The sequence below is a fragment of the Lacibacter sediminis genome, from assembly GCF_014168535.1.
In the GTDB taxonomy this organism is placed as follows: domain Bacteria; phylum Bacteroidota; class Bacteroidia; order Chitinophagales; family Chitinophagaceae; genus Lacibacter; species Lacibacter sediminis.
Window position 1 is genome coordinate 4,094,680 of the sequence record NZ_CP060007.1, and the last position, 57,671, is coordinate 4,152,350.

Sequence of the window (57,671 nt, forward strand, 5' to 3'; positions counted from 1 at the left end):
TGATCAATTGTCCATACAGTTGTACACGTTTAAAGAGATTGGCTTTAAAATCGGCACCCACCAATGCATTATCACTGCTGCCTAAATTTCCTTCGATCGTGCGGTAGAAAATGATCGGGTTCATATAACCGAACTCAAATTTATCCTTTCGGCCAAACACAACGCCTTCAAACAAACCAATATTTAACCAGGGCAAAACATTCATACTTAAATGATGCATCGCTGCATATTTCTTTGGCACCAGTGCATTAGTACTGTTGCTCTTGCTGTTGGTATGTAATTCCATGAACAGGTTCTGGTAATTGAATTTCCAGATACGTGTGTTGAGTTTTACAAACAACTGATTTCCGGCAAACTCGCTCAGCATTAAACTGCGGCAACCATTGCCGATAAAATTGCGATCATAACCGATCTGGAAGTTGATATACTTTGCAGCATTGAATGTGAATGATCCACGTGCATCAAAATAATCCACACCTGTTTGCTTAAAGGTCTTATGAAAATTAGCACCCGGCACAGCATCAAGACTGTCGATCCAGTTCTGCACAAACAATGGTCCCCGCTCCTGCACATCCATGGCCATGGCACTAAAGCCAACACGGTTGCCAACATTACCACGCACATTCAATCCACGTTGATTGATGAAAATATTCTGATCCGTATTATTCAACTCAACAGATTGACGATAACTGATCATCGGGTTAATGGCAATAAAGAAATCATCACCATATTTTTCAATAAAGCTGGCAGGCGTTTTATAAAATTTCTTGAGAAATGGCTTTTTGCTATTAAAGCTGCTGCGATCACCCGTTACCCATTCCTGGTTATTGAGGTAAAGGCTGCGGAGGTTATATTGATCAGCCTTGCTTAACCGAAGTGCTGTATCCTGGTTGTAAAATAACGGCGTGTGTGCCAACATCGAATCGGCTTTAGCACCCAGCCATTGCACCGCATAACGGCGGTCGTAAGGCTTGGTAGAAGTGAAGTTGAGATCGCTTACCGTTCCGGTCTTTAATTCAAGCCGATCGATAAAATGAAGGTGTTTTGATTGCTGCTGCAGATAAGTACTTTGTGCAGCGGAAAAAAAGGGTATAGCAAGAAGAGCTAACCATAGACTGCATTTGCTAAATTGCATGCGGTTGTGTTTTAATCGTAAAAATAAGTGATACAAGCGATACATCGTGCTGAATAGTACAGAGTTTTAAGTCTGATACCGCTGGCAGGATACACAACCAATTATCTGAAATAACTGAATAACTCATGGCGCAACATTATCTGCTTAAGAATTGCTTACTCGTAAACGAAGGAAAGATCACCCCAACTGATGTACTCATCAAGAATGGGCGTATTGAAAAGATCGCTGCTTCTATCAGTAATGCAAACGGAGCAACAGAAATAAACGCAGAAGGCAAGTATCTTTTACCCGGTGCAATTGATGACCAGGTGCATTTCCGTGAACCGGGTTTAACGCATAAAGCAACCATTCATACAGAAGCAAAAGCAGCTGTAGCTGGCGGTGTAACCAGTTTTATGGAAATGCCCAACACTATTCCCAACGCATTGAATTTGGAGTTACTTGAAGACAAGTATGCCATTGCTGCCAACACATCACTTGCCAACTACTCCTTTTACATGGGCACCAGTAATACAAGTGCCGATGATACATTGAAGGCGAATGATTTCAAAAACAGTATTTGCGGTATCAAGATCTTCATGGGCGCAAGCACCGGCAATATGCTGGTTGATAATTACAATACACTCGATAAAGTATTTCGTGAAAGTGAAATGCTCATTGCTACACATTGCGAAAGCGAAAGCATCATCAAAGAAAATTATGAACGTTTAAAAGCATTGAAAGGTGAATTATCGCCTGCCGATCATCCGCTGGTGAGGGATGTAGATGGTTGCTATGAATCATCATTAATGGCCATACAGATCGCAAGACAATACAACACACGCTTACATATCCTGCATATCAGCACAGCAAAAGAACTGGAACTGTTTGGCAATATGATGCCGTTGAAAGAAAAACGCATCACCAGCGAAGTGTGTGTGCATCATTTGCATTATACCGCTGACGATTATGCAACACTTGGCTACCGCATTAAATGCAACCCGGCCATTAAAGCAAAAGAAAACAAAGAAGCCTTGTGGAAAGCATTGCTTGATGACCGAATTGATGTGATTGCAACCGATCATGCGCCTCATGCATGGGAAGAAAAGCAAGGATCATACGAACATGCACATGCAGGATTACCATTGGTGCAACATCCATTACTCTTGATGCTTCATTATTATAAAGAAGGAAGAATTTCATTGGAACGTATTGTGGAAAAGATGAGTCATGCCGTTGCCGATTGTTTCCAGGTAAAAGAACGTGGTTATGTGCGTGAAGGTTATTTTGCTGACCTGGTATTGGTTGACCTCAACAAACCATCGACCGTAACAAAAGAAAACTTACTTTACAAATGTGGCTGGAGTCCGTTGGAAGGGTTCACTTTCCCGGCAACTATCTCGCATACATTTGTAAATGGTCATCTTGTTTATGGAAATGGACACATAGATGAATCACAGATGGGGCAACGGTTATTATTCGATAGAAAATAAATTTTATACCGACAGAACAATTTTGGAAATAGACAAAGTCACATACTACGATCTTTCGATCTTCAATACGGAAGAAGAATATTCACTGCTGCACCGTATCAATTTCTGCAATACGTTTGGAGGCAAACAGAAACTGGAATACCTGTTAACGCATCCGCATCATAACCTCAAAAAAATCGAGGATACACAACAAACCCTACAACAGATCGGTGAAGTAATTCTGCAATGGCCCAAAGAAATCACCAACGGAACCATCCTTGTGTTAGAAAAGTTTTACGGTTACCCGTTTGATAACATTCCTGACAGTTATTCACCTGTACCCGCTTTTTTCTATCGTTTGTTTGAAGCACCGGATTACCGTTTGGTGCGATACACAGTTGGACATTTTATTGATTTCCTGAGAGGAATGTCTCAATTGCAGAAGTTATTTGATCAGGATAATCTCTCTCCTATTCTCCAATCATTAATCGTTGAGGTTAGGAAACTGTTGAATCATTCCATGGTACATGATATGATCAAACAACATTCATCCGCCACACTTGCTCCGTCGAAAATGTTGCGGTTCGGAAATTTTTTACGCATTGAATATAAACGGCAGGCAGAACAACTGATCGATATTTATCATAAGCTCGATGCGTATTACAGCATGGCGAAAGCGGTACAACATTTTGATCTTCATTTTCCTGAAATAAAAGAGAGCGATGAGCCGTTGATCAAAGCAAAGGGTTTGTATCATTTGTTATTGCAAACACCGGTGGCGTATGATATTACATTGAACCCGCAAACAAATTTTCTTTTCCTTACCGGTGCCAACATGGCTGGAAAGAGTACGTTCATTAAATCAGTTGGTTGTGCTGTTTATCTCGCACATGTGGGTATGGGTGTTCCTGCTGCTTCCATGGAGTTGAGTCTGTTTGATGGGTTGCTGAGTAATATTCAGGTGCAGGATAATATTGTAAAAGGCGAAAGTTATTTTTATAATGAAGTGCAACGGATCAAGAATACGGTATTAAAAATTACCGACGGAAGGAAATGGCTGGTGTTGATCGATGAATTATTTAAAGGCACCAACATACAGGATGCCATGCATTGCAGCACAGCCGTGATCAAAGGATTACTGAAGATCAAAAACTCCTTGTTCATTCTATCTACACACTTGTATGAAATTGGTGATGAGTTGAAACAATATCCCAATATCAGCTTCCGCTATTTTGAAACAACAGCAACAGAGGAGCAATTACAATTCAGTTACCAGTTAAAAGAAGGTATCAGCAATGACCGCTTTGGTTATTTGATTTTGAAACGGGAGAAAGTGGTGGAGATGCTGGAGAAATTGTAAAGATGAACTTACTTGATTATATATACAATGTATTAGCTAATGGCTACTTTTATGTAGCACTTTTCTTATTGCTCGCCTATCTGTTCTTAAAAAAGCAAAGAACAGTTTTAAAGGAAATAATTATCTCATCTAACCTGTTGTCGCTGATCACTTATCTATTGTTTATCATTCATAGCGTTTATATATTCTATCCACTTATTCAACCATTCAATGATGAAAGAGATATCTTTTTTAAATATCGTATAGCTGGGCCTTATAGTCATTGCTTTTGGTTGTCGCTCATTAACAGTTTGATTATTTTCATATTACTGTTATTTAAGAAACCAAGACATTCAGTTTGGATAACCGTTTGGATGGTTATATCATCAGCTCCTTTTAATTATGAAAGACTAATATTGTGGATTACCTCTTTATACCGAGATTATCTCCCTTCAAGCTGGAGTGTTTATCACACTGATTTCTTTTACAATTATCCATTCGTCCTGTATATATTTTTTTTAGCCTTAACTGTTTTCATTAGAAAATACCTCAAAAAGAGGAACATCCCGGAAACATCTACTTTGCAATAATGAAAAAATTCTTTCTTAGGATAGGTATCATGATCGTCATTCTTCTTTCAGCCTACTTCATTTGGTCGCTTACAGGGCGTGCAAAAGAAAAAGAAACAGGTTGGAGTAAACTCCCTGAATTCAAAGCAAGATTTGAATATGTGGAAGCAGGTATCGACAGCGGCAAGGGAAATATCATCGGCATTCAACCTTATCTTACTGCTACCAGTTATTCAACTGCTTTCAATTTTGAAGTATCACTTCGTTTTTACTTTGAGCAATTGAAGCGTGAAAATAAACTCACTGATAAATCAATTGTTGTGTTGCCGGAATATATCGGCACATGGTTGGTGGCAGCCAATGAAAAAGAAACGATCTACAAACAGGAGACCATTGAAAAAGCGATGACCACCATGGTTCGTTCGAACCTGTTCAGTTTCTTTTATGGTTATTTGAAGTCCCCGGCGAAAGACAAATCGAAGTATGCCATTTTCCATTTGAAAGCAGAAAAGATGGCCAAGCAATACCAACAGGTTTTTTCAACACTCGCTAAAGTATATAAGTGCACCATTGTTGCAGGTTCTATTGCACTGCCGGATGCATCTATTAATTCCAAAGGTGAAATGCAAATCAAATCAGGTGCTCCCATTTATAATACATCAGTTGTATTTGGAAATGATGGAGAAATTCTTTCCCCATTGATCAAAAAATTGTTTCCGATTGATGATGAGCAGGGTTTTACTGCTGCTGCGGATACTGAACTGCAACCTGTGTTTACAACCAAAGCGGGAAAGATGGCGGTGTTGATCTGTGCAGATAGTTGGTACCCGCAAGCATACAACAATCTTACAAACAAAGCAGATTTTATTGTAGTACCATCACTTGGTGATAAGGATAGTGTTTGGCTTGCTGCCTGGAAAGGATACAATGGTTTTAAAGCACCTGTTGATGTTGATACAACTGATTACAAAAAGATCAGCGAAGGTGATGCATGGCTCAAATACAGTATGAATAAACGGGCTGCAACTGCAAATATTCATCAGGGCATGAATGTATTTTTTACCGGTAGTTTATGGGATATGAAACCAGAAGGAAGAGTACTGATCTTGCAGAATGATTCAACAACAGTTTTACCAGCATCTGTGGGTAAAGGAAGAATTGTGAATCTCTATTTACAATAACCATTATACGTTGAAACATCTATTTGTTCAATAATAGCAATACGGATGAAAGGATTGCGACGCAACCGGGAATAATCAAGGAACTATCGCTGGTATTCAAATTTCTTATTAACTTGTTCTTACTTCTCAAACAACCATCAACTGCATGCTCGTTAAAACCTTTGGAAGCGCTGTATACGGAGTGAACGCTATTACTATTACGGTAGAAGTGAATGTGAGCGGCGGACAAAAATTCTTTATGGTTGGGTTGCCCGATAGTGCAGTGAAAGAAAGCGAACAACGTATTGAGAGTGCTTTAAAAACATCCGGCTATTATTTTCCGAGAACAAAAGTTGTAGTAAACCTCGCACCTGCCGATATTAAAAAAACAGGAACTGCTTTTGATCTATCAATTGCTGTTGGTATTCTTGGAGCAACCGAGCAAATTGATAATCCCGAACGTCTGGCAGATTATGTCATCATGGGTGAGTTGAGTTTAGATGGAAGCATTCAATCAATTAAAGGTGCATTACCCATTGCGATACAGGCACGCAAAGAAAATTTTAAAGGCTTGATCGTTCCCAAACAAAATGCAAAGGAAGCAGGCATGGTGAACAACCTGAATGTGTACGGTGTAGAACACATCAATGATGTAATTGCATTTTTTAAAGATGAAACAAGTTTGCAACCAACTGTTGTAAACACAAGAGAAGAATTTTTTAATGCACAGTATGAATTTGATTTTGATTTTAATGATGTAAAAGGTCAGCATAATATTAAACGTGCATTGGAAATTGCAGCAGCTGGTAGTCATAATGCTATTCTTATTGGCCCACCTGGTGCAGGTAAAACAATGCTTGCAAAACGCTTACCTACCATTCTTCCACCATTGAGTTTGCAGGAAGCATTGGAAACAACAAAGATTCATAGTGTTGCAGGTAAATTGCCGGAGAACGCAACACTCATTTCAAAACGTCCGTTCCGTTCGCCACATCATACAATTTCAGATGTTGCTTTAGTCGGCGGCGGCACCAATCCGCAGCCCGGTGAAATTTCATTGGCACATAATGGTGTATTGTTTTTAGATGAGTTGCCTGAATTTAAACGAACTGTACTGGAAGTGATGCGTCAACCAATGGAGGAACGGCGTGTTACGATTTCAAGAGCAAAGATCGCTATTGATTTTCCTGCATCGTTTATGCTGATCTCATCGATGAACCCCTGCCCCTGCGGTTTTTATAACCATCCCGAAAAAGAATGTACCTGTCCGCCCGGCGCTGTGCAGAAATATCTCAATAAAATTTCCGGTCCGTTGTTAGATCGTATCGATCTGCATGTGGAAGTAACGCCTGTTCCTTTCAGCGAACTATCGAAATCTGAAAACAGCGAACCAAGTGCAGCTATCCGTGACCGTGTGATCGCTGCCAGGGAAATACAAGCTGAGCGTTATAAAGATGTAGAAGGTATTTATGCCAATGCACAAATGAGCAGCAAACAACTTAAAGAAATTTGTGTGATCTCGCAGGCAGGTCAAACTTTGTTGAAAGCGGCGATGGATAAACTGAACCTGAGTGCAAGGGCCTATGATCGTATTTTAAAAGTTAGTCGTACTATTGCCGACCTTGCTCAAAGCCCCGATATAAAAGTGGAACACCTGGCTGAAGCTATTCAATACAGAAGTTTGGATCGGGAAGGATGGGCAGGGTGAGAAAAATACTGTGATGCTCGATTTTTATCTTTTAATTCCCTGTTATAACAATACGGATGGATTGATCCGGTCGCTTCTTTCGGTTGAATATTCGAAAGAAAAGTACAAAGTGCTGGTGGTTGATGATGGAAGCAATATTCCGGTATCGTTATCAGAACTTCCTGAAGTGTTACTACAAAAACAAACCATTGAAATCATCCGATTATCGGAAAACAAAGGCATCACGGAAGCATTGAACACAGGGCTTCGTTTAATTCTGGATAGAAATGATTCATTATACACTGCACGTTTAGATTGTGGCGATACCTGCACTCCAGATCGTTTTACAAAACAGATTTCGTTTTTAAGTGTAAACACTGATGTAGCACTAGTAGGTTCTTTGTGTTTATTTGTTGATCATAAAAAAAATATCCGATTTGTTTACAAAGCTGCAGAGCATCGTTATGCAATTCTGAAACAAATGCATCTGAAATGCAGCTTCATTCATCCAACAGTTATTTTCAGGAATGAAATAATTAAGAATACGAAGCTTTATCCTTATGACTATCCTTATGCGGAGGATTATGCGTTCTTCTTTGAGTTAACGAAGAAATATAAGACGCACATCATTCAAGAGATACTGGTTGAAACCCAAATAGATACCAATGGAATAAGTGTAAAAAAAAGACAACAACAAATAAGATCAAAAATCAACATCATCAGATTCTACGGCATTAATAAATCACTAACTTGCAGAGGTCTGGTAAGACAATATTTACTCGCATTGCTTCCTTATAAATTGATTACCCAAATCAAGCATTTGTTTTTCCACATCGAAAAATAAATTGTTCGCTAAAATTCATAACTGTGTGTTATTAAGTAATAAGTGTGCGTTCATTTAACCTTGCAGCAAGTACCTTTGCAGCGGTTTTTATTTTTCGCTTGTCAGACTATTGACAAAAAGAGAACCTGAGAAAAAAATACAATATCTGTAAATGAGAATTGTTCATGTTGTGGAGCCGTTTGCATCCGGCGTAGTAACCTTCGTAAAATCACTGGTGGAACATCTGCCGGAAGACTATCATATTGTTATACATGGAGAACGGCAGGAAGTGATGGAACGTGCTGAGGTAAAAAAACTTTTCCCTCCCCACCAGGTAAAATTTATTCATTGGAAATCGGCGCAAAGAGGTCTTCACCCTGTGAAAGACACAAGGGCTTTATTTGAATTATACAATATTTTGAAGCGTTTCCGTTCGGCAGATGTTGTTCATCTACACTCCTCGAAAAGCGGTTTTATCGGACGCCTGGCCTGTCGTTGGTTAAAGATCAAAAATGTTATTTACACCCCCAATGGTGCGCCCTTTCTCATGCAGCAAAGTAAATTCAAACAATTACTGTATAAGCAGCTTGAATTGATCGGTCATTCATTTGGTGGTAAAGTTGTTTGTGTATCTGCATCAGAAGCTGAAGCTTACAAGCAATTAGGTATTGAGGCCTCTTATATAAATAACGGCACCACCCTGCCGTTTGTCAGTAATCAGCTATTTACCCCTAGAACAGATCAAACTAAATTCATCATTGCTTTTTCAGGCCGCATACTGGCGCAAAAGAACCCGAAGCGCTTTAATGAGATCGCCCAACAGTTTTTGAGTTACTCAAATGTTGAATTTGTATGGATCGGCGATGGCGAAGACAGTCATTTATTATCCTGCCCCAACATACGTATTACCGGCTGGCTAACTGAAGATGAAGTAAAGAATGAATTAGCAAAAGCTTCATTATACTTATCAACTGCAGATTACGAAGGTTTATCCTTCGGCGTTTTAGAAGCGATGGCTTTAGGTAAACCATTGATCTTATCGAATTGTACCGGAAATAAAGACATTATCCGTTATGGTGTAAATGGAGATCTGTTTGAAACAACAGCACAGGCTTGTACGCAGATCCATTATTACATCAACAATCCCTTTATGATGGAAGCAATGGGCACCTACTCAAAAGACCTTTGCAAAACAGAGTTTAACGCAGCCAGCAGTGCGGGTAACTATCGACTTGCTTATACCTATTAAACCAATAAGACACCAATATGGATACGCAACAAAACAAACAGGCAGATCAAGGTAAATTGATCGCATTACCCGGCAACTTAACAGAGCTTCAGTTAGAAGATCTGTTACGCCAGGTGTACAGTCATTTACTATCTGAAAATGAATATAAACGTGAACGCATTGAAGAATTGATCATTCGACTAAAAGATCTTGAAGCTAAACTTGCTGAAGAACAACAAGAAAAGAAACAACTTCATAAAACACTGAGTGAAGAAAATAAAAAGCAGGAAGGCACAAAACAACTGATCAATAAATTACTGGAAGATATCAGGAGATATCAGAATGATATTGAATGGTATAAGCGGACGTATGAGAAAAGGAAGGTAGCTGGAATTTTAAAAGACAGATTTAAGAGTATTTTTTCCTCACAAAATAACAAATAGAAAAATGAATACATCTTGGGAAAGCAGTGTAATTCTTGCTGCCACAAAAACTAATTTTGAAGTTTTACCTTCAGTTGGAATGTTCGCAACACAAGAGCATTACATTGACGTTACCAAAATTGAACTTGAAGAAGAGCTAAACGTATATCTAAAAAAAGATACCCACCCATTACCTGTTACCGAAGATAGAGAAGGCTACTATGACGATAGACATTATGACTATTGGCTGAGCGGCTTAATTGAGTTTTTAAGAATAAGAAGCATATCAGAAAAATATATTGGCAAGATCGGTAAAGAAACCAAAGTGCTTGATTTTGGATGTGCTTCAGGTCGTGTCTTGAGACATTTTGCATTGCAAAGCACTACTGTAAGTTGGGGTTGTGATATTAATGAAAATCATGTTCTTTGGTGCAACAAATATTTACCTAATAACTCTATTGTTTTTCAGAACACATCCCTTCCGCACTTACAAATAGCAGATAATTTTTTGGATCTAATATATTGCCTGTCAGTATTCACGCATATCGAATCATTTGAGACCTCCTGGCTTTGTGAATTAAACAGAATTTTAAAGCCAGGAGGCATTGCGTACATAACTATTCATGATGAAAACTCTTGGCAAATAATGCCAAAAGATTGGGGAGTAGGCTACGCTGTAATTAATCATCCGGAATTTAACGAAGAATGGCTGACCGCTGGCTTCCCTAATGAAAAATTTATCTCAAGATGGCAGAATAATAAATCATATACATCCAATGTTTTTTATCGCTTATCCTATATCGAGCATGTATGGAGTAAGTTTTTTTCTATTAAAGAAATTATTCCCAACGGCAGTAATTATCAAACAGTTTTGATTTTACAGAAAAACTAATAATCCTTGTACTTATCAGTAATTCTAAACAATAAGCTTCAATATAGGCTCATACACAATGAGGCAAGTGAAGACTACATTTTATCTAGTATTGAAAAATATAATAACTGGGAACCTAATGTAACACGAAAATTTTTATTGATTCTTGAAAAAGCATCGGAGTATAATACTACAGGATTGGTTTTAGATGTAGGTGCATGCTTTGGCTATTATTCAATTTTAGCAGCAAAACTTGGATTTAAAACTTATGCGTTTGAACCTAACCCAAAAACTGCCGAACTGCTAGAAAAAAATGTTTCATTAAATCAACTGAATCATCTTGTAAAAATTCAAAAAAATGCGCTTGGCAGCACAACAAGGAAACAAACCCTTTCGGTTCCTGAGAAAAACTTTGGTGCTGGAAACTTCTTTGGGTCTGGTGAGGTAAACTATGAAATAGAAGTAAATGTACTCGATGATTTTGAGTTACCTGAAAAAATATTGATTTTTAAAATTGATGTGGAAGGACACGAGCCGGATGTTTTAAAAGGAAGCCTGAATACAATTCTTGAATTGAAGGCAGAATTTATTTTTCTGGAAATATCACCGAAGTTCAATGCAATAAAAGAAATTATCAATACTATTTTTATACCTCTATGGAAAGCTGAATATCAATCCTTTGACATTGGTTTACAGGATACAGGTGTCTTATCTGAAGCTATCGAAGTCTTTCAACTTTTTGACAAAGAGCATCTCCTCACAGAATACTTGCTTAATAAAGGTCAAACGAATTTTATTTTTATTCGAAGAAATGGCGATAATGAGACGCTTGATGCGCATTCTTTTAAACAAGATATTATAACAACTTGGACTAATGACTATATCCAAAAATTGTTAAAGGATACCATTCAAGATCACAAAATGATTGGGGAATTAAAATTATTGATTGAGACATTAAAAAAAGAAAATCACAAGCTTTTTGAAGACCTCAAAAATGCTGCAGAATTTCAAAAAGAATTACTGGAAGTAATTAATCATAACCCAAAGAATTAACAGATCTAGACCGTATTTATAAGTATTAAATGAGCATGTCATCTTTACCATCTAATCCAATTGAAAGAAAGAGATTTTATAATTATAAATCTCAATTATCTTCATTACAGTCTGAAGTATCTGTTATTACTCCGATTTATAATGCAGGATCTGTATTTTCAGAAACGATCACATGTGTTCTTAATCAGTCATTTCAAAATTTTGAATGGATAATCATTAATGATTGTTCTACGGATGAAAACACATTGACGTTACTGAAGAACCTCGAAAATGAAGATAACCGTGTTAGAGTCATTCACAATTCTACAAATATTGGTCCCGCAGGATCGAGAAATAATGGAATAAAATCTTCTACTGGTAATTATCTCTTCTTTGTAGATGCTGATGATTTGCTGGAGTTAACAGTTATCGAAAAATACTGGTTATTTCTTCAGAACAATCAATCCTTTACATTTTGCAATGCATGGCATTATGGTTTCGGATCTCAAGAATATATATGGAAAAAAGGTTTTGAACTCGGCAGGAACTTTCTGAATGAAAATCCCATACAGCCAACATTCATGGCGAGGAGAATCGTATTTAACTATGTAGAATTTGATGAAACCATAAAAGATGGGTTTGAAGATTGGGATTTTTGGTTAAGATGCGCCAGCGCAGGTTTTTGGGGCTGCACTATTCCCGAACTCCTTTACTGGTATCGTAGGACTCCTAATATTTCTGAAAAATGGAAGAACTGGGATATGGGCGAAAAAATGCAGCGATTTCAAAATGTGTTGAAAGAAAAGTATGCGCAAAAATTACGCTATTCATTTCCTGATCCAAAGCCAGATGAATTTAGAAGAGGGCATCTTATAAACCCTAAATCGGATAAATCTGCATCTTTAAACAACTTGTTAAAAGACTCTGATAAAAACATCTTTCTTATTCTCCCGTGGCTGTCAATGGGCGGAGCAGACAAATTTAACCTTGATCTCGTAAAGGGGTTGACTGAACTTGGTTGGAAAATCACTATAATAACAACACAACCATCAGAAAACGCTTGGATGCCTCTTTTTCTGAACTATACTTCAGACATTTTTGTATTACCAAACTATACTAATCCTGCCTATTTTTTTGACTATATAAAATATCTTACTAAAACACGTAAGCCAAGTAGTTATCTCATATCAAACTCCGAGTTTGGTTATTATCTCGCCCCACTCTTAAAATATTCATTTCCCGATATTCCTCTATTGGACTATAACCATATGGAAGAAGAATACTGGAATAATGGCGGTCATCCTCAACAATCTGTAATTCACACAGCTTTATTTGAACGACATATCGTTTCCTCGCAGCACTTAAAAAAATGGATGATAAAACGAGGGGTAAAAGAAGAAAAAGTTTCAACTGTATATACTGCAATAGATTGTACCCAAAATAAACCCAATCTTTCTCTTAGAGAAGAATTAAGAACAAAATGGGGAGTAGATGAACATCTATGCATAATTGCATTTTCTGGAAGACTTGTCCCCCAAAAACAACCGGAAGTGTTGATTGAAACGATAAGGGAATTAAAAAAACTTCAGGATAACGGTTTTGTTCTTGCTGTAATTGGAGATGGACCGGATAGAATACTAATGGAAAATCTGATCGCAAAATACGATCTAGAAAATTTAATATGGTTCATGGGTGAACTAAGTAATACCGAAACATTAGAAACATTGCAAGCTTGTGACGTTTATTTTCTTCCCTCGCAATGGGAGGGAATTTCCTTGGCTATTTACGAAGCAATGGCAATAGCCCTACCTATAGTTGGAGCAGATGTAGGAGGACAAAAAGAGCTAGTCACATACAATGAAGGATATCTCATTAAAAAGGGAACAATACAAGAGGAAGCCAAGAACTATGCGACGATTCTTTATTCATTGGTGATCGACCCTGCTAAAAGAAAAAAAACCGGGCAAAATGCCAAAATCAGAGTACAGTCACATTTTCAACTTGATAAAATGCCTGTTCAAATTGAAAACATACTTACTGATGTAATCGACAATCACAAACTTATAGCAAAAAAAGAAATAAGTTTTTCACTTGAACAGGTATATTCACTTTTGTTCTTCGAGCGAACCCTTGCCAATAAGCTATGGGCAGATCAACATAAGTTCAACAGCAAGTCTACAAAAGATATTGCTGCAACTTCAACACAAACCCACACAATTGTAAATGAAAAAATCACATGGTATCATGAAAATTATGAGCCTCTTCCATCTTGGTATAAAAAGGGTGGACATGTTCTCAAAATCATATACCGAAAAAAAGATTGGCGCAGTATATATTCAAATAAATATAAATTAAATCCTGAAAAAGCTAGTGGAGAACAATGGTACAGGGAAGAATATGACAGTCTCCCCGACTGGTATAAAGCCATTGGAGCAAACTTGCTTAAAAAAAAAGTTAAGTAGAAATCTTGGAGACATTTCCTGTAATTACGATCATTACTCCTGTTTATAATATAAATAATGTTATAGCAGAAACGTATGCCAGTATATGTAAACAAACATTCAAAAAAATCAAATGGCTAATTGTTGATGATGGTTCTGTAAATAAAGAAACAAAAACAATATTACAGAACTTAAAGAATGATAACAGCTGGGTTGATATCTTAACACTTGATAAAAACTATGGACTTTCAGCTGCGAGAAATGAAGGTGCCAAAGCCGTTACAACTATTTATATTCTCTTTCTGGATAGCGACGACCTTATTGACCCGACCTTTCTTGAAAAAGCTTATCTATTTCTCGAATTACACCCGGAATTTTCATTTGTAAACTCTTATGTGAAAGGATTTGGAGCACAAAATTATTTTTGGCAAGGCGGCTTTCACGACAACGAACAATTTCTGTTCGAAAATAGAAATACGAGTTGTTTCATGGCAAGAAAAGAAGTGTTTACAAAAATCAACTTCGATGAATCAATGCTGAACGGCTGCGAGGATTGGGATTTTTGGCTAAAAGCAGCCACAATGGGATTATGGGGATATACGATTCCTGAATACCTTTTTTTCTACAGACGCTCAGAAACAAGCAAGTGGTCTACCTTAAAGGGTAAGCAATCATTAACCTCGACAGGTAATGAGCTTAGAAAAAAGTATGGAAGCATCCTCAAGCAAAAAAAATTCCCGACACCTCAAATGCACCAGTATGTTTTCGGGAACACAATTCCTACAAGTAGCAATTCGACATATTCAAATAAGGGAAACGATAAAACCTTACTTTGTATATTTCCTTGGCTCGAACGAGGCGGCGCAGATCAATTCAACCTTCAGTTATTAAAGGGTTTAAAAGAAAAAGGATGGAATATTACAATAGTTACTACATTAAAAAGCAAGCATACTCTTTTCGAATCCTTTCAAGTAATTACTGATGATATAATTCATCTGTCAAACCTAGGCGATGCTCACACGTATTCTTTTCTACTTTACAATATTATACAACAAAGAAACCCATCGAATATCTTTATTTCAAATTCGATGAGCGGCTATTATCTTCTACCTTGGATAAAAGCACAGTTTCCAGACATACCTATCAGCGATTATGTTCACTGTGAAGATCCTGGTTGGTATAATGGGGGGTATCCTTTCTTTTCTGCAAAGTATACTTCCTTATTAGATAAAACATTTGTTACGTCACACCAATTACGGGAGTGGTGTATACTAAAAGGGGCAGATGCTTCGAAGGTTGAAGTGTGTTACATCAATGCCGATACTTCTGTTATAAAGCATCAGCCAGAAATCAGAAATCGGTTAAGAAAAAGGCTTGATGTAAATGAGAATACAGTATTGCTATTGTATGTTGCAAGGCTTACAATGCAAAAACAACCAGATGTACTTGTAAAAGTAATTTCAGCTCTTAAATGCAAAAATTTTTCTTTCAAATGTATCATAATTGGGGATGGCCCAGAAAAAGAAGATTTGTTACTAAATATTAAAAAAGCTAATCTAAGAAAGTATGTTTCGTATTTGGGAGCTTTGCCAAATAAAGAAGTCTTGCAGTATATGGATGCTGCAGATATTTTTTTTCTCCCTTCTTTGTATGAAGGAATCGCCTTATCCATTTATGAAGCAATGGCTAAAGGGTTACCAATTGTAGGCGCAAATACCGGTGGGCAAGTTGAGCTTGTTAATAAGGACAGTGGTTTTCTTGTTCACGAAATAAATAAAGAAAGTGAAATCATTGCATATACTGAAAAGCTTGCATGGCTTATCTGCAACCCCATTGAAAGATTAAGAATGGGAAGAGAAGCAAGAACGAGGGTAGAAACCTACTTTGATCTTGAGATCATGATTGACAAAATGGATAAACTACTTTCAGAGTTAAAGACAGAACCAGGCCATCAACCTCAAAACTCAGATTATTATCTCCTAGTGTTGAATCATATGAACCACGCACAGGAACAACTTCAACACCTCTACGGACAAATTGATAATAAAGCTATTAACCTAATAATTAAGCATCAACATAGTTATCAGCGAATAAGAAGAATATACCACAGAATCCGTGCAATTATGAACACAAAAACAGGCATGTTTTGAAGTATTGGCTACTTACTACTGAGTATCCTCCCATGTATGGAGGAGGTATTGGAACATACTGTTTCCATACAGCTCATATGCTTTTAAGTAAGGGGTATGAAATTACAGTGTTTATACCAGGCAAGCATCTTACAAAAGATAAGCTTTACACAAAGGACGGCATAAGATTTGTTGAATTTGCCCTTATCAGAACAAAAGCTTCTGATTTTCTTGGATATGAAACTTTTATTGCTTTTGAATTTGCAGCAGTAATTGGTGACTATCTCAAAAAAGAAAATGTGCCCGACATCATCGAGTCACAGGAATATAATGGTATTGCTTACTATATCCTTCAAATGAAGCATTTGGGATACCCGCTTTTTTCTGAAATAAAAGTACTGCTGACGTTACACGCACCTTCATTTCTTTATCATACCTATAACGAGGTGCCGGCATACAGGCACCCCTATTTCTGGATTGGAGAAATGGAACGCTGGTGTATTCTGGCTGCGGATCAACTTACGGCTCCCGGTTATTTTCTTACGCAAGCAGTGCAACCATATTTCTCCAATAAACTTAGCAGAGAAATTAAAGTAATCCCCTACCCGTTTGAAGAGAAAGAAACAGAAAAAGATCTTTCGAAAGATATTCGAAAGAATTTGTTTTTCTTTGGTAAACTCACGCCCCAGAAAGGAATTTTTGCTTTGTTAAAAGCGATAAACAATCTAAGGAAAAAAGGGTGGTCAAATAAAATTACCATAATTGGTGGCGACCATTATTATCATCCCGAGCAAACTTCAATGCGTAGTTGGATAAAAGGGAAATATAAAGAAGAAATCCGCTCGGGGAAACTAGCACTATCTGGCAATCTTTCACCAAGTCAATTAAAAATATTATTTAATGAAGGCGTGGTGGTAATTGTTCCCAGCATTGGGGACAATTACCCCTTTACAGTAATAGAATCTATGCAACAAGGCCACCTAGTTCTTGTTTCAAAGCAGGGAGGACAGGGAGAACTTGTAAAGCACTTGGAAAATGGTCTTGTTTTCGACCATACAATCGAGGGTGATCTTGAAGAAAAAATATTACTGATCAATCAGCTTTCATTAGAAGCCTTGCAACTTATACGGAAAAAAGCAGTTACTTCCGTTAGCGAAAAGCACAATTATGAAACTGTGTTTAAAGAAAAAAAGAAGATTCTTGATGAAATGATATTTACTACAAATATTCTGAACACATTTCCGTTTACCCGGCAACCTAAAATAATTAACAACAAAAATGAAAATAAATTTATACCGGATCTTCTTTCTGTTGTAATTCCTTACTACAATATGGGCGATTATATACATGAAACGCTGGAAAGCATTTATAAATCTGCCTATACCTCGTTTGAAGTAATTATTATCAATGATGGTTCGTCTGACATACACAGCGCACTATTGGAAACTGTAAGTACATCTTATCCTGTACAGGTCTATTCCCAAAGTAACAAAGGTTTGAGTGCTGCCCGTAACGCCGGTGCAAACTTGGCCAAAGGCGAGTTTCTAGTTTTTATTGATGCTGACGATAAAATTCATCCAGATTATTTCGGCGAAGCAGTTGCGCTACTTAAGAAAAAGAAAAATGTATCATTTGTTGGATCTTGGGTTCAGTATTTTGAGCAAAGCAATGGCATCTGGCCAGCATTTACTCCAGAACCTCCCTACCTGCTTGCTTACAATATGGTTTGTAGTGGTGCACTAGTATACAATACCAATGACTTTTTGCAATATGGTTTAAATGACCCTGCTTTAAAGCATGGGCTTGAGGATTGGGATGCGGTTGTTTCCATGGTAGCAAATGGAAAGAACGGGGTAGTTATTCCAAAACTTCTTTACTATTACCGTATCAGGAAAGGATCAATGGCGAGAAGCTTCACACCAGAAAAAATAATTAGTGCAGTTACTTATATCGCAAAAAAACATCATGCCGCATATGCTCAATTTTCATCTGATCTTTCAGCACTTTACAATGCTAATGGACCGGCCTTTTTAACAAACAACATAACACTTGACCAATATAATTATCATTTGTTGCCAAGTTGGATTCCGTTTAAAACGAAGATTATTAAAGCGGTGAAACGTTTTCCCGCACTAAGAAACACAGCATTTAAAATACAATCATTATTAAAATATAGATCATGATATTACAAGTTTTAAAAGATTGGATTTCAGGGTCAAACAAATTGGAAAGAGTTTGGCTGCTTGCAAAAATTGAATTTAAACTAAGATACTACGAAAATAAACTTGGCCTTTTATGGGCGCTATTGAAACCCATTTCTGACATCTTTATATTTTACATAGCATTTGAAATAGTCCTAAAACAAGGCATTCCAAACTTCGTGTCATTTCTATTCCTTGCACTTATCCTTTGGAACTTTTTTGTTGAAAGCACGACAGGTACCATTCAGATTCTGAATAGCAAAAAATACCTGTATGAGTATACTAACATGAACAAGATAGAAATCTATCTTTCAACAATTTTATCCAATTGTATTGGTTTTACTTTCAATTTTATTTTATTCCTGCTTTATTTCCAACTTATTGACTCAGGAACACTTGGGCTAAGTGTGCAGGCTTTGTGGATCATCCCGATTTTTTTTAACCTTGTTATTTTTGCTTTGGGTTTTTCGATGATACTTTCAAATATTTATGTTTTGGCAAAAGATATAAGCCAAGTATGGATGGTAATCACGGGTATAGGGTTCTGGCTATCACCCATTTTATTCAAACTGGAAATTTTTCGACAGGCTTTGCCTGGCCTTGATTACTTGAATCCCATAGCTGGACTTATTATTAATGCTCGTAACACCGTATTATATCAGAAAAATCCAGAGTGGGATTTATTTGTTTTTAACTGGGCCTATGCCGCTTTTTTTCTACTACTTGGTTTTTTTCTTCTGAATAGAGTTGGCAAGAATGCCGCAGAAAAACTTTAAACTTTTTATATGGATAACTCTTTTGCAATACAAGCTAAGAACATCAGTAAAACATTTCACATTACTGAAGACAGTCATAATACAGTAAAACATCGTCTCTTTAATATTTTCAATCCGCCAAGATCGAAAAATGTTAACGCTGTTAAGATGATGTCATTTGATATTAAAAAAGGAGAATGTATTGGTCTATTAGGTCGTAATGGTTGTGGTAAATCAACGCTCACTAAATTAATGGCAGGAGTATATCAAACAGATACCGGTTACGTTAAGATCAATGGCAGCACAATGCTCATGAACCTTGGTGTGGGGATGAGCCACGAACTTACTGCAAGAGAAAATATTTACGTTTCAGGCTCAGTGCTTGGAATGAAAATAAAAGAAATTGATGCCATCTTCGATACAATTGTTGATTTTGCGGAGCTTCGTGAATTTATTGACACCAAAATCAAATACTTCTCATCCGGTATGGTTGCCCGTCTTGGCTTTTCCATTGCAGTGAATGCAGGTGCCGACATTATGTTCCTGGATGAAATTTTTGCAGTAGGTGATGTGAAGTTCCAGGAAAAGGCGATCAAAGTTTTTGAAAGCAGCTGGATCAAAGGAAAAACGGTTGTACTCGTGAGCCATTCTATGGATACGATCCGCAATTACTGCAGCAGGGCAGGCTTTATGAAAAACGGCGAAATGGTTTACTTTGGCGATACTGAAAAAGCAATTGAATTATACATGGCCGATAATCAATGATCGGCTATGTATTTCTTTTTGTGGCAGCAATGAACGAAAAGAAAAATCCTGCAAGCATACTTCCAATACTGCGGGCAAGATATACTTCAAAGATCATCGACACTATGAACGCTGTTACAACAAACAGGTCGAACATGTTTCCCCATTTGGCTACATCAACAAGTGGTAATACAACGAATGCCAACAGGAACATCAGCAGCCCTCCCACCCCAAACGTAAGCAACGCATCGAGGTAACTGTTGTGTACATTCTTTTTCGTTTCAATGGCCATATTAAAATTCCTTGCTTTATACACTTCATTCACAGCCTGAATACGATCACCAATACCAACTCCCGTAATCATATTGTTCTTTGCTGCTTCCCAGCCACAACTCCAAAGCGCAAGTCTTGTATTGGCCCCATTCCACTGTTCACTGTTTAACTGCATATCATAATGACTTTCTGCTCCCTTGCTGCTGTACTGATAATTGGTATAGGTTAACTCCTTAAACCGCTGAACTGTTTTTGGGAAAAATTTGAAGAGGATGAATGCGCCAATGAACATCCCAAGTATCAGTGTACTGCCTTCCAAATATTTTCGCTTTTTAATAATGTAATACACTGCAAATAAAAATAATCCTCCGTACAACAGGATCATTGCCGAGCGGCTCGCCAATAGGAAATGATATCCAAACAAAACAAGAATAGCCAGGTACAAAAGGCCGGGCATTGTAATAAATGATGCCCTTTTACTTAAAAGATAGATCAACCCAACAATTGAAATATTTACAAGCATTGCTACATAGATCGACTGTTGGAAAAAATGAACTGTCAGGCTATCATTATATAAATATCCAGTATTACCTGTTGCACGATATTGATTAAATGATAAACCGAGACTTACTAAAGCAGCAACTGTAGTAACAATAGCAAGAGCAAAAATGATCCTGTCTCTTAACTGGTTATTGATAACCATTGTACCAATTGCCAAAGGGAATAAGAAGATGGGCATCCGCATCGCTAACTGTGTAGTTGCCTCCATCTTATCTTCAGACCACAGGACACTTAAAAGATGCAGCAAATAGTAGAGAAGGAAAAGCGACATATATGGCCTGGCTTTCAGCAATTGAAATTTTCCTTTAAATGAATTGTTGCTGAATGAAATGATCACAAACATTCCTAACAGGATATTTGTAATAACCGGCATACGTGGTATAAAAAGACTGATTAAAAAAAGCAACACAAGCCAATAGAAGAGCTTCTCCTTTACACTTAATCTGCTACCCTCCCCATCCAATAATACCAATGCTTTCATAAATTAATTTGTGCCGCAAAATTAGTATGTAAAGGGCTCGGAAACTCAATTGAGCATCTGCAAACCAAGTAATAATGCTAACAATATTTTTAAAGTACATTATCACAACTCAGCAGTTTAAAAACGAGTTTTTTTCTCACCAATGGATTTCACTAAACCGAACTGTTTGACCGTGTATATAGAATTCTTTTATCTTTAGCTGAAAAATCAGACAAATCAACCCTCCACCAGCCAATATTATTGTTGATTGCGAACGCATGAAGTACCCCAACACGGGCCTCTATTATTTCTGCAAATATTTGAGTGAAGCATTAATTGAGCAAAAGCCGGCAGGCTTCAACCCTCCTGCCTTTTATATCCGCCCGTCTGAAACGGGGTTTCTTCCGGAAGGCACTTTGTATTATCCGCAAAAATGGTGGCATAAAATTTATCATCCCATTCCTTCCAATTATAAAGTATGGCATGGCACCTACCAGGGTAGCAACTATTACCCGGGTAGCAGAAAAGTAAAAAAAGTACTGACCATACATGATCTGAATTTTTTGTACGACAGCAGTAAAGACGCTGAGAAGAAAAAGAAATATTTAGAAAGAACTCAGGCAATGATCGATCGTTCCGACAGAATTGCCGTTATTTCAGAGTTTACGCACCAGTGTATCCGTGAGCATCTTGATATTTCTAATGTGCCGGTGCAAACAATTTATAATGGCTGCAATACGCCGGATGATAATTCTGTTTTTACAAAACCAGCTTTTATTGAGTCGGACACGCCGTATATTTTTTCAATTGGTACTGTGTTACGAAAGAAAAACTTTCATACCCTTCCCTGCTTACTGGTTGGCAATGATTATAAACTCATCATTGCCGGCATCACGCAGGATAAAAATTATGTAGATGAGATTTTTGCAGAAGCAAAAAAACATGGGGTTGAAGATCGGGTGCTGTTACCGGGCTCTATAACAGAAAATGAAAAATGGTGGTTGCTCAGTAATATGTTAGCCATGGCATTCCCGTCTATTTCAGAAGGGTTTGGGTTACCGGTGGTGGAGGCAATGCATTTTGGGAAACCGATCTTGCTGTCTACACATACTTGTCTCCCTGAAATTGGTGCTGATGCTGCATATTATTTCAATTCATTCGACAGCGAAGACATGCAGCAAACTTTCAAAAATGCGTTGCAACATTTTCATTCGCATCCGGAAATGGTTGACAAAGTTAAAAACAGGTCTGCCTTCTTCAGCTGGGGAACAGCGGCAAAACAATATTGGCAATTGTACCAACAGTTACTTCAGAACAAATAGTTCAGCTTCATTCAGAAAATTAATCATATGCCTGCAAAAGGATTCAGACGATATATCGAGTTATTTAAGCATATCAAAAATCCCTTTGAATACATTCTCCATAAAAATGAGCGGTTCAAACGATCGCTGATCTTTACAACTAAGCCAAACAAGATTCAGTTTCCTGTAGCATTGCCCTTGTACCAGGTGTTTAAAGAAATATTTCTTGAAGATGTTTACAATATTGAAGCTGTTGTTAAGCAAATGCCACAGAAACCTGTGATCATAGATATAGGAGCGAACGCAGGTTTCTTTGATGTATTGATCCTGTCAAAAATAAAAGATGCGAAAATATTTGCCTATGAACCCATACCCCGTAATACCCAACAAATAAAAACGGTGCTCGATGCAAACCCATCTATTAAAGATCATGTCATCGTTCACCAGGTAGCAGTAACGGGAACTCCGGCTGGTAAAATTGATCTATATATTGAATCTGAAAACGACAACAGCGTAATCGCCAGCATTTTTTCAGACTTCAATTCAAGTAATGCAAATAAGATTTCTGTAGATACCATAACGCTAACTGATATCTTACTAAAGAATGATCTTACAGAAGTTGATATTATGAAAGTAGATTGTGAAGGAAGTGAATATGATATTTTCTATAATACTGATCCTGCTTTGATACGCCGTGCAAAAATGTTATTGCTGGAAGTTCATGATCTGGATGAGGACAAAAATAATATTACAGCCATGCACAAATTCCTAGTTGATATTGGGTATGACTTAAAACATTACCCAATTAATAATTTTTGTCATGCAGTTGAAGCGGTGTTGAAAAAACAGTAAACAAGTGCTTACTCAGGCTTTGATTTTTTTGTAGTTCCTGAAATCAAACAACCGGTATCCTGTCTTTTTTTCAACCCAGTATAACAGCCAGTTCTTCAGCGTAAATTTCTTTTGATTAACATCCAGTTCTACATGCCAGTTTTTTGAGGCGATGCGTTGCTGCATAACAATTGGGTGTGTGCCTGTGAATTTCCTCAATGAATCAAATTGGCTGAAATCAAAATGATCTGATTTTTTAGGTGCAACCTCAATCGATTTATCATCATGGTAAAACCTTGCAGTAATTTTTTGTTTCTGCCGCATCTGCTCCGGGCTTTTCACCCAACCATAGTGATACACTTCTGCAGCAACAGGAACCACATTCAATTTCACTTCTCCTCTTCTGAATCCCTGTGCATCTTTATATGAGCTGATGCCGGGATCATTCCTGATGATACGCACTTCATGGCGATACCATTTGCGACTGTCGCCCACATAATCGTAAGTGCCGTAAAAATGCAGGTATTGAAATAAAAGTCCCTCTACACGTTTATCATCTTTGTAGCGTTCAGCAGTTTCTCGGATGACAGCATGGTATTTTTCATGGATCACTTCATCGGCCTGTATGTAAAAGATCCAATCGGTATCGGGCGATACATGGCTTTTTACCTTATCGGTCTCCAGCGCATACACCCGGCCACCTTCCCGCAGGTTCATATCCCAGGTGGAATAAATAATTTTCAGCTTATCCGATTTAATGGAACGGATGAGTGCATCTGTATCATCATCGCCTTTATCAACACTTACAATCATTTCATCTACCACAGGCAAAATGGAAGATATGGCTTCCCCCACAGGAAAGTCATTCAACACTGCATTGCGAACGATGGTTATACCGGTAATTTTCATGTGCTCTTTTACATTTGATTTTGGCCACATAGAATATGTTCAAAGAACCGATTTTTTTTAATACAAAGTAAAAAGCAGTGCCTGTTCGTCATGTGCTTATGCTAACGGGTAGTGGCAGAACACGGCTGAAAGATGCAGTACGCCTGCAAATAGCAGCTGCCTTTCCTGCAAACTTGTCTTATTTTTAAAGATGGTTCAAACTTTGACCATCATTTACCTTTTACTATAATTATGACATATCCATAAAAATTATCCCAGCCCGACCTTGTCGTTCAGGTGGAGACCTAACTTATACCAAAGGCGATGATAATTTTTGTGGATATGCTATGTGACCAAGAAAAAATTATAATTAACACATGAAACTGCTTTTAAAATATCTTACGCCTTATAAAGGCCTTATCACACTTACCATGGCACTGGCGGCCATCAATATTGGTTTTTCACTGATCGATCCTATTTTGTTTGGGAAGCTGATCAATTTGGCAAATCAGCACCAGGGCATCAACAAACCCCCTACGCATAATTTTGATTGGAACAGGTTCTTTTATTCTTTCAGCTGGAAAGAACCGGGAGTCCTTTTTGTTCTTACGATGTCCATCTCGGTTGCAATGGTCAGCCGTATTGCAAAAGCCTTTCAGGATTATTTTCAAAATCTCACTACACAGAAATTCGGCACAAAGGTTTTTACGGATGGTTTGAAACACGCCATGAAACTGCCCTACCAGGATTTTGAAGATCAACGCAGTGGTGAAACACTTTCTATTTTAACCAAGGTGAGAACCGATACAGAGAAATTTGTATCTGCATTTATCAATATTCTCTTCCCTGTTATCATCGGTATTGTGATCGTATCGTTATACGCATCATCTATTCACTGGACATTACCATTTATTTATTTCGGCGGCATTATTTTACTCGTCATCATTTCAAATGCACTCAGCAAGAAGGTAAAATCGGTACAAAAAACAATCGTAGCACAAACAACACAATTAGCAGGTGCCACTACTGAATCGCTCCGCAATATTGAGTTAGTAAAAAGTTTAGGGTTAACAGACCAGGAAGTAACACGCTTGAATAAAAACACATTCAAAATACTTGGCTTAGAACTCACCAAAGTAAAACGTATACGCAGTATCAGCTTTGTGCAAGGCACGTTTGTAAACACATTACGCCAGGTAATTTTGTTTATGCTGATGTGGACGATCTATAACGGACGAATGGATGCCGGCCAGTTAGTAACGATGCAGATCTTCTCCTTCTTTGTGTTTGGACCTTTGCAGGAGATCGGAAACATTCTTCTTTCTTACCGTGAAGCAGAAGCAAGTATCACCAACTTTCATATTCTGATGGAAAAGAAACCGGAAGCAACACCGGTTAATCCATTGCATCTTGGAAGAATTGAAACACTCTCATTCAACAATGTTTCATTCAAACATCAAACGGCTGGACAAAATGCTATCAGCGATATCAACTTCAATGTAAAGGTTGGCGAAACAGTTGCGTTTGTGGGCCCGTCAGGTTCGGGTAAAACCACATTGATGAAGTTGCTCGTAGGGTTGTACCGTCCGCAACAAGGAAATATTCTATACAACGGGAAAGATGAAAACTCCATCAACTTTGAGGATCTGCGTAACCAGATCGGCTTTGTAACGCAGGACACACAACTATTTAGCGGAACAATCAAAGAGAACCTGATGTTCGTAAATCCATCTGCAACAGATGAAGAACTGACGGATGCGTTGCACAAAGCAAGTTGCCAGCGATTACTGGCACGTGCGGAAAAAGGTTTAGATACCATGATCGGTGAAGGTGGGTTAAAACTCAGTGGTGGCGAAAAGCAACGTCTATCCATTGCACGTGCATTGCTGCGTAAACCACGTCTGCTCATTTTTGATGAAGCTACTTCTGCACTCGATTCGATTACCGAAGAAGAGATCACTTCAACTATTCGTGATATTTCGGCTGGTGAAAACCAGATCACGATTTTAATTGCACACAGGTTGAGCACCATTATGCATGCCGATCGTATTTATGTATTGGAAGGCGGCGACGTGGTAGAAACCGGCAATCACCAGCAACTGCTTGAAGAAAAAGGGTTGTACTATGCCATGTGGCGTCAGCAAATTGGTGAACGTAAGAAGTTAGTTGCAACAACATCTTAATGGTATAGGTTGCCAACCCTGTTGAAACTACAAGCAATTTTTTTTACCTGTAAAGTAAGTTTGGTAACATTATCCTGTTAAATTGCTAAAGGTGCTTTTTATCACTTTTTGCAAAACAGCGATGGGTTATCTTTGCAAAAATTTTTACAGCATGCCTGCTTCCAAGCCCAAACCGAATTATTTATGGAGTATGTTTTCAATGCATTGTCCACGATGCAGAAGGGGAAAGCTGTTCAAAGATTATAGTGCCTACAACTTCAAACACACATTTGATATGCACGACGAATGTCCCGTTTGCAAACAAAAGTTTGATATGGAACCCGGCTTTTGGTATGGAACCGGTTATGTGAGTTATGCGTTAACGGTTGCTATTTCAGTTGCAACCTTTGTAGCCTGGTGGGTATTGATCGGTGTGTCGTTCAGCGATAATCGTGTGTTCTGGTGGCTTGGTTTAAATTCTGCGTTCTTACTTATTTTACAACCATGGCTTATGCGGCTGAGCCGTGCCATGTATCTCTACTTTTTTGTGCGGTATAATGAAGATTACGAAACTTCGGAACCGCATCGGTTTGATTATTGAAAAAGCTTCAAGCCTTTAGCTGCCAGCTACAAGTCAATACAAAGTTTGCTCTCAGATTTCACGGATAAGCACAGATAAACATTAATTCGGTTTTTGATTTTTTAGAGCAACCTGTTTATCCCCTACCGGAAGGGGTGTGATACTGCTACACAGAGTTCTAATTGTAGGGGTGGGTCATCCGACTTCGCTCAGAATAAATAGAAATACCGAACGTACAAGAGTGCGACGCAACAGCTGCTGAACAGTATTCCTAACGACCGTTACCAAAAAACCTTGAAAATCGGTTGAAAATTCACGCTCAGGTTAACGCTCAATCCAATACTTTTGCAGCCAAATTCTCCCCATGCCAAAAGATAAATCGATTAAAAGTGTGCTGATCGTAGGCAGCGGCCCCATTGTGATCGGCCAGGCCTGCGAGTTTGATTATTCGGGTTCGCAAGCAGCCCGCAGTTTACGTGAAGAAGGAATTGAAGTGATTCTCATCAACAGCAACCCTGCTACCATCATGACCGATCCGATGATGGCCGACAAAGTGTACCTGTTGCCCCTCACCATTGAAAGTATTGAAGAGATCCTGGAAGAAAACCCACAGATCGATTCAGTATTGCCTACCATGGGCGGACAAACAGCACTGAACCTTTGTAAGGAAGCCGATGAGTTGGGTGTTTGGGAGAAATACAATGTGACTATGATTGGCGTGGATGTGAAGGCGATTGATACGGCTGAAGACAGGGAAAAATTCCGTCAGCTGATGATCGATATCGGTATTGGTGTGGCACCTAGCCGTGTAGCCAACTCATTGCTGGAAGGAAAAGAATTTGCACAAGAGATCGGTATTCCGTTGGTGATACGTCCTTCGTTTACCCTTGGCGGTACTGGTGGCGGTATTGTGATGCATAAAGATGAGCTGGATGCTGCACTCGACAGAGGTTTGAAAGCAAGCCCGATGCATGAAGTGTTGGTTGAAAAAGCATTGCTCGGCTGGAAAGAATTTGAACTGGAACTGTTACGTGATAAGAACGATAATGTGGTGATCATTTGTACTGTTGAGAACTTCGATCCGATGGGCGTGCATACCGGCGACAGTATTACAGTGGCTCCAGCCATGACATTGAGTGATACTGCTTTCCAGAACATGCGTAACATGGCGATCAAGATGATGCGTAGCCTCGGCAACTTTGCCGGTGGTTGTAACGTGCAGTTTGCATTGAATCCCGAAAATGAAGACATTATTTCGGTTGAGATCAATCCACGTGTGAGCCGTTCGTCTGCCTTGGCAAGTAAAGCAACAGGTTATCCTATTGCTAAAATCGCAGCGAAGCTGGCGATTGGTTATACATTGGATGAATTAAAAAACCAGATCACCCAAACAACATCTGCTTACTTTGAACCGGCACTTGACTATGTAATTGTGAAGATGCCACGTTGGAACTTCGACAAATTCAAAGGTGCTGATGATCGTTTAGGATTGCAGATGAAGAGTGTAGGTGAAGTGATGGCGATCGGCAGAAGCTTTACTGAGGCTGTGCAAAAAGCTTGTCAGAGCCTGGAGAACAATGCTGTTGGCCTTGGGTACTACGGACAAAGTGTAAAGCATGCTGAAGAACTGATCGAATATATCAAGGTGCCGAAATGGGATCGCATCTTCCGGATTAAAGATGCGTTGATGGCAGGCGTGAGTGTGAAAACAATTGTGGACGCAACAAAGATCGATCGTTGGTTCATTTACCAGATCCAGGATATTGTGAATATGGAGAAGGAATTGATGAAGCATGATATGCAATCGCTCACCAAAGAATTGCTTACCGAAGCAAAACGCATGGGCTTTGGCGACGAGCAGATCTGCAGAATTATGAAAGAAGATGCCAGCGAAGATGAGCTCTACGAAAAACGTAAGGCCTGGGGCATTACCCGTGTATACAAAATGGTGGATACCTGCAGTGCTGAGTTTGAAGCGAAGACGCCGTATTTCTACAGTACGTTTGAGTAAAAGCAAGAATATTGAAGATAGAATATAAAAGAAGCATTGATTAATCGTCAATGCTTCTTTCTTTTTCATACACTACGAATCTTCATCGGAAACGTTTTTTATCTTACATCGCCATGATCAAGAACCTGAAAGCATTATTGTTTGGCTTACTTGTTGCACTTGTGCTTTGCGAAATTGTTTTGCGCATTTACAACCCGTTTACCAATTTCACCAAACAGGGAAAATTGGTATTACCGGCTAACCAACAAACTGTATTCGATAATCAATGGATCAAACAGCTTGATGCAAAAATCAACTACAGTCGCAATTCCCTGGGCTTTCGTGGACCGATGCCAACGGATAGTATTTCAAAACTCAATTCCATCATTACGATTGGCGGCAGCACTACGGAATGCCGTTTCCTGAGTGATAGTACCACCTGGCCCTTTTTGTTGGGAGAAGAATTGAAAGATTCTGTTCCCAATGTTTGGGTGAACAATGCAGGCATTGATGGTCATTCAACATTTGGTCATTTGTTGTTGATGAAAGAATACATCTGCAAACTAAAACCCAAATATGTGGTATTGTTGACGGGTGTGAATGATGTGGAAACAGAAAAGCCGGAAAGCTTTGATGTGATGAATGAAAATAAATTGCAATACAGTTCCGGGAAAGCATTCTTTAAATCATTGCTGAATAAAACAGAAATTGGTGCAACTGTTTTTCAATTGTACAATATCCGTTTAGCCTATAAAAAAGGGTTGATTCATAAAGATGTTGATTTTAAACAACTGAAGGATACAACTTATGCCGCTGCTTACATACAGGAAGTGATTACAAAACAGAAAAGCTATCTCACCGGCTACCAATCAAGGTTACAGCAGGTCATCAATATTTGTAAAGCAAATAACATTCAACCAATACTTCTTACCCAACCTTCTTTATATGGATCTTTTAAAGACAGTATAACATCTGTACAAATGGACCTAAAATTTCATGAAAGCAACCCGGCGAAAAACAATTTACTGCAGGAACAGGTATTGGAAGAATATAACAATGTTGTTCGTTCGTTCAGTACACAGGCCACTGTTATTGACCTAGCGAAAATGATGCCCAAGAATACGGCTTACTATTATGACTTTATACATTTCAATAAACTGGGGGCTGCGAAGGTGGCAGAGATTCTGGGTGAAGAAATAGAGTCACTGATGACACGGACGAAACAAATAAGCACAGATTAAATCATTTGTCATCCGCCCAAATCAGCATAAACAGTGTTTCTATCAAATCGCTTATTTTGCACCCATGTACATTCTCGGCATCTCAGCTTTTTACCATGATTCAGCAGCAGCCATCATTAAAGATGGAGAGATCATTGCCGCAGCTCAGGAAGAGCGGTTCAGCCGAAAAAAACATGATGCCGGGTTTCCTTCAAAAGCAGTTGAGTATTGTTTACGGGAAGCAGGTATTACCATCGATCAACTGGAAGCAGTTGTATTTTACGATAAGCCTTTGCTGAAGTTTGAACGATTGTTGGAAACCTATTATGCATTTGCACCAAAAGGTTTTGCATCTTTTCTAATGGCCATGCCGGTTTGGTTAAATGAAAAGCTGTTTTTGAAAAAGATGATCCGTGATGAGCTTAAGAAAATTCAGCTCTACGATAAAAAGAAGCTAAAACTGTTATTTCCGGAACATCATCTCAGTCATGCTGCATCGGCGTTTTATCCATCGCCTTTTGAAGAAGCAGCGATCTTAACCATTGATGGTGTGGGTGAATGGGCCACAACTACTATTTGCAAAGGAAAAGGTAAACAAATTGAAATACTAAAGCATCTTAACTTCCCCCACTCTGTTGGTTTATTGTATTCTGCTTTTACTTACTATTTAGGCTTCAAGGTAAACAGTGGTGAATATAAATTAATGGGCTTGGCTCCTTACGGCGATCCATCATCGGAACAAACAAAACAATTTGTTTCAATCATCAAAGAAAAGCTGGTAAAGATCTATGAAGATGGTTCCATTTACTTAGATCAACATTACTTCAATTATTCTGTTGGGTTGCGGATGGTAAAGGATAAAAAGTTTGAAACACTGTTTGGTTTCAAACGTAGAAGCGAAGAAGAAGAATTAACACAACAACATTGCAATCTTGCACTTGCTATTCAACAGGTAACAGAAGAAATCGTAGTAAAGCTGGCTGCACATGCAAAAGAAATTACAGGTTCAACTAATATTTGCTTATCAGGTGGCGTAGCATTGAATTGCGTAGCAAATGGAAAACTGCAGAATTCAAACCTGTTCGAACATATTTTTATTCAGCCTGCCAGTGGCGATGCAGGTGGTTCAGTTGGTGCAGCATTAGCAGCGCATCATATTTATTTTGAAAAAGAACGAAGTATTGCAAATTCAATGGATACCATGAAAGGTTCGTATCTCGGTCCTTCTTTTTCTACTGAAGAGATTGAACCTGTTATTCACCAATACAAAGCTGTTGCAACAGCATTCAACAACAGAGATGAATTAAATAAAGCTGTTGCAACACATATCAGCAACGGAAACGTCATTGGTTGGTTTCAGGGACGGATGGAGTTTGGCCCACGTGCATTGGGCAACAGAAGTATTATTGCCGATCCACGCAATCCGGAGATGCAGAAGAAACTCAACCTGAAAATAAAATACAGGGAAGGGTTTCGACCTTTTGCTCCTGCTGTTCTTGCAGAAGATGTGCAGGATTATTTTGAATTAATTACTTCATCACCTTATATGTTGCTGGTGCAACCGGTGAAGAAAACCTTACAGCACCCCGTTCCAAATAATTATCATCAACTCAATTTGTCTGATAAATTATATTTTCAACGCAGCAGTTTGCCAGCCGTAACGCATATCGATTATTCGGCTCGGGTGCAAACAGTGCATAAAGAAACGAATACTGCATTTTATGATCTACTTACAGCTTTCAAACAACAAACCGGTTGTGCCGTTTTGATAAACACCAGCTTCAATGTGCGTGGCGAACCGGTTGTTTGCACGCCACAGGAAGCTTATCAGTGCTTCATGCGCACAGAAATGGATTATCTTGTTATTGAAAACTATTTGTTCAGTAAACTGGAACAACTGGAGTGGAAAGAAAAAGATGATTGGAAGAAAACCCTTCAAGCTGATTAACTTTGTAGAACTATGATCGAATTCTTAAAAGATATGTGGGCCTTTTTAAAAGAACGTAAAAAATGGTGGCTGGCCCCAATTATCATTGTAATGCTTTTACTTGGTGTATTACTTATTTTCGGCGGTAGCTCTGCCGTTGCACCTTTTATTTACTCGTTATTTTAAATGAAGTGGCAGGCTAAACATACCTCACTTGTTGTAATAGCCGCAGGCTTTGCAGTTTTGTATTTGTTTTCCCGCAAAGAATGGTTGCTAACGCCTATTGGTGTTTGTTTTATTGGTTTCATCTTAGGCCCGGTTGGAGACCTTATCCATATTATCTGGTTGCAGTTGGCGAAAGTGCTGGGGTATATCAACAGCCGGATCATCTTGTCCATTTTATTTTTCCTTCTGTTATCTCCATTAGCACTTTTCAGAAAACTGTTTCAACCAAAAAACCAACCCTATCAATCGTTGAAAAGTTTTTTCACTACACGCAATCATGTTTACACGAAAGAAGATCTTCAGACTCCCTGGTAGTTAGCTATTTCGTAACGACAATTTTAATCGTAGCAAATAAACAAACGTATTGACGGCACCTTTCAGCATCATTATTGAAAAGCCAGTGCCTGTTCTGGGCTTCCTGAAATTCTGCTTTACCTGTAAAACTTTGATCCTTCGTTTTTCTTTTACAAACAAAGCACTTAACAGCACATTCGGGGCAAAACACTTAACTGGTATTTTTTCAATAGAAGATTGAAGTACTTCCAAACGGATAAGCCTGTAAGGACAATTACTGTCCTTTATCCCACTTCCAAAAAACAACCGAATGCTGAATGATGAAAGAGCTGAAAGAAATTTTCTGAAAATACCTGTTTGCTTTTCTATAATACGTTCACCCAGCAATACATCATACAACTTTCGCTCTTCCCAAAAAGAGCGAAATACATGATGATCTAACTCATGATCTGAGTCAACTTGAAAAACCCATTCTGCAGCATCGCTTTCTTTGTAAGCCTGTATCAATGTTGAACCATGACCACTATTGGGTTTATGAATTACTTCAATTCGCTGATTTGACCTTGCAAGTTCATCCAACAACAACCCGGATTGATCTTTTGATCCATCATTGTAAAAGCGGATAACGAAATCAATATTCAATCCTTGCAATATTCTTACCCAGTCCTTAACAAATTCTTTTAATATACCTGCTTCATTATATACAGGTACCAGCACAATGAGTTCCCTGGAGTTAAGGTGTTGCATTTGTATTTCGCTTAAAGAGAATGTAGTCGTGTTTCCTGTATTGCTCTGTATAATTTTTCTTCAGGTAATCTTCCCATTGTTCCTGGAATGCTTTACGATCAACGGGGTTTTTCAAATAAAAATCCAATACATAGGTCGTCTTGTTTTTGTCCAGGCTCGCCATGATCTCTTTGATCACATTTCCATCCTTATCAAAATTTTCAAGATGCTGACTGTATTGTGTGGTATAAACCCATTTGGCAGGCGAAAGAGTATTGAGATTATTATTAAGTCCAAGAAAGGGTGTATGCCCCATAACGAATAATTGCCCATCCTTATTTCTTACATCCTGCAGTTGTTGCGTTAATTCCTCAATTTGAAAATACGTTGCTGAATATTTTAGTTTTCGAATACTGCTGAACGAATTCTTCCACATACCAAAAAATAACACTGCCGTAAAAACAAAGATTAACGGTTTTAAATATCGTTTAGGAAAATATTGCTCGCTTTCTTTTGCAATTAACATTGCCGATATAGCAACAACAGCACTGAATGTAAGCAGGTAATGATAAACAGCAATGTAATCAATAATGCGGCCTGCAAATACTTTTACACAAAGACTGATCAATAGTGTAAAGAAACAGGCAAGGTGTAATGATACATTTTTCCTTTTTATGAGGTAGTAAGTATGTAATGCCAGCAAAGGGAACACAAGGAACATGAATCTCGTGTGAAAGAGGATGCTGAGTGTGCCCGTAATTTTATATAGCGCAGGCCTGCGGCTTTCGTAAACGAAAAAATTAAAAAGGTAACTCTGCTCCCAGTAATCAGTAAGTCCTCCGTTTATTGCAATCCAGATTATCAGTGGTGCTGTCACCAACAAAAAACCCGCAGCCATCAGCAATATCCGTTTAAAAACCAGCGCTGCATTTGCCTTGCTACCGTCTAACGCTTTTGCAAACAGGTAATACATCACAAATGGAAATGCCAGTATCATCTCTTCCTGCTGCATATGAAAAACAAGGGCACACAATACGCCTGAGAGTAAATACTTTTTGCCCGGGTTCATCAGTATCACAGAAAAAAGTATTGCCAGGAAACAGGCTGCATATTCTCTTGTAAGCAACCCCGACATTAAAATAAAAGGTGGCAATAAGCAAATGAGAAAAATAACGGGATACAACCAGGGGTTTGAAAGTTTATGATACTTCGCAGCTTTATAAATAAAAAGACTGGCGATCCATTTCGTGAGCACACCTAATAAATAATAACCCCATGCTTTAAACGGCCATGCTAATGCCAGCATTAAAAAGATCAACGGTGGTTTATGATCAAAGAAAGTTTTGTAAGGTATCTGCCCTTTCCAGATCGTCATGGCTCCATAGATGAACACTTGCTTATCGTGCCCAACTCCTGTAAGTGTAGGGAAAAGTGAAATACTCAATACCATTGTTATCAGTAACAATACAATTGCGTTCAGTTTATCTCTATTCATGAAGTATGCAAAGTTTTTATTTGATCATCAAAAATTTCCAATGCCCGGTTAATGGTTTCGTGCATATCATAATACTTGTAGTCACCCAACCGGCCTGCTACAATAAGATTCTTTTCCTGGCCGACTAATTTTCTATACTCTTTAGCAAGTGCTATATTCTCAGCATTGGGTATGGGATAAAAAGGTTCGCTTCCATCATCTGCTTTTGAATACTCTGTAAATACAATCGTTTTTTCTTTTGTATAACTACGTTCGGGATGAAGATGTCTTGGTTCGTGCTGTCTTGTATACGGAACAGCAACATCTGCAAAATTCATAACACTTGTCCCTTGATAATCTTCAACACCAACTACCTGTTTCTCAAATTGCAGCGTACGCCAATTCAGTTTACCAAGCGAATAATTAAAATAACGATCAAGCGGACCACTGTAAATAATTGTTGCATCGGCGGCAAGTTGATCTTTCACATCAAAAAAGTCAGTATTCAATCGCACATCAATCAACGGATCACTCAACAAGTTTTCAAAAATGGCGGTATATCCATTCGAGGGTACACCTTGATATGTTGAGAAATAATAGTTCTCATCATAATTTTTTCTGAAGGGCAACCTACTTAAAAGATCTGCCGGCAATTTCGCAGGGTCAGTTTGCCATTGCTTGGCTGAATATCCTCTTATAAAAGCCTCATATAACTGTCTTCCCACAAGGCTGATCGCTTTTGCTTCGAATGAAGAGGTATCGCTTATATTTTCCTTTGCTGCCTGTTGATGCAAAAACTCTTCTACCTCAAATGGCTTTAACGACAAGGAAAAAAAGCTATTGATCGTTTCAAGGTTTATTGGCAATTGGTACACTTTACCTTCATGCGTAGTAAGTACCTGGTGCCGGTATTGATTAAAGGAAGTGAACTGGTTAATGTAGTTCCATACCCGTTCGTTGGAGGTATGAAAAATATGTGTGCCATATTTGTGAAATTCGATCCCGGTTTCAGGGTCAGTTTCCGAATAGCAATTTCCTCCAATATGTCCCCTCTTTTCCAGCACCAGCACTGGCTTTTTTAAAACAGAGGCAATTCGTTCCGCCAAAACCGAGCCCAGAAAACCGCTTCCGGCAATAACATATTTATAGTCAGATATCTGCATCCATACAAATATAGGGGCTGTAATTTTCTAATAGCCGCAGGTTGTAAGTAAACAAATCAGTGTTAGTTGTTCAGTTAGATAAAGTGCAAAAAAATCTCTCAAAATTTTTCACACAACCGTACATTTGCACCGCAATGGCAAATACGATCCTCCACAACGAATCCATTCCATCTCAACGTAAAAAAATTATTGTTCTCGGCAGTGGTCCCAACCGCATTGGTCAGGGTATCGAGTTCGATTACTGCTGTGTTCATGGTCTCCTCGCCATTAAAGAATGTGGCTACGAAGCGATCATGGTGAACTGTAACCCCGAAACCGTAAGTACCGACTTCGATATGGCTGACAAGCTGTATTTTGAACCGGTGAACTGGGAGCATCTCTGGGAAATTATTGAGCTGGAAAAACCTTACGGTGTAATTGTACAGCTGGGCGGACAGACTGCCCTCAAGCTGGCAAAACGTCTGCACGAAAGAGGCATCCGAATCATCGGTTCTTCATTCGACAGTATGGATATTGCCGAAGACCGTGGCCGCTTCAGCGATTTGTTGAAAGAACTGGAAATTCCTTATCCGAAATATGGCACAGCTTATACCACAGACGATGCCATTGAAGTGGCAAAAGAAGTTGGTTACCCGGTGCTGGTTCGTCCCAGCTATGTATTGGGCGGACAAAGGATGCGTATCGTTATCAACGAAACCGAGCTGGAGAGTGCGGTGTTGAGTCTCATCAAACATTTGCCCGGCAATAAAATCCTTATCGATCATTTCCTCGATCGCTGCCAGGAAGCCGAGATCGATGCGATTTACGATGGTGAGAATTTTCATATAATGGGTGTTATGGAACACATTGAACCTGCAGGTATTCACAGTGGCGATAGTCATGCAGTATTACCTGAGTTTAACCTTACACCATTGGTGGTTGCAACCATGGAAGAATATGCAAAGAAAATTGCGAAAGCATTGAAAATACAAGGTCTTATCAACATCCAGTTTGCCATTAAAGATGGTAAAGTATTTGTGATCGAAGCCAATCCACGTGCAAGTCGCACCACGCCGTTCATTGCAAAGGCCTACCAGATACCTTACCTCAACATTGCAACTAAAGTAATGATGGGAGTAAATAAACTCACCGACTTTACATTCGAGAAAAAACTAACCGGTTATGCTATTAAAGAACCGGTGTTCAGCTTCAGTAAATTCCCGAACGTAAACAAGGAGCTCGGACCAGAAATGAAGAGCACTGGTGAAGCCATCCGCTTTATAAAAAACCTTCGTGATCCTTACTTCCGCCAGTTGTATAAAGACAGAAGTATGTATCTCAGTAAATAAATTTCAAACTCCGCACTTGCGGAGTTTTTTTATGGCTGCCGGGAAGGCGATAAAACGGAAAGAAAACTTATCGCCTTCCCGTCTTTCCGGCTCATTATTTTTTTGTTACAAGTTTTTGTGCTTCGTAGCATCACCTGTTGCGTCGCACTCTTGTACTGCATTGCAGAAAGCGGCTATTCTTCTTAACTTAGAACTATGAAAAACGAAGTACAATCGATCATCAGCAATCTCGAAAGAGTGTTAACCGGTCAGCCTTGGTATGGCGAAGCAGTAATGCCCATGCTGCGCAAAATTCATCCGGCAGTGGTGTACATCAATCCAAAAAATTCACATGCAGCCATTGAAATATTGTATCACATAATCACCTGGGCTGAGTTTACCTTAAGCCGTTTGCAAAACAAACAGGACTACGATCTCAAAACAGCCGAAGAAATAGATTGGCGCATGATCGACCCCAAAATTCATACCTGGGAAAAAGGATTGAACGAGTTTGAGCAAATTCACAAACAGATTGTTGCTGAACTGCAAACCAAAGACGATTCATTTTTGAAAGAAATGGTTGATTACAGGGAATACAATTTCCGCTTTCTCCTCAACGGGTTAATACAACATAACATTTACCACCTCGGTCAGATCGCCTACCTGAAAAATCTATTAGGCGAATAATATAGCTCACACCTGCCCGCCGTAAGCCATGCAGGCGGGGATTGCACGGTTGCTCACAGATTTTTTATTTCGTCTGTGTGTTTCTGTGAAATCAGTGAGTTACCCTTCAGCAAAAAAGGGTTAAATCCCCCCTGTCAATTCGCAGTGTCAGTTTCTATTTTGCCGGAAATAGCTGCTGATGATACCTGTCTGGAAAAACATTCCATTTTTACGCATTATCATTCCGTTAAGCACTGGTATTTTAACCGGATGGTATTTTTCATTACACTGGCAGGTTCCTTTAATTGCGTCCATCATTGCACTTCCGTTTTTCCTTTACCTGCAGTTCAGCGGCGAGCGAAGCAGGTACTATAACAGTTGGCTCGATGGATTTTCGTTCAACATCATTTTCATTTCTTTTGGTATTGCACTAACATGGCTGCAACAAAAGCCACATCAACCAAATTGGGCCGGTCATTTTTATAAAGAAGGCGATGTGGTGCAATTACGTTTATTGGAACCATTAAGTGAACGGGAGAAAACGTACAAAGCACTTAGTGAGATCAGCGTTGTTTATCATCTGCAAAAAGCAAGAAAGGTAACAGGCAGGGCGATGATCTATTTCCGAAAGGATAGCATTGCGCCTGCCTTGCAATACGGCGATGCCATTCTTGTGCGCAGCAACTTACAGGAAATAAAAAATGCAGGTAACCCCGGCAGTTTCGATTACAAGCGCTATGCTTTGTTCAACGGCATCACACATCAGCTCTTTGTAAAATCAGATGAGTATAGAAAACTACCTGTGCAACAAACATCACTCTTCAATGAAAAGATATACGGGTTTAGAACTTATATTCTGAAAACCATTCGCAAATATGTAAAGGGCGATATGGAAAGCAGCATTGCAGAAGCCTTGCTCATCGGCTACCGTGATGATCTCGACAGAGATCTGGTGCAGGCTTACAGCAATACAGGTGTAGTGCATATCATTGCCGTAAGCGGCATGCATCTTGGATTGATCTATGGCTTACTGATGTTTCTATTAAAGGGGCTGAACCGAAACAAGCGTTTGAAAGTAATAAAAGCTATTTTGATCATTACGTTATTGTGGCTGTTCAGTTTATTAACAGGTGCAAGTGCATCAGTATTAAGAGCGGTACTCATGTTTACCTGTATTGCAGGAGGCGATCTGCTTGGTAAGAAAGGAAATATTTACAACAGCATGGCTTTATCAGCTGTGGTGTTGCTATTCTTCAATCCGTTTCTATTATGGGATGTAGGCTTTCAATTATCCTATGCCGCAGTGTTGAGCATTGTTCTCTTTATGAAACCTATTTACAACTGGTTCGCTATTCAAAACAAATTATTAGATGGGCTTTGGAAATTAAATGCACTCACACTCTCTGCGCAAATTTTAACGTTGCCGCTTTGCATGTATCATTTTCACCAGGCACCAACATTATTTCTCATCACTAATTTAATTGCTGTTCCATTATCAAGTCTGGTTCTGTATGCTTTGATATTATTGATGGTTGTATCACCAATCGCTGTACTTGCAAATGCAACCGGCTGGCTCATTACAAAAATGCTTTGGCTCATGAATCAATTCATTCTTTGGGTTGATCATTTTCGTTTTGCAGTAGTGGATGGTATTCAACATGCACCCATCCAAACCATTTTGCTGTATGCAATTATTGCAGCAGCAGGCATCTGGCTCATTGAGAAAAACAAAACTGCTTTTCGTTGGCTACTCGGCTTTGTCGTTTGCTTCTTTGCTTTGCAGGCATTTTATCGCTATCAAACAATACAGCAAAAAAAGCTCATTGTGTATAATCTGTCGCAACACACTGCTATTGATTTTATGTTGGGCGATCAATATTATTTCGCTGGTGATGCGGTGTTATTACAAGATGGTTTCCTGCGTAACTTTCACCTCAAACCTTCCCGTATTGCACACCGTACCTATGAGCAGCCAAATATCAATCCAACAACAAACAAAACCTGGACAGTCAACAACAAAACCATCCTTCACATCAACCAATCTTACCGCTACGATTCAACAATTCAAATCAACGCTGACGTAGTCATCATCTCCCAAAACCCCAAACTCTACCTCAACCAATTACAGAAAACAATCAACTGTAAGTTGCTGGTCTTCGACAGTTCCAACCCGCAATGGAAGCTCAAATACTGGAAAGCCGATTGTCAAAAACTCGGCATTAACTATTTCTGCACAAGTGAGCAGGGCGCTTTTGTGATGAACCTGTAGAGGCTTACCTTTGCGGCTTCTAAAATAGAATGCCACCCTCTGTGGCCCAAAAACTTTCACCTTGTTATGAAGAAAATTCAATCGGCACTCATTTCAGTTTTTTACAAAGACGGACTCGATTCATTGGTAAAGCTCCTGCACGAGCAAAATGTAACTATCTACTCTACCGGTGGTACGCAACAGTTTATTGAAAAACTCGGCGTTCCTGTAGTGCCTGTTGAAAATTTAACCAGCTACCCGTCTATTTTGGGTGGCCGTGTAAAAACATTGCACCCTTCTGTGTTTGGCGGTATTCTTGGCAAGCGTGATGATGAACAGCATTTGGCTGAAATGAAGCAATACAATATTCCCGAAATGGATCTCGTGATCGTTGATCTTTATCCGTTCGAAGAAACCGTTGCTTCAACTACCGACGAAAAAGCGATCATTGAAAAAATTGATATCGGCGGACCATCTATGATCCGTGCCGGTGCAAAAAATCATAAAGACGTTGTGGTATTGGCAGCAAAGAAAGAATATGCGGTATTAGAAGGTATTCTTCGTGAACAGAACGGTGAAACAAGTTATGAGCAACGCCGTGCATTTGCCATCAAAGCATTTGATGTGTGTACTGCATACGATACGGCTATCAGCAACTACTTCCACCAATCGGCTGTTGAAACGCCATTCAACAAGGAAGAAAAGATCATGCGTTATGGTGAGAATCCGCATCAGAGTGCACGCTTCTTTGGCAACCTTGATGAACTGTTTACACAATTAAACGGTAAAGAACTTTCTTATAATAATCTGGTTGATGTGGATGCAGCTGTGCAACTCATCAAAGAGTTTACAGATACAACGTTCGCCATCATCAAACACACCAACGTATGCGGCGTTGCACAACGTGCAATAGTGAAAGACAGTTGGGATACTGCATTGGCAGGCGATCCTGAAAGTGCATTTGGCGGTGTATTGGTTTGTAATGGTGAAATTGATAAAGCCACAGCAGAAGCTATCAATGAAATTTTCTTTGAAGTATTGATCGCTCCTTCATTTGCTGCTGATGCATTGGAAGTATTGAAATCGAAGAAGAACCGTATTCTTTTACAACTGAAACAGCAACCAAAGGTAAAAGAGCAATACAAATCATTACTAAATGGCGTATTGGTGCAAGGTGTCGATGAAGGCAATTATACTGAATGGAAAGAAGCAGGCGGTCGTGAAACAACTGCTGCGGAGAAAGATGATCTCACTTTTGCCAACCTCATCTGTAAACATTTAAAATCGAATGCCATTGCATTGGTGAAGAATAAACAACTGGTGGGTAAAGGTTGCGGACAAACAAGCCGTATCGATTCATTGCGTCAGTCTGTTGAAAAAGCAAAACAATTCAATTTCGATCTCAATGGCGCAGTGATGGCGAGTGATGCGTTCTTCCCGTTCAATGATTGTGTGCAGTTGGGTCATGCAGCAGGCATTGTTGCATTTATTCAGCCGGGCGGTTCTATACGTGACAATGACTCAATCGAATATTGTAAACAAAATAACCTGGCGATGGTAATCACAGGTATGAGACATTTTAAACATTAATGCAAAAACCCCGGATCAATAAAGCACTCGATGCTTCAACAGATGCACTCAAAAGCTTATCCCTTTTTAATCCTTTAACCATCAGGAAAAAAGGAACAAGAGCAAAAGCATTGTTTGCATTGGCCGTTGTGTGTGTGTTATGGGGTACAACGTGGATCGCTTCAAAAGAAGGTGTGCGGCATATGCCTTCCGCAATTCAGCTCTCCGGGATGCGTCAATTACTGGGCGGCCTTTGTTACATGATCTTCTTCATTGCAAAAGGAACGCAGTTTCCGAGAGGAAAAGAATTAATTCCCTTGCTTATTTTAGCCTTGCTGAATTTTGTATTGAGCAATGGACTCAGCACATGGGGATTGAAATATATTTCTTCAGGTCTAGGTGCCATCATGGGTGCTATCTTTCCGTTGTGGATCGTAATCATCAACCTGTTTGGTTCTAAAGAAAAAATACCTGCTAAGGCCTTACTTGGTTTGATGATTGGCTTTGGTGGAGTGTGTGTTATTTTTTATGAACACCTGCAGGATTTCTTTGATCCCAATTTTCGCTTTGGTATTTTGATCTCACTTATTGCAACATGGACATGGGCATTTGGTTCACTATACACGAAGAAGCAGGCTGCAAATTTTAACCCCTATTTTGGACTAGGTTTTCAAATGGTAATTGCGGGTGCTGCGTTATTGGGTATTTCCACAACTGATCCGAATTTTACACCGTTTACTGAAATTGCATGGCAGGCATGGGCAGCTATCGGTTATCTTGTTTTGTTTGGTTCTGTAATTGCGTTTGTTTGTTATCTCTATGCCCTGCAAAATTTACCAACCGAACAGGCAAGTATATACGCCTATGTAAATCCGGTTGTTGCTGTGTTGTTTGGTGTATGGATCTTTGATGAAATGATCTCTGTTACATTGGCAACTGGAGGATTGGTTGCGTTGCTGGGTGTTTATCTTGTAAACAAAGCGTATAAGAAAACTGCTGAGGAGCAACGTGATGTTGCCGATAATTAATCCCGTTATCTTTACTGCATGGCCGAAGAAAAAATCAGTTTAAATAAATACATTAGCGCCACAGGTTATTGTTCACGCCGTGAAGCAGATAAGCTGATCGATCAGGCACGTGTGGTTGTAAATGGCAATATTGCATTGGCCGGCACAAGAGTTTCTTCAAAAGACAAAGTGTATATTGATGATGAATTACTGAAAGTAAAATCTACTGCCAAACAAGATCAGTTCATTATAGCTTTTAACAAACCGCTGAACATTACTTCCACCACCGATGAAAAGGATCGCACCAATATTATCCGCTTTATCAATCATCCCAAACGCATCTTTCCTATTGGCAGGTTAGATAAAGATTCTGAAGGGTTGATCTTTCTTACCAATAATGGTGATATCGTTAATAAAATTTTGCGTGCAGGAAACGAACATGAAAAAGAATACATCGTTACTGTCAATAAAAAATTAACACCGGATTTTGCTGCGAAGATGAGCAATGGTGTGCACATTCTCAACACTGTCACACTTCCCTGCAAAGTGCGCACATTAAGCGGTAAAAGTTTTTCCATTATTCTCAAACAGGGATTGAACCGCCAGATCCGCCGTATGTGTGAGGCATTTGGTTATGAAGTGGTGAGCTTGCGTCGTGTACGAATCATGAATATTCAACTCGGAAATATTGCAGTTGGTAAGTGGCGCTATTTAAGCGATCCGGAAATGAAAGAGTTAATGCAGATGCTTGAAGGATCGAAAAATGAATATTAGAACTGTCATTCCGAGGCACGAGGAATCTGCCCAGCTTTCCACTATTGCTCAACAGATCTCTCCTTCGTCGAGATGACAGTAGCAACAAAATTTTCATACATCTCTTTCCAACCTTTAAACATTGGATCTGTTCCCAACATGTGATTGTGAAAGATAGTTATGAATGTGCCGTTTACCGCTTGCACTTCGCTGCAAAGTTTTTTTATTTCTTCCAATGCTTCTTCAGTTGAATGATGCAATTCATAAAATGAATTTGCATCCATGTACGCAAAGGGATGTACACGCAAAGCAGTCGTTTCTTCTTTTTCCAGGTCGTACCACAAAAACGAATGAGAGGTTGATGCTCGAAACCCATTGACAGTTCCATAGCCCATACTGTATTCGTCTGTAAATCCATTTACAATTAATGAACGGTAAGAATGCGGCAGATGAAACTGAATATAATGATTGCGTGTTAGCGGAATGGGCTTCCGAACAATCGTCTGAAGTATTTCCTTTTCCTTTTTCAATGCAGTTGGATTTACTGCGCTTTCAGTTGAAGGATGAATAGCAACAGTTGCCTTAGCTGCAGTTGAACGGATCAGTTGCTGTAATGCAGTTTTTCTTGGCGAAATATTTTTATCGTATTCATTGTTTCGTTCTGCCAATAAGAAAAAGTAAATCGGTTGTAACGCATATTGTTCATGCAGTTGTTGCAGCCAATCATATGAATCGAAAGGGTCTGTTTCTTTTCCACTCAAAACTCTTAATCTTTTTGCAATAGTTGAGGGATGCATTACTACTGCACCAACTGTTTTAAGCAAGCCTTTATGTTTGTAACTCCAGGCAATGTCGATATCGTAAGTAGGGAGAAAGGTGAACGGTGAGTGGTGAGTAGTGAGTAGTGAGTAGCGTTGCTTCAACTTCGCCTCAAACTTCATCAACCATACATCAATAATTGGCTGATGCAAGAATCCTTCTTTCCATGCTAAGGAATTCCAATGTGCATAGCGACCATATTCATCTGGTTCGTATTCCAAATACTCTTCGTAACGGGTGATGAGGTAGAATATCGCAGAGAAAATATCAAACCCTACATCATCTGTTGTTTGAAAGAACGCTTTACCGTCTTCCCAATTAAAACAAGTAATGTATTGCTTGCGTATATCGTGCTGCAAGAGTAAGCCTGTTGATTGCAGAAACAAAGATGAATCATCAATCCGCTCCTCTGCATATACAAGCTTAACATCATTGCTTTGCTGAAACAACGTTAGATCATCTGTTACCGCCACATCGATCTGCCAACGTTCATTCAGCAGCTGAATGATATAACTGATGCGGGGTGTAATATGCGGAGTGTAAACAAGCATGTTTGAATTTACTGCCCGTTTCGTTCACGCCAAAGTTGATTGAAACTTTTTTCAGGGAAATGCATTTCGCCACGGTGGCGTGTCCAGTCTTTTACGAATTTATTGATCATCCAGCTGCGCATTTTACTGCTGCCGGTGTTCATGAGTTTACGACTGAGTGATACTTTTTTCCAAACCTTCCAGGCCATGCGTTCGCCAAACGAAGCATAACCTTCTTCCACTGCTTCATACCTGTTCTCTAATAACAACTCGTGCAGATTAATACGCATCGGACAAACTTCTGTACAGTTACCACATAATGATGATGCATAACTGAGATGTTTGTATTCTTCCAAGCCACTGAGATGTGGTGTTAATACTTTACCGATAGGACCACTGTAGGTTGTACCATAACTATGTCCGCCGATATTTTTATAAACCGGGCACGCATTTAAACAAGCACCGCAACGGATGCAATATAAACTCTCTCTTGTCTTTGGATTCTTCAATACGTTTGTGCGACCATTATCCAACAGGATCACAATCATTTCGTCAGGACCATCTTTCTCTCCGGGTTGTTTCGGGCCAAGCACTATACTGTTATACACAGTTACATTTTGTCCGGTACCATACGTTGAAAGCAAGGGCCAGAATAAACCCAGGTCGTTCATACTCGGCAATACTTTCTCAATGCCTACGATAACGATATGTGTTTTAGGAAATGCACAACTCAATCTTGCATTACCTTCATTTTCTGTAACGGCAATACCACCAACATCAGCTAAAATAAAATTCGCACCTGTTACACCCACTTCGGCCTGCACATATTTTTCACGAAGAATTTTTCTTGCAACCAATGTCAACTGTTCAGGTGTTGCTTTGGGATCAGTTCCTAATTTATCGGCAAACAGTTTTGCTACATCTTCTTTGCTTTTGTGCATGGCCGGTGTAACAATATGGTAAGGCGGTTCATCATCCAATTGCTGAATGTATTCACCGAGATCTGTTTCAACACTTTCAATATTGTGTTTGGCAAGAAAATCATTAAGATGAATTTCTTCCGTCACCATACTCTTACTCTTCACCAATGTTTTGCAATTCTTTGCTTCACATATTTTCAATATTTCATCACAAGCCTGTTGTGCATTTTCAGCCCAAATCACTTTTCCACCCCTGCGTGCAAATTGCGATTCAAATTCTTCGAGTTGCTGATCAAGCGTTTCCAGTGCACGCCACTTTACATTCTTTGCACGCTCACGTGCAGTAAGCAATTGCGTAAACTGCAATTTACCTTCGGGCACTTTTGCATTGTACTTGCCAATATTAAAATTGATTGTGCGCCTGTGATCAAGATCGGCAGCCTTAATGGTACTCTTTGCAATAAATTTATCTGCAGTCTGGCTCATTGATTAAAGTTACTTCTTTGCGTCCTTTGATACGTAATACTGATCGGCTATTTGTGTAAGCACTTCATAAAAATCTTCGCCGTATTTGCGGATGATGGCTTCTTTCAAAAATACATATACCGGTACTTTCAGTTTTTGTCCGTTCAAACAACCGGGATTACACATCTGGTCTCTCGGTTCGTAGTTCACATATTGCTGCTCTGTGTTCTTGCTCTTACTGATCTTAATGGGATAAAGATGACAGGAAATGGGTTTCTTCCATTTTAATTCACCGGCATAGTATTGTTGTTCAAATGAACATTTCACAATTCCTTTTTCATCTACCAAACCATAGGCACACATGCCGGTGCTGATAGTAGGTGTTACCCAACCAAATTCCTGGTCGTATTGATAAAGACCGTCACGCTCAATTACTTTTCGTCCTTCTTCTGTGAGCAGGTGTTTTACTTTTTCAAATCCTGCGATCACTTCTTTCAACTCATCGTTTGTTAGTGGTGCCCCGGCATCACCATCCACACAGCAGCCGCCTTTACATTTGTTCAGGTCGCATACAAACTGTTCTTCCACCACTTCATCACTGATGTAGATATCATCAATTACAATCATAGCGCAAAGATACGGCCGTACGGCAGAAACTGATTAGAGAGAATTCAGGAGAAATGAACAGATCAATTCCTCCACTTCAAGGTTTGAATCAAATGCTGCATATCCTTATACAGGAATTGCTCCACCGGCTGAATAGAATCGTAATTAGGTGTTGCATCGAAATATAAAGCACCACGTAAAAAATGTTTGGTACTATCTGTTACAAAAAACTGTTTGCCTGTTGCTGCATTACCACCCACATCAAAAATAAATCCGTTTACACCGGCTCCGCCTTTCACCGGCAGTTCATCGATCGAAGTTGCTTTTAAACTGTGCTTGCTGGTCATTTTAAAGGCATCCTGAACAAGCTCGTCAAATTTATTTGCTGCACCAACAGCTTTGTAGCTGATGTGGATGCGCCCGGCCAGTTCAGGAAAATCAAGATTCACCCAGTATGGGTTTTCTGCTTTTGCTTCGAAGAAAGTACTATCCTTCAACACCTTTCCGTAAACAGGATATTCGAATGTGTAGGGATAACCCGGCTCATCAAACAGCACGTATTTCTTTTCAGGAAAATCAATTTGAAAATATCCTTTTGGCCGTGGACGGGGATCGGAGTTACAGGCAATTAAAACAAGAACAGCAAATAGAAGATAAAAAGTACGAGGCACTAAGTATGCGTTGCACAAATGCATTTGTTTCATCTTGATCAGTCAAGGGGTTTAATGGTCACTTTCACTTTTTCAATCCTGTTGCGGCTCACTTCCTGAATAGTAAATTGGAAATCGCCTGTTTCAAGTACATCACCAACTCTTGGCAAACGTTCGGCCAGTTCCAATACGAGCCCGGCCAGCGATTCGCTTTCGCCTTTCACTTTATCAAATGTATCGGCAGGAAGATTCATTGTGCGGCACATATCATGTACAATGGTGCGGCCTTCAAAGATGTAGTTGTTTTCATCAATTTTTTTATTCACGCTTTCATCATCGTCAAACTCATCTTTGATTTCACCAATAATTTCTTCCACCACATCTTCCATTGTTACAATACCGCTGGTGCCGCCAAATTCATCAACTACAACTGCAAAGTGAATACGTTTCTGTTGAAATTCCTTCATCAGATCATCAATGAGCTTTTGTTCCGGCACAAAGAAAGGTGTACGCATCAGTTGCTGCCAGTGAAAGTCATCAGCATCATTAAGATGTTGTAACAGATCTTTTGTCTGAAGAATACCAACTACTTCATCTAAATTATTCTTATAGATCGGTACACGACTGTAATGCAGTTCCTGCACACGCTTTACTACATCCTGGAACGGTGTTTTATATTCTATTCCGCTTACATCAAGACGTGAACGCATCACCTGCTTCACTGTGATATTGCTGAAATTCTGTATGCCTTTTAATATCTGTTTCTCTTCAACTGTAGCTTCATCTTCACTCATGAGATCGATAGCATAATCAAGTTCTTCTGATTTTAATGACGATTTTTTTTGATACTTCGACATTCTTTTTTCAATACCATCTGTATAACCTGCCAGCCACCCACCTGTTGATTTAAAAATGGGATAAACAATTGCATCGATCCACCAGCTGGCGAAATAGGCAAAGAAGATATTGTTTTGCGATGCCCATACTTTCGGCAACGTTTCACAAAACAAAAGGATCAATGCGGTGATAGCCGTTGCTTTTAAAATAAACTCAACCCACCATAAATTATGTCGAAGATTGAGTGCTTCATCTATTAAAAAGTTCGTGAGAAAAATAATACCCAGATTGAATATCACATTTGCAGCCATCAAACTTGCCATCAACACTTTTGGTTCTTCCAACAAGTTTACGATACGGCGTGCAGGTGCGTCGGGTTTTGTTTTGATCATATTCAGGTCTTTGTAACGGAGCGAAAAGAATGCTACTTCAGCTCCACTTACAACAAACGAGAAAAACAGCAGGATAAGAAAAAGGATAACCAGTAATGTTAACCCCTGGCTGTTAATGGCCAGTAACACAGGTTTGATCGATAATAAAAAAGAAGTGCTGACTTGCTGATAATCCAAAGCATCAAAATTAAGTGAACAATGTACCGCTGTACCGGCAAAAATAAACAACGCAACGGTATTTCCTAAAATGGAAGATCGGCACTTGGTTCTCCAATTGGTGGCAGATCATCGCCATGATAACCACTTATCTGATCAGGCGAATCGGTTTTTCCTGTTCCATCAGCTCTTTTATCAAGCATGATGAGGTTATCACCTACAACTTCAGTTGCATATTTCTTAACGCCTTCTTTATCTTCCCAACTACGTGTTTTCAAACGGCCTTCAATATAAACAAGGCTTCCTTTGTGCAGGTATTTCTGTGCTAACTCTGCAAGCCCTCTCCAGAGCACCACCGTGTGCCATTCTGTTTGGCTCACCAGTTTTCCGGTGCGGTCTTTAAACGTTTCAGTTGTAGCTAATGGAAATTTAGCAACGGCAATGTTACCTTCTAAAACCTGTACGTCAGGTTCTTTTCCAAGGTTGCCGATAAGCATCACACGGTTAACTCCTCGCATACGTATAAATTTTAGTTCTGAATGTTTAGATCATGGCCCTAACCCGTCTGTCACTCCTTCTAAATTACGTTTTTTGCTTTACTGTTGTATGCCTCGCTGCAAATAATTCAAGAACACCTGCGTTTAAAAAATCATTTAACAATTTTGGAAAAGGCAATTGTTTTAATTGAGTTGCAGTTTTCCATTCCCAATCTTGCAGAATAGTTTGTTTTCCTTTTATTTGAACAAGCACCGCATTTCCATAAATGAGTTGATGACTTAACTGTTGCTTGATGGGTTTACTGGTAGATAAAACAGTAAATGATTGTTTGATCTTACGACTCTTGAACCAAGTTTCGGTTGATGAAGTATTTGCCAGCTTCCATTCTTTCTCCGTTTTGTATTCTTCATTCGGAAATTCATACAGATTTCCCCACACATCCTTACCTGTTCTTTTTTGTACGGCAAAGGTTCCTTTCAATTCCATAATGTAAAACCGGAACCATCTCTTGCGTATTTTATTCTTCTTTTCCTTAAAGGGCAATTCGTTCACAACCCCTTTTTCAAATGCAACACATTTTGTTTTCAGATTACAATTGCGGCAATCGGGCAGATCAGGTTTGCAAACGGTTGCTCCAAAATCCATGATCGCCTGGTTGTAGGCAGCAGGATCAGATGTATCAAGACATACATTTGCCAGTTGTTGAAACTGCTTTTTCCCTTCGGTGCTGTCAATTGGGGTATCAATCCCAAAAAAACGGCTGAGCACCCGAAACACATTTCCATCAACTACAGCGTGTGGTAATCCAAATCCAAATGATGCAATGGCTGCGGCGGTATATGGACCAACGCCTTTTAATTCAATGATGGTTTCGAATGTATCCGGGAACTTCCCTTTTAACTCAAAAGCAATGAACTGAGCTGTGCTGTGCAGGTTGCGGCAGCGGTTATAATAACCCAGTCCCTCCCATAATTTATAAACTTCTTCCAATGGAGCTTTGGCCAGTTTCTGAACTGTTGGGTATTGATTTACAAAGCGTTCGTAGTATTTCCAGCCTTGTTCGGCACGGGTCTGCTGCAGAATAATTTCGCTCAGCCAAATGCGGTAAACATCTTTTTCTCCCTTCCATGGAAGTTGCCTTTTGTTAACCGAATGATGCCAGAGAAGTAATTTTTGTCGAAAATAGTTTGACCTGTCCATATCGTTTTTATTCCGCAAATACGCAGTACTGCTGCAAAATAACAGCAATAAGCCTTAACATCAGGTAGTCATTTTTTGTTCATAATCAACCAGTTACTAAAAAAAATTGGCCGATATGTTTCATTTTTTGGAATTTATTCAGGATATTAGACCAATAATAACCAGAACCCTTAAATTTTAAAGCATGCGCAAAGCAGATCTTGTGAACCAAATCTCAGAAAAAACAGGCATTCCGAAGGTGGATGTTCTTGTTACTCTTGAAACAATGTTCAAAGAGGTAAAAGATTCTCTTTCTGCGGGTCAGAATATTTATATCCGTGGCTTTGGGAGTTTTATTACCAAGAAACGGGCAGCAAAAATTGGCCGCAATATCAAGCGTAACACTGCTGTTCATATTCCTGAACATTACATTCCTGCTTTTAAACCGGCAAAAGAATTTGTGCAGGAAGTAAAGACCAGCTACAAAGGTGGTGCGCCTAATGATGATGCTGGAGATGATGATGAAAGTTAAATACGCTTTCGCAAGGTATTTAATGCCTTAGTTAACTTAGCTTTGCACTTCAATTTTCTGAAGCGTGAACAGGCAACAAATTATTTATGTAACTGCTGCAATCACAGCAGTTTTTCTTTTGTATTTTTTCGGACGTACCGTTCCAAAAAAAGTGGAAGATGATCATGCAGGGCATGATCATGCTAAAACCTCTGCTCCGGCAACTGCCGCTAACAATCAGGCTGTTACTCTCGACTTCCCCACCATGCTTGGTCTTGCCAAGAAACGTTTGAATACCCAGCAGTTACAAAAGGTAACTGAATGGGAAAATTCAGTGGTAAGGGGGGATGTAAAAAATCAACAGATACAGGTTTACCGCAAGCTTTCTGCTTTTTGGATGGATACTATCGGTGCCTTTGTGCCTTATGCCAAATACATTGCAGAGGCTGCTAAGTTGGAAAATTCAGAGAAAAACCTCACCTTTGCTGCCCATTTGTTTTTAAGGGAGTTGCAAACAGTATCGGAACAGCCGTTACAGGTTTGGATGGCCAAAGAAGCAAAAGAGTTATTTGAAACAGCATTAGCATTAAATCCGTCGAACGATTCAACCAAAGTTGGCCTTGGCAGTACCTACTTTTTTGGAGGTGCCGGCAATGAAGCACCAATGCGTGGAATTGCATTGATACGGGAGGTAGTAGAAAAAGATCCTCAAAATGCTTTTGCTCAATACATGATGGGTGTTGGTTCAACCATCAGTGGTCAATGGCCAAAAGCTATTGAACGATTCGAAAAAGTGCTTGCACTTGAACCACAAAACCTCGAAGTGATTCTTCGTTTGGCAGATGCTTATAAAACCAGTGGTGATAATGCAAATGCCAAAAAGAAATACGAGTTGTTTTTACAGACAGTAAGATCGCTTGAAACACAGGGGAAATTCAGGAGCAGTCCTGAAATGATGAAACAGATAGAAGACCAGATTAAATTATTATAATCATATTTATTAACGAACGTAAAACGTATTAAACATGCCTTGCGGAAAAAAGAGAAAGCGTCATAAAATTGCTACGCACAAACGTAAAAAACGTCTTAGAAAGAACCGTCATAAGAAGAAGAATAAATAATCTTCTGAATTGAACGGAGTCCCGCTTTTAAACGGGACTCTGCTTCGCTATGGCCATTGCAGAAATTTGTCTGCTTGCTTGTATACATCTGCTGTACAGTGGCCTCCTTCCTTCTGATCAGGTGAAGTAGCATAGTTCAATTTAAAAGACGTTTTGAGTGAATAAGGAACTGATCATTAATTCTGCTCCAACCGGAGTGGAAATAGCATTGTTAGAAGACAAGAAGCTGGTAGAGCTGCATCAGGAAAGTCATGATGCCAGTTTTACCGTTGGCGATTTATACCTTGGTAAAGTAAAAAAACTTGTGCCTGGTATGAATGCTGCATTTGTGGACGTTGGTTTTGAGAAAGATGGCTTTCTTCATTACACCGACCTGAGTCCCTATGTACGCTCTCTCCTCAAGTTTACCACACAATCTATCAACGATAAAGGCGAAAGCATTAGTGATTTTGGCAAGTTTCAAACTGAAGCCGAGATCATTAAAACAGGAAAAATTGGTGAAGTGCTGAATGGCAAACCCAATATCCTTGTGCAGATCCTCAAAGAACCCATTGCAGCAAAAGGCCCACGCCTCAGTTGTGAGATTTCGTTGCCGGGTCGTTTTGTTGTACTTACTCCGTTCAATGATATTGTAGCTGTTTCACGCAAAATCCATTCAAGTGATGAGCGTAAGCGTTTACAAAAGATCGTTGAATCAATACGCACCAAAAACTTTGGTGTTATTGTTCGTACAGCTGCTGAAGGAAAGAATACTGCTGAACTGCATGAAGATCTGAACAACCTCATTACTATGTGGCAGCAGATCCAAAAGAATCTGAAAAATGCAGTTGCTCCGTCAAAAATTTTAGGTGAAACTGATAAAACAACCAGCATCCTCCGTGATCTGTTGAGCGCTGATTTCAACCGAATTGTTGTAAATGATAAAAACATTTACAACGATGCACGCACTTATATTCAAAAAGTAGCACCCGATAAAACAGAGATTGTAACCTTCTACCAGAATGGCTCTCCCATCTTCGATAATTTTGGTGTTACCAAACAGGTAAAAGGATCATTTGGAAAAACGGTGAACCTTGCCAGCGGTGCATATCTCATTATCGAACATACAGAAGCACTCCATGTAATTGATGTAAACAGTGGCTATAAAAGTGTAAGTGCAAACCAGGAAGAGAATGCATTGCAAACGAACATGGAAGCCGCTGAAGAAATTGCACGTCAATTGCGTTTACGTGATATTGGCGGCATTATCGTAGTTGATTTCATTGATATGAAACTGCCCGACAATAAACGTCGTTTGGCAGAAGCAATGGAAGAATTCATGCGTGCCGACAGAGCCAAGCATGCGATTCTTCCTATTTCTAAATTTGGCTTGATGCAGATCACCCGCCAGCGGATGAAACCTGAAGTGAACATTAACACACAGGAAGTTTGTCCGAGCTGTAATGGTACCGGTAAAGTTTCTGCAACATTAGTGCTTGAGGATGAAATTGAAAAGAACATCAGCTATCTCGTTATGCAAAAGCATAAGGAGTTGATGATTGCAGTGCATCCGATCATGGAAGCATATCTACGTAAAGGTTTCCCGTCGAAGCGCATGAAGTGGAGCTGGAAATACAAACAGAAAATTAAGGTGAGAGCGAATACTTCTTATCACCTTACAGAATATCATTTCTTCGATAGCCACGACGAAGAAATAAGACTCTAACAAAAAAACGGTTGATCAAATGATCAACCGTTTTTTGTTTCTTTATCCTGCAGCGATCATACTGATCTCTACATTTACATTCTTCGGCAATCCTTTTACAGCCACTGTTTCCCTTGCAGGAAAATCACCATCGAAGTACTTGCCATAAATTTCGTTCACTTCACTGAACAAAGCCATATCGCTGAGAAAGATCGTTGTCTTTACTACATTGCTGAAGTCCATCCCTGCTTCCTGTAAAACAGCTTTCAGATTATGCATCACCTGGTGTGTTTCTGCCTGGATATCTTCATTTTTCATTTCGCCGGTATCCGGCTTAATGCATATCTGTCCTGAGATAAATAAAAAACCTCCTGCCGCTACTGCCTGGTTGTAAGGACCGATTGGTGCAGGTGCCTGATCGGTTTGTATAATTTTCTTTTCCATCATGCGGCAAACTTACTTTATTAGCCGAAGAAATAAACGTGTTTACTTCGCTTCCCTGTAAATTTGCCGTTATGCGTTTGGTTCTCATTAGCTCTCAACCTGTAACAGATTTATTCGGAAAGGAATTCCCTTTTGCAGGTATTGACTGTATTACCAGAAGAGAATTATTATCCGAAGATCTGAATACATCGAATTGTATTATTGATCTGACAGTTGAAGATAATCCCGGAGCGATCGATCAATATAGAACTACCACAATACCCATCCTCATCGGTTCAGTAATATTTTCGTTAAAAGAATTAGCGATGGATGCAAAATTGCCAATCGCCCGCTTTAATCATTGGCCAACTTTCATCAACAGAAATTGTATTGAATTTGCGGTTGCAGATAGTCATATTGAGAAATTTCAGCAGCTATTTCAAACACTTGCTATCTCTTCTGTAAGAACGGCAGATGAACCCGGTTTTGCAAGTGCAAGAACAGTAAGCATGATCGTGAATGAAGCCTTTCTTGCCCGTGAAGAGGCCGTTTCAACTGAAGAAGAAATTGATACAGCGATGAAGTCGGGTACCAGCTATCCAATGGGTCCTTTCGAATGGGGTACCAAAATCGGAATGGATCGCATCACCCGTCTTTTACAAAAACTGGCAGAAAAAGAGAACCGATATCAGCCTGCATCTTCTCTCACCAAAACCTTTCAAAACTGATATGGCGTTGTTGCTTTGTTTTGATACGTCTACTACGCATGCATCGGTTGCTTTGGCAAAAGATGGTGTTTTGATCGGCGTAAAAACCAATCAAAATCAAAGAGATCATGCTTCATTTCTGCAGCCTGCCATTCATGCATTACTGCATGAAAGCAATAAAACACTGAAAGATCTTGCTGCTATTGCTGTAACATCCGGCCCGGGATCTTACACCGGTCTGAGGGTAGGTTTTGCTTCCGCAAAAGGCCTGGCATATGCTTTAGATATTCCGCTGATCAGTATTGAAACCACATACGTTATGAGTGCAGCAGCATTATCAATACTCAAAAATGACGAAACGGCTTTGCTTTGCCCTATGATCGATGCCCGACGGATGGAAGTATTCACCGCTCTTTATTCAGCCAACCTGGAGCTGATTTCCCCTATTTCAGCCTTAGTTCTCACACCTGAATCGTTTGCCCGTCAGTTTGATAACTCCCGTATTTTCTTTTTTGGCGACGGTGCACCTAAATGGCAGACAATCTGCCTCCACCCAAATGCCTTTTTTATAGATGTTAACTGGAATGCTGCAGATATGGTGGGATTGGCTGATAAACTTTTTGAACAAAAAAGCTTCAGTTCACTCGCTTATTCTGTTCCTGTGTATGGTAAAGAGTTCCATTCCACGCAGATATAAATTATGTCTTTTACGACTATCAAGTACGTAATTTTACTGTTATTTTTACGGGTATTAGATTTAGCACTCAAGATCACCCAAACCACAAAACTACCCTTACGATGGCAACGACTAAGAAAAAAGAGAGCAATGTTCCTATTCCTCTGGATTATCATGCTGTGAAGAAGGCTTCACTTATTCTACGTTCTGTAAACCACAAGCTAAGACAGCAAATTATTCAACTCATCAATGAAAATGGTCAAATGACCGTAACTGAGATCTATGTAAAGCTCCGGCTTGAACAATCAGTTGCGTCACAGCATTTAGCCATTTTACGACGCAGCAACATTGTAAAAACCACCAGGGAAGGCAAATTCATCTGGTACACGGTAAATCATGAAAGACTGCAGGAGGTAAATGATTTTGTAACACAACTCCTCGCCTGACCTTTTCCCACACCTATACTCACTCATAAGGCTGTTTAAACAGACTAACGTATTTTTGCAAAAAAAGCAAAGAAGTATTATGTACGTACAACAGCTGTATACAAACTGTTTGAGTGAAGCGGCCTATTATATTGAAAGTAATGGCGACTGTGCCATTATTGATCCATTACGGGATGTTGAAGTTTATCTTAACCTGGCGAAGGAGAGAAATGCCAAGATCAAATATATTTTTGAAACGCATTTTCATGCAGATTTTGTGAGTGGTCATCTTGATCTTTCACAGCAATCAAATGCACCGATCGTTTACGGGCCAGAAACGGAAACATCGTTCCCTGTTCATGTAGCAAAAGATGGCGAACAATTCAAGGTTGGAGACTTAACCATTGAAGTGTTGCATACCCCCGGTCATACACTTGAAAGCTCTTGTTACTTATTGAAAGATGAAACAGGAAAAGATCATTCTGTGTTTACAGGCGATACTTTGTTTGTGGGTGATGTTGGCCGCCCTGATCTGGCACAAGGTGGCGATCTTTCCATGAGTGAGTTGGCTGGAAAATTGTATGATTCATTACAGCATAAGATCATGCCGTTGGCAGATGATGTAATTGTTTATCCTGCACATGGACCCGGCAGTTCCTGTGGTAAAAGTATGGGACCTGAAACCTCCAGCACAATTGGTGAACAGAAGCAAACGAATTATGCTTTGCAACAATCAACCAAAGAAGAATTCATTAAAGCTGTAACAGATGGGCTTGATGCACCACCAAAATATTTTCCAGTAAATGCACGCATCAATAAAGAAGGTTACGGATCACTGGATGCGCTGCTAAAGAAAGGTCTTACTGCATTTGATGTTGCTTCTTTCAAACACAAAGCAAACGAACCAAAGACACTCATACTCGATACCCGTAATGCAGATACATTTACTATGGGCTTTGTTCCCGGTTCAATCAGTATTGGGCTTGAAGGACGTTTTGCTGAATGGGCCGGTGCATTATTACCTTTTGATGAAACTATTTTGTTGGTGAGTGATGAAGGAAAAGAAGAAGAAACCATTGTACGATTGGCAAGAGTTGGTTTTGATAAAGTTGGCGGCTATCTGAAAGGTGGTTTTGAAGCATGGGCCAATGCCGGAGAACAGGTTGATATTATCATTGATGTGGAAGCAGATGAATTGGCAATGGATCTTCCATTTGATGATAACCTTGTTGTGGTTGATGTACGCAAAGAAACTGAATATGCCGATGGCCATGTGAAAGATGCAGTCAATCTTCCATTGGGTGAAATAACTGATCCCGGTTTAATTGCAAATATTGAAGAGCGAGACAACCTGTATGTGCATTGCCAAAGTGGTTACAGAAGTGTAATCGCTTCATCCATTCTCAAACGACAGGGCTTTCACAATCTGCGTAATGTGGTGGGCGGATTCAATAAAATAA

At 39.3% G+C, this 57,671-nt stretch carries 50 protein-coding genes (2 of these 50 only partly in view); 36 read left to right on the forward strand and 14 right to left on the reverse strand.

The window, feature by feature from the left end; translation table 11 throughout:
* A protein-coding gene (locus tag H4075_RS17400) for a capsule assembly Wzi family protein (protein ID WP_182802096.1) crosses the window boundary here: on the reverse strand, positions 1-1,135 show its 5' portion. 581 nt of this gene lie to the left of the window's left edge; 1,135 of the gene's 1,716 nt are visible here — the first part of the coding sequence; its start codon is at positions 1,133-1,135; its stop codon lies beyond the left edge, outside the window.
* Positions 1,136-1,260: 125 nt separating this feature from the next.
* Here H4075_RS17400 and H4075_RS17405 point away from each other — a divergent pair, with 125 nt between their 5' ends.
* From H4075_RS17405 to H4075_RS17470, 14 genes are all read left to right on the forward strand, one after another.
* A complete protein-coding gene (locus H4075_RS17405) occupies positions 1,261-2,607 on the forward strand; it encodes a dihydroorotase (RefSeq protein WP_182802097.1) in 1,347 nt (448 codons plus the stop codon).
* Positions 2,564-3,946, forward strand: coding sequence for a MutS-related protein (locus H4075_RS17410; RefSeq protein WP_255460221.1), 1,383 nt, complete (start codon positions 2,564-2,566; stop codon positions 3,944-3,946). Before H4075_RS17405 ends, H4075_RS17410 begins: the two co-directional genes overlap by 44 nt.
* 568 nt (positions 3,947-4,514) lie before the next feature.
* Positions 4,515-5,675, forward strand: a complete 1,161-nt coding sequence (locus H4075_RS17415; protein ID WP_182802098.1) for a carbon-nitrogen hydrolase family protein — start codon at positions 4,515-4,517, stop codon at positions 5,673-5,675.
* Positions 5,676-5,820: 145 nt separating this feature from the next.
* The gene (locus H4075_RS17420) at positions 5,821-7,362 is read left to right on the forward strand and encodes a YifB family Mg chelatase-like AAA ATPase (protein WP_182802099.1); all 1,542 of its coding nucleotides are present in this window, start codon (positions 5,821-5,823) and stop codon (positions 7,360-7,362) included.
* Positions 7,363-7,375: 13 nt separating this feature from the next.
* Entirely contained in the window at positions 7,376-8,185 is an 810-nt protein-coding gene (locus H4075_RS17425) for a glycosyltransferase (RefSeq protein ID WP_182802100.1), read from the forward strand.
* Positions 8,186-8,336: 151 nt separating this feature from the next.
* Positions 8,337-9,413, forward strand: coding sequence for a glycosyltransferase (locus tag H4075_RS17430; RefSeq protein ID WP_182802101.1), 1,077 nt, complete (start codon positions 8,337-8,339; stop codon positions 9,411-9,413).
* Positions 9,414-9,430: 17 nt separating this feature from the next.
* Positions 9,431-9,835 (forward strand): hypothetical protein, encoded by a 405-nt coding sequence (locus H4075_RS17435; RefSeq protein ID WP_182802102.1) that lies wholly within the window; start codon positions 9,431-9,433, stop codon positions 9,833-9,835.
* A gap of 4 nt (positions 9,836-9,839) precedes the next feature.
* Entirely contained in the window at positions 9,840-10,706 is an 867-nt protein-coding gene (locus H4075_RS17440) for a class I SAM-dependent methyltransferase (protein ID WP_182802103.1), read from the forward strand.
* A gap of 6 nt (positions 10,707-10,712) precedes the next feature.
* Positions 10,713-11,738, forward strand: coding sequence for an FkbM family methyltransferase (locus tag H4075_RS17445; RefSeq protein WP_182802104.1), 1,026 nt, complete (start codon positions 10,713-10,715; stop codon positions 11,736-11,738).
* Between the two features lie 29 nt (positions 11,739-11,767).
* A complete protein-coding gene (locus tag H4075_RS17450) occupies positions 11,768-14,179 on the forward strand; it encodes a glycosyltransferase (protein ID WP_182802105.1) in 2,412 nt (803 codons plus the stop codon).
* A gap of 5 nt (positions 14,180-14,184) precedes the next feature.
* Positions 14,185-16,308, forward strand: coding sequence for a glycosyltransferase (locus H4075_RS17455; protein ID WP_182802106.1), 2,124 nt, complete (start codon positions 14,185-14,187; stop codon positions 16,306-16,308).
* Positions 16,309-16,340: 32 nt separating this feature from the next.
* Positions 16,341-18,470: a glycosyltransferase gene (locus H4075_RS17460; protein ID WP_255460460.1), complete on the forward strand. Its 2,130-nt coding sequence runs from the start codon at positions 16,341-16,343 to the stop codon at positions 18,468-18,470.
* Positions 18,467-19,264: an ABC transporter permease gene (locus H4075_RS17465; protein ID WP_182802108.1), complete on the forward strand. Its 798-nt coding sequence runs from the start codon at positions 18,467-18,469 to the stop codon at positions 19,262-19,264. The genes H4075_RS17460 and H4075_RS17465 overlap by 4 nt, the downstream gene beginning before the upstream one ends.
* 9 nt (positions 19,265-19,273) lie before the next feature.
* Positions 19,274-20,008, forward strand: a complete 735-nt coding sequence (locus H4075_RS17470) for an ABC transporter ATP-binding protein (RefSeq protein WP_182802109.1) — start codon at positions 19,274-19,276, stop codon at positions 20,006-20,008.
* Positions 20,009-20,012: 4 nt separating this feature from the next.
* Here the strand turns inward: H4075_RS17470 and H4075_RS17475 are convergent, their stop codons facing one another.
* Entirely contained in the window at positions 20,013-21,302 is a 1,290-nt protein-coding gene (locus H4075_RS17475; protein WP_182802110.1) for an O-antigen ligase family protein, read from the reverse strand.
* Between the two features lie 257 nt (positions 21,303-21,559).
* Here H4075_RS17475 and H4075_RS17480 point away from each other — a divergent pair, with 257 nt between their 5' ends.
* Together H4075_RS17480 and H4075_RS17485 are read left to right on the forward strand one after the other, a co-directional pair.
* Complete coding sequence (locus H4075_RS17480) at positions 21,560-22,603, forward strand: glycosyltransferase family 4 protein (RefSeq protein WP_182802111.1); 1,044 nt, start codon at positions 21,560-21,562, stop codon at positions 22,601-22,603.
* A 27-nt stretch (positions 22,604-22,630) separates the two neighbouring features.
* Positions 22,631-23,434 carry an FkbM family methyltransferase gene (locus tag H4075_RS17485; RefSeq protein ID WP_182802112.1) on the forward strand — a complete coding sequence of 268 codons (804 nt, stop codon included), beginning with the start codon at positions 22,631-22,633 and terminating at the stop codon, positions 23,432-23,434.
* A 12-nt stretch (positions 23,435-23,446) separates the two neighbouring features.
* Here H4075_RS17485 and H4075_RS17490 read toward each other — a convergent pair whose 3' ends face one another.
* The gene (locus H4075_RS17490) at positions 23,447-24,352 is read right to left on the reverse strand and encodes a glycosyltransferase family protein (RefSeq protein WP_255460222.1); all 906 of its coding nucleotides are present in this window, start codon (positions 24,350-24,352) and stop codon (positions 23,447-23,449) included.
* Positions 24,353-24,678: 326 nt separating this feature from the next.
* On the opposite strand from H4075_RS17490, the gene H4075_RS17495 reads away from it, so the two are divergent.
* The 7 genes from H4075_RS17495 to H4075_RS17525 all read left to right on the forward strand — a co-directional run bounded on the left by H4075_RS17495 (position 24,679) and on the right by H4075_RS17525 (position 32,720).
* Positions 24,679-26,484 carry an ABC transporter ATP-binding protein gene (locus H4075_RS17495; protein WP_182802113.1) on the forward strand — a complete coding sequence of 602 codons (1,806 nt, stop codon included), beginning with the start codon at positions 24,679-24,681 and terminating at the stop codon, positions 26,482-26,484.
* A 151-nt stretch (positions 26,485-26,635) separates the two neighbouring features.
* Positions 26,636-27,064 (forward strand): DUF983 domain-containing protein, encoded by a 429-nt coding sequence (locus tag H4075_RS17500; protein WP_182802114.1) that lies wholly within the window; start codon positions 26,636-26,638, stop codon positions 27,062-27,064.
* Positions 27,065-27,407: 343 nt separating this feature from the next.
* Complete coding sequence (gene carB / locus H4075_RS17505) at positions 27,408-29,054, forward strand: carbamoyl-phosphate synthase large subunit (protein WP_182802115.1); 1,647 nt, start codon at positions 27,408-27,410, stop codon at positions 29,052-29,054.
* Between the two features lie 113 nt (positions 29,055-29,167).
* Positions 29,168-30,274 carry an SGNH/GDSL hydrolase family protein gene (locus H4075_RS17510; RefSeq protein ID WP_182802116.1) on the forward strand — a complete coding sequence of 369 codons (1,107 nt, stop codon included), beginning with the start codon at positions 29,168-29,170 and terminating at the stop codon, positions 30,272-30,274.
* 64 nt (positions 30,275-30,338) lie between these two features.
* Positions 30,339-32,201, forward strand: a complete 1,863-nt coding sequence (locus tag H4075_RS17515; protein ID WP_182802117.1) for a carbamoyltransferase family protein — start codon at positions 30,339-30,341, stop codon at positions 32,199-32,201.
* A gap of 12 nt (positions 32,202-32,213) precedes the next feature.
* The gene (locus H4075_RS17520; protein WP_182802118.1) at positions 32,214-32,366 is read left to right on the forward strand and encodes a DUF5989 family protein; all 153 of its coding nucleotides are present in this window, start codon (positions 32,214-32,216) and stop codon (positions 32,364-32,366) included.
* A complete protein-coding gene (locus tag H4075_RS17525; protein ID WP_182802119.1) occupies positions 32,367-32,720 on the forward strand; it encodes a hypothetical protein in 354 nt (117 codons plus the stop codon).
* Here the strand turns inward: H4075_RS17525 and H4075_RS17530 are convergent, their stop codons facing one another.
* Genes H4075_RS17530 through glf form a run of 3 tightly spaced genes read right to left on the reverse strand, consistent with a single transcriptional unit; the run spans position 32,721 to position 36,062 of the window.
* Positions 32,721-33,446 (reverse strand): glycosyltransferase family 2 protein, encoded by a 726-nt coding sequence (locus H4075_RS17530; RefSeq protein ID WP_182802120.1) that lies wholly within the window; start codon positions 33,444-33,446, stop codon positions 32,721-32,723. It abuts the gene before it with no gap.
* On the reverse strand, positions 33,433-34,920 hold the full coding sequence (locus tag H4075_RS17535) for a hypothetical protein (RefSeq protein WP_182802121.1): 1,488 nt from the start codon (positions 34,918-34,920) through the stop codon (positions 33,433-33,435). Before H4075_RS17535 ends, H4075_RS17530 begins: the two co-directional genes overlap by 14 nt.
* Positions 34,917-36,062, reverse strand: coding sequence for a UDP-galactopyranose mutase (glf, locus tag H4075_RS17540; protein WP_182802122.1), 1,146 nt, complete (start codon positions 36,060-36,062; stop codon positions 34,917-34,919). The genes H4075_RS17535 and glf overlap by 4 nt, the downstream gene beginning before the upstream one ends.
* 134 nt (positions 36,063-36,196) lie before the next feature.
* Between glf and H4075_RS17545 the strand changes: the two genes are divergently transcribed.
* From H4075_RS17545 to rluF, 6 genes are all read left to right on the forward strand, one after another.
* Complete coding sequence (locus H4075_RS17545) at positions 36,197-37,390, forward strand: carbamoyl phosphate synthase preATP-grasp domain-containing protein (protein WP_182802123.1); 1,194 nt, start codon at positions 36,197-36,199, stop codon at positions 37,388-37,390.
* Positions 37,391-37,585: 195 nt separating this feature from the next.
* Positions 37,586-38,056, forward strand: a complete 471-nt coding sequence (locus tag H4075_RS17550) for a DinB family protein (protein WP_182802124.1) — start codon at positions 37,586-37,588, stop codon at positions 38,054-38,056.
* A 178-nt stretch (positions 38,057-38,234) separates the two neighbouring features.
* Positions 38,235-40,304: a ComEC/Rec2 family competence protein gene (locus H4075_RS17555; protein WP_182802125.1), complete on the forward strand. Its 2,070-nt coding sequence runs from the start codon at positions 38,235-38,237 to the stop codon at positions 40,302-40,304.
* Between the two features lie 66 nt (positions 40,305-40,370).
* Entirely contained in the window at positions 40,371-41,873 is a 1,503-nt protein-coding gene (gene purH / locus H4075_RS17560) for a bifunctional phosphoribosylaminoimidazolecarboxamide formyltransferase/IMP cyclohydrolase (protein WP_182802126.1), read from the forward strand.
* On the forward strand, positions 41,873-42,880 hold the full coding sequence (locus tag H4075_RS17565; RefSeq protein WP_182802127.1) for a DMT family transporter: 1,008 nt from the start codon (positions 41,873-41,875) through the stop codon (positions 42,878-42,880). Before purH ends, H4075_RS17565 begins: the two co-directional genes overlap by 1 nt.
* Positions 42,881-42,898: 18 nt before the next feature.
* A complete protein-coding gene (rluF, locus tag H4075_RS17570) occupies positions 42,899-43,633 on the forward strand; it encodes a 23S rRNA pseudouridine(2604) synthase RluF (protein ID WP_182802128.1) in 735 nt (244 codons plus the stop codon).
* 41 nt (positions 43,634-43,674) lie between these two features.
* Here rluF and H4075_RS17575 read toward each other — a convergent pair whose 3' ends face one another.
* From H4075_RS17575 to mutY, 7 genes are all read right to left on the reverse strand, one after another.
* Entirely contained in the window at positions 43,675-44,982 is a 1,308-nt protein-coding gene (locus H4075_RS17575; RefSeq protein WP_182802129.1) for a polysaccharide deacetylase family protein, read from the reverse strand.
* Positions 44,983-44,990: 8 nt separating this feature from the next.
* On the reverse strand, positions 44,991-46,367 hold the full coding sequence (locus tag H4075_RS17580; RefSeq protein WP_182802130.1) for a LutB/LldF family L-lactate oxidation iron-sulfur protein: 1,377 nt from the start codon (positions 46,365-46,367) through the stop codon (positions 44,991-44,993).
* 9 nt (positions 46,368-46,376) lie between these two features.
* Positions 46,377-46,973 carry a DUF3109 family protein gene (locus H4075_RS17585; protein ID WP_182802131.1) on the reverse strand — a complete coding sequence of 199 codons (597 nt, stop codon included), beginning with the start codon at positions 46,971-46,973 and terminating at the stop codon, positions 46,377-46,379.
* Between the two features lie 62 nt (positions 46,974-47,035).
* The gene (gldD, locus tag H4075_RS17590) at positions 47,036-47,656 is read right to left on the reverse strand and encodes a gliding motility lipoprotein GldD (protein WP_255460223.1); all 621 of its coding nucleotides are present in this window, start codon (positions 47,654-47,656) and stop codon (positions 47,036-47,038) included.
* Between the two features lie 5 nt (positions 47,657-47,661).
* Positions 47,662-49,008, reverse strand: a complete 1,347-nt coding sequence (gldE, locus tag H4075_RS17595) for a gliding motility-associated protein GldE (protein ID WP_182802132.1) — start codon at positions 49,006-49,008, stop codon at positions 47,662-47,664.
* Between the two features lie 65 nt (positions 49,009-49,073).
* Positions 49,074-49,505, reverse strand: coding sequence for a single-stranded DNA-binding protein (locus tag H4075_RS17600; protein ID WP_182802133.1), 432 nt, complete (start codon positions 49,503-49,505; stop codon positions 49,074-49,076).
* A gap of 64 nt (positions 49,506-49,569) precedes the next feature.
* A complete protein-coding gene (gene mutY, locus H4075_RS17605) occupies positions 49,570-50,685 on the reverse strand; it encodes an A/G-specific adenine glycosylase (RefSeq protein WP_182802134.1) in 1,116 nt (371 codons plus the stop codon).
* Between the two features lie 184 nt (positions 50,686-50,869).
* Here mutY and H4075_RS17610 point away from each other — a divergent pair, with 184 nt between their 5' ends.
* The 3 genes from H4075_RS17610 (at position 50,870) to H4075_RS17620 (ending at position 54,001) form a co-directional block, all read left to right on the forward strand.
* Positions 50,870-51,196 (forward strand): HU family DNA-binding protein, encoded by a 327-nt coding sequence (locus H4075_RS17610; protein WP_182802135.1) that lies wholly within the window; start codon positions 50,870-50,872, stop codon positions 51,194-51,196.
* Positions 51,197-51,260: 64 nt separating this feature from the next.
* On the forward strand, positions 51,261-52,166 hold the full coding sequence (locus H4075_RS17615) for a tetratricopeptide repeat protein (protein ID WP_255460224.1): 906 nt from the start codon (positions 51,261-51,263) through the stop codon (positions 52,164-52,166).
* A gap of 287 nt (positions 52,167-52,453) precedes the next feature.
* The gene (locus tag H4075_RS17620) at positions 52,454-54,001 is read left to right on the forward strand and encodes an Rne/Rng family ribonuclease (RefSeq protein WP_182802136.1); all 1,548 of its coding nucleotides are present in this window, start codon (positions 52,454-52,456) and stop codon (positions 53,999-54,001) included.
* Between the two features lie 42 nt (positions 54,002-54,043).
* Here H4075_RS17620 and H4075_RS17625 read toward each other — a convergent pair whose 3' ends face one another.
* Complete coding sequence (locus tag H4075_RS17625) at positions 54,044-54,427, reverse strand: RidA family protein (RefSeq protein ID WP_327059380.1); 384 nt, start codon at positions 54,425-54,427, stop codon at positions 54,044-54,046.
* A 68-nt stretch (positions 54,428-54,495) separates the two neighbouring features.
* Here H4075_RS17625 and H4075_RS17630 point away from each other — a divergent pair, with 68 nt between their 5' ends.
* The 4 genes from H4075_RS17630 to H4075_RS17645 all read left to right on the forward strand — a co-directional run.
* Positions 54,496-55,131 carry a 3-hydroxyacyl-CoA dehydrogenase family protein gene (locus tag H4075_RS17630; protein WP_182802137.1) on the forward strand — a complete coding sequence of 212 codons (636 nt, stop codon included), beginning with the start codon at positions 54,496-54,498 and terminating at the stop codon, positions 55,129-55,131.
* 1 nt (position 55,132) lies between these two features.
* Positions 55,133-55,807: a tRNA (adenosine(37)-N6)-threonylcarbamoyltransferase complex dimerization subunit type 1 TsaB gene (gene tsaB / locus H4075_RS17635; RefSeq protein WP_182802138.1), complete on the forward strand. Its 675-nt coding sequence runs from the start codon at positions 55,133-55,135 to the stop codon at positions 55,805-55,807.
* Positions 55,808-55,908: 101 nt separating this feature from the next.
* Positions 55,909-56,232: an ArsR/SmtB family transcription factor gene (locus tag H4075_RS17640; RefSeq protein ID WP_182802139.1), complete on the forward strand. Its 324-nt coding sequence runs from the start codon at positions 55,909-55,911 to the stop codon at positions 56,230-56,232.
* A gap of 79 nt (positions 56,233-56,311) precedes the next feature.
* A protein-coding gene (locus H4075_RS17645; protein WP_182802140.1) for an MBL fold metallo-hydrolase crosses the window boundary here: on the forward strand, positions 56,312-57,671 show its 5' portion. 47 nt of this gene lie beyond the right edge of the window; only the first 1,360 of its 1,407 coding nucleotides appear in the window; the start codon lies at positions 56,312-56,314; its stop codon lies off the right edge, out of view.

Coding starts and splice junctions, on each gene's coding strand:
- H4075_RS17405 (WP_182802097.1), top strand. CDS start 1,261: ATGGCGCAACATTATCTGCTTAAGAATTGCTTACTCGTAAACGAAGGA.
- H4075_RS17410 (WP_255460221.1), top strand. CDS start 2,564: ATGAATCACAGATGGGGCAACGGTTATTATTCGATAGAAAATAAATTT.
- H4075_RS17415 (WP_182802098.1), top strand. CDS start 4,515: ATGAAAAAATTCTTTCTTAGGATAGGTATCATGATCGTCATTCTTCTT.
- H4075_RS17420 (WP_182802099.1), top strand. CDS start 5,821: ATGCTCGTTAAAACCTTTGGAAGCGCTGTATACGGAGTGAACGCTATT.
- H4075_RS17425 (WP_182802100.1), top strand. CDS start 7,376: ATGCTCGATTTTTATCTTTTAATTCCCTGTTATAACAATACGGATGGA.
- H4075_RS17430 (WP_182802101.1), top strand. CDS start 8,337: ATGAGAATTGTTCATGTTGTGGAGCCGTTTGCATCCGGCGTAGTAACC.
- H4075_RS17435 (WP_182802102.1), top strand. CDS start 9,431: ATGGATACGCAACAAAACAAACAGGCAGATCAAGGTAAATTGATCGCA.
- H4075_RS17440 (WP_182802103.1), top strand. CDS start 9,840: ATGAATACATCTTGGGAAAGCAGTGTAATTCTTGCTGCCACAAAAACT.
- H4075_RS17450 (WP_182802105.1), top strand. CDS start 11,768: ATGAGCATGTCATCTTTACCATCTAATCCAATTGAAAGAAAGAGATTT.
- H4075_RS17460 (WP_255460460.1), top strand. CDS start 16,341: ATGTATGGAGGAGGTATTGGAACATACTGTTTCCATACAGCTCATATG.
- H4075_RS17465 (WP_182802108.1), top strand. CDS start 18,467: ATGATATTACAAGTTTTAAAAGATTGGATTTCAGGGTCAAACAAATTG.
- H4075_RS17470 (WP_182802109.1), top strand. CDS start 19,274: ATGGATAACTCTTTTGCAATACAAGCTAAGAACATCAGTAAAACATTT.
- H4075_RS17475 (WP_182802110.1), bottom strand. CDS start 21,302: ATGAAAGCATTGGTATTATTGGATGGGGAGGGTAGCAGATTAAGTGTA.
- H4075_RS17480 (WP_182802111.1), top strand. CDS start 21,560: ATGAAGTACCCCAACACGGGCCTCTATTATTTCTGCAAATATTTGAGT.
- H4075_RS17485 (WP_182802112.1), top strand. CDS start 22,631: ATGCCTGCAAAAGGATTCAGACGATATATCGAGTTATTTAAGCATATC.
- H4075_RS17490 (WP_255460222.1), bottom strand. CDS start 24,352: ATGTGGCCAAAATCAAATGTAAAAGAGCACATGAAAATTACCGGTATA.
- H4075_RS17495 (WP_182802113.1), top strand. CDS start 24,679: ATGAAACTGCTTTTAAAATATCTTACGCCTTATAAAGGCCTTATCACA.
- H4075_RS17500 (WP_182802114.1), top strand. CDS start 26,636: ATGCCTGCTTCCAAGCCCAAACCGAATTATTTATGGAGTATGTTTTCA.
- carB (WP_182802115.1), top strand. CDS start 27,408: ATGCCAAAAGATAAATCGATTAAAAGTGTGCTGATCGTAGGCAGCGGC.
- H4075_RS17510 (WP_182802116.1), top strand. CDS start 29,168: ATGATCAAGAACCTGAAAGCATTATTGTTTGGCTTACTTGTTGCACTT.
- H4075_RS17515 (WP_182802117.1), top strand. CDS start 30,339: ATGTACATTCTCGGCATCTCAGCTTTTTACCATGATTCAGCAGCAGCC.
- H4075_RS17520 (WP_182802118.1), top strand. CDS start 32,214: ATGATCGAATTCTTAAAAGATATGTGGGCCTTTTTAAAAGAACGTAAA.
- H4075_RS17525 (WP_182802119.1), top strand. CDS start 32,367: ATGAAGTGGCAGGCTAAACATACCTCACTTGTTGTAATAGCCGCAGGC.
- H4075_RS17530 (WP_182802120.1), bottom strand. CDS start 33,446: ATGCAACACCTTAACTCCAGGGAACTCATTGTGCTGGTACCTGTATAT.
- H4075_RS17535 (WP_182802121.1), bottom strand. CDS start 34,920: ATGAATAGAGATAAACTGAACGCAATTGTATTGTTACTGATAACAATG.
- glf (WP_182802122.1), bottom strand. CDS start 36,062: ATGCAGATATCTGACTATAAATATGTTATTGCCGGAAGCGGTTTTCTG.
- H4075_RS17545 (WP_182802123.1), top strand. CDS start 36,197: ATGGCAAATACGATCCTCCACAACGAATCCATTCCATCTCAACGTAAA.
- H4075_RS17550 (WP_182802124.1), top strand. CDS start 37,586: ATGAAAAACGAAGTACAATCGATCATCAGCAATCTCGAAAGAGTGTTA.
- H4075_RS17555 (WP_182802125.1), top strand. CDS start 38,235: ATGATACCTGTCTGGAAAAACATTCCATTTTTACGCATTATCATTCCG.
- purH (WP_182802126.1), top strand. CDS start 40,371: ATGAAGAAAATTCAATCGGCACTCATTTCAGTTTTTTACAAAGACGGA.
- H4075_RS17565 (WP_182802127.1), top strand. CDS start 41,873: ATGCAAAAACCCCGGATCAATAAAGCACTCGATGCTTCAACAGATGCA.
- rluF (WP_182802128.1), top strand. CDS start 42,899: ATGGCCGAAGAAAAAATCAGTTTAAATAAATACATTAGCGCCACAGGT.
- H4075_RS17575 (WP_182802129.1), bottom strand. CDS start 44,982: ATGCTTGTTTACACTCCGCATATTACACCCCGCATCAGTTATATCATT.
- H4075_RS17580 (WP_182802130.1), bottom strand. CDS start 46,367: ATGAGCCAGACTGCAGATAAATTTATTGCAAAGAGTACCATTAAGGCT.
- H4075_RS17585 (WP_182802131.1), bottom strand. CDS start 46,973: ATGATTGTAATTGATGATATCTACATCAGTGATGAAGTGGTGGAAGAA.
- gldD (WP_255460223.1), bottom strand. CDS start 47,656: ATGAAACAAATGCATTTGTGCAACGCATACTTAGTGCCTCGTACTTTT.
- H4075_RS17600 (WP_182802133.1), bottom strand. CDS start 49,505: ATGCGAGGAGTTAACCGTGTGATGCTTATCGGCAACCTTGGAAAAGAA.
- mutY (WP_182802134.1), bottom strand. CDS start 50,685: ATGGACAGGTCAAACTATTTTCGACAAAAATTACTTCTCTGGCATCAT.
- H4075_RS17610 (WP_182802135.1), top strand. CDS start 50,870: ATGCGCAAAGCAGATCTTGTGAACCAAATCTCAGAAAAAACAGGCATT.
- H4075_RS17625 (WP_327059380.1), bottom strand. CDS start 54,427: ATGATGGAAAAGAAAATTATACAAACCGATCAGGCACCTGCACCAATC.
- H4075_RS17630 (WP_182802137.1), top strand. CDS start 54,496: ATGCGTTTGGTTCTCATTAGCTCTCAACCTGTAACAGATTTATTCGGA.
- tsaB (WP_182802138.1), top strand. CDS start 55,133: ATGGCGTTGTTGCTTTGTTTTGATACGTCTACTACGCATGCATCGGTT.
- H4075_RS17640 (WP_182802139.1), top strand. CDS start 55,909: ATGGCAACGACTAAGAAAAAAGAGAGCAATGTTCCTATTCCTCTGGAT.